The 56827-nt window shown below is 72.8% G+C and carries 48 protein-coding genes and 1 pseudogene (1 of these 49 cut by a window edge); 14 read left to right on the top strand and 35 right to left on the bottom strand.

Annotated features, from left to right (window positions below; translation table 11 throughout):
* The 3 genes in view from M8J74_RS30820 to M8J74_RS30810 are tightly spaced (at most 57 nt apart) and all read right to left on the bottom strand, a layout consistent with a single transcriptional unit that may run on beyond the window.
* Nucleotides 1-134, bottom strand: partial view of a sulfotransferase family protein gene (locus M8J74_RS30820; protein WP_249839591.1) — the start only. Its footprint begins 526 nt before the window's first position; 134 of the gene's 660 nt are visible here — the first part of the coding sequence; the start codon lies at nt 132-134; its stop codon lies off the left edge, out of view.
* Nucleotides 135-154: 20 nt separating this feature from the next.
* The gene (locus M8J74_RS30815) at nt 155-595 is read right to left on the bottom strand and encodes a carboxymuconolactone decarboxylase family protein (RefSeq protein ID WP_249839590.1); all 441 of its coding nucleotides are present in this window, start codon (nt 593-595) and stop codon (nt 155-157) included.
* A 57-nt stretch (nt 596-652) separates the two neighbouring features.
* Nucleotides 653-1681: a methyltransferase gene (locus M8J74_RS30810; protein WP_249839589.1), complete on the bottom strand. Its 1029-nt coding sequence runs from the start codon at nt 1679-1681 to the stop codon at nt 653-655.
* 210 nt (nt 1682-1891) lie between these two features.
* Between M8J74_RS30810 and M8J74_RS30805 the strand changes: the two genes are divergently transcribed.
* A complete protein-coding gene (locus M8J74_RS30805; protein ID WP_249839588.1) occupies nt 1892-2509 on the top strand; it encodes a mycothiol-dependent nitroreductase Rv2466c family protein in 618 nt (205 codons plus the stop codon).
* A gap of 3 nt (nt 2510-2512) precedes the next feature.
* Here M8J74_RS30805 and M8J74_RS30800 read toward each other — a convergent pair whose 3' ends face one another.
* Together M8J74_RS30800 and M8J74_RS30795 are read right to left on the bottom strand one after the other, a co-directional pair.
* A complete protein-coding gene (locus tag M8J74_RS30800) occupies nt 2513-3391 on the bottom strand; it encodes an NmrA/HSCARG family protein (protein WP_249839587.1) in 879 nt (292 codons plus the stop codon).
* A 94-nt stretch (nt 3392-3485) separates the two neighbouring features.
* Entirely contained in the window at nt 3486-4214 is a 729-nt protein-coding gene (locus M8J74_RS30795) for an SDR family NAD(P)-dependent oxidoreductase (protein WP_249839586.1), read from the bottom strand.
* A gap of 250 nt (nt 4215-4464) precedes the next feature.
* Here M8J74_RS30795 and M8J74_RS30790 point away from each other — a divergent pair, with 250 nt between their 5' ends.
* The 3 genes from M8J74_RS30790 (at nt 4465) to hemG (ending at nt 9043) form a co-directional block, all read left to right on the top strand.
* Complete coding sequence (locus tag M8J74_RS30790; RefSeq protein ID WP_249839585.1) at nt 4465-5946, top strand: FAD-dependent monooxygenase; 1482 nt, start codon at nt 4465-4467, stop codon at nt 5944-5946.
* Nucleotides 5947-5983: 37 nt separating this feature from the next.
* Entirely contained in the window at nt 5984-7447 is a 1464-nt protein-coding gene (locus tag M8J74_RS30785) for an FAD-dependent oxidoreductase (RefSeq protein ID WP_249839584.1), read from the top strand.
* A 117-nt stretch (nt 7448-7564) separates the two neighbouring features.
* Nucleotides 7565-9043 carry a protoporphyrinogen oxidase gene (gene hemG / locus M8J74_RS30780; protein WP_249839583.1) on the top strand — a complete coding sequence of 493 codons (1479 nt, stop codon included), beginning with the start codon at nt 7565-7567 and terminating at the stop codon, nt 9041-9043.
* A gap of 72 nt (nt 9044-9115) precedes the next feature.
* Here hemG and M8J74_RS30775 read toward each other — a convergent pair whose 3' ends face one another.
* From M8J74_RS30775 to M8J74_RS30750, 6 genes are all read right to left on the bottom strand, one after another.
* Nucleotides 9116-10867 carry an FAD-dependent monooxygenase gene (locus M8J74_RS30775; RefSeq protein ID WP_249839582.1) on the bottom strand — a complete coding sequence of 584 codons (1752 nt, stop codon included), beginning with the start codon at nt 10865-10867 and terminating at the stop codon, nt 9116-9118.
* Nucleotides 10868-10934: 67 nt separating this feature from the next.
* Nucleotides 10935-11438: a pyridoxamine 5'-phosphate oxidase family protein gene (locus M8J74_RS30770; RefSeq protein WP_249839581.1), complete on the bottom strand. Its 504-nt coding sequence runs from the start codon at nt 11436-11438 to the stop codon at nt 10935-10937.
* A gap of 102 nt (nt 11439-11540) precedes the next feature.
* Entirely contained in the window at nt 11541-12821 is a 1281-nt protein-coding gene (locus M8J74_RS30765) for an MFS transporter (RefSeq protein WP_249839580.1), read from the bottom strand.
* A complete protein-coding gene (locus M8J74_RS30760; protein ID WP_249839579.1) occupies nt 12818-14188 on the bottom strand; it encodes a formylglycine-generating enzyme family protein in 1371 nt (456 codons plus the stop codon). Before M8J74_RS30760 ends, M8J74_RS30765 begins: the two co-directional genes overlap by 4 nt.
* A complete protein-coding gene (locus M8J74_RS30755) occupies nt 14185-14964 on the bottom strand; it encodes a phytanoyl-CoA dioxygenase family protein (protein ID WP_249839578.1) in 780 nt (259 codons plus the stop codon). Before M8J74_RS30755 ends, M8J74_RS30760 begins: the two co-directional genes overlap by 4 nt.
* Nucleotides 14961-16265, bottom strand: a complete 1305-nt coding sequence (locus M8J74_RS30750) for a formylglycine-generating enzyme family protein (RefSeq protein ID WP_249839577.1) — start codon at nt 16263-16265, stop codon at nt 14961-14963. The genes M8J74_RS30755 and M8J74_RS30750 overlap by 4 nt, the downstream gene beginning before the upstream one ends.
* Before the next feature lie 489 nt (nt 16266-16754).
* On the opposite strand from M8J74_RS30750, the gene M8J74_RS30745 reads away from it, so the two are divergent.
* Nucleotides 16755-18074, top strand: a complete 1320-nt coding sequence (locus M8J74_RS30745; RefSeq protein ID WP_249839576.1) for a nucleotide disphospho-sugar-binding domain-containing protein — start codon at nt 16755-16757, stop codon at nt 18072-18074.
* A gap of 109 nt (nt 18075-18183) precedes the next feature.
* On the opposite strand, the gene M8J74_RS30740 is transcribed toward M8J74_RS30745, so the two are convergent.
* Nucleotides 18184-19716, bottom strand: coding sequence for an alpha/beta fold hydrolase (locus tag M8J74_RS30740; protein ID WP_249839575.1), 1533 nt, complete (start codon nt 19714-19716; stop codon nt 18184-18186).
* A 727-nt stretch (nt 19717-20443) separates the two neighbouring features.
* Between M8J74_RS30740 and rfbB the strand changes: the two genes are divergently transcribed.
* Nucleotides 20444-21424, top strand: a complete 981-nt coding sequence (gene rfbB, locus M8J74_RS30735) for a dTDP-glucose 4,6-dehydratase (protein ID WP_249839574.1) — start codon at nt 20444-20446, stop codon at nt 21422-21424.
* On the top strand, nt 21421-22803 hold the full coding sequence (locus M8J74_RS30730; protein WP_249839573.1) for an NDP-hexose 2,3-dehydratase family protein: 1383 nt from the start codon (nt 21421-21423) through the stop codon (nt 22801-22803). Before rfbB ends, M8J74_RS30730 begins: the two co-directional genes overlap by 4 nt.
* Nucleotides 22804-22900: 97 nt before the next feature.
* Here the strand turns inward: M8J74_RS30730 and M8J74_RS30725 are convergent, their stop codons facing one another.
* Both M8J74_RS30725 and M8J74_RS30720 read right to left on the bottom strand, forming a co-directional pair.
* Complete coding sequence (locus M8J74_RS30725; RefSeq protein WP_308406131.1) at nt 22901-23395, bottom strand: carboxymuconolactone decarboxylase family protein; 495 nt, start codon at nt 23393-23395, stop codon at nt 22901-22903.
* 73 nt (nt 23396-23468) lie between these two features.
* Nucleotides 23469-24230, bottom strand: coding sequence for a gamma-glutamyl-gamma-aminobutyrate hydrolase family protein (locus M8J74_RS30720; protein ID WP_249839571.1), 762 nt, complete (start codon nt 24228-24230; stop codon nt 23469-23471).
* A gap of 229 nt (nt 24231-24459) precedes the next feature.
* On the opposite strand from M8J74_RS30720, the gene M8J74_RS30715 reads away from it, so the two are divergent.
* From M8J74_RS30715 to M8J74_RS30705, 3 genes are all read left to right on the top strand, one after another.
* On the top strand, nt 24460-25386 hold the full coding sequence (locus M8J74_RS30715) for an ABC transporter ATP-binding protein (RefSeq protein ID WP_249839570.1): 927 nt from the start codon (nt 24460-24462) through the stop codon (nt 25384-25386).
* On the top strand, nt 25383-26222 hold the full coding sequence (locus tag M8J74_RS30710) for an ABC-2 transporter permease family protein (protein WP_249839569.1): 840 nt from the start codon (nt 25383-25385) through the stop codon (nt 26220-26222). The genes M8J74_RS30715 and M8J74_RS30710 overlap by 4 nt, the downstream gene beginning before the upstream one ends.
* 146 nt (nt 26223-26368) lie before the next feature.
* Nucleotides 26369-27586: a nuclease gene (locus tag M8J74_RS30705; RefSeq protein WP_249839568.1), complete on the top strand. Its 1218-nt coding sequence runs from the start codon at nt 26369-26371 to the stop codon at nt 27584-27586.
* Here M8J74_RS30705 and M8J74_RS30700 read toward each other — a convergent pair.
* A complete protein-coding gene (locus tag M8J74_RS30700; protein ID WP_283948800.1) occupies nt 27575-28417 on the bottom strand; it encodes a helix-turn-helix domain-containing protein in 843 nt (280 codons plus the stop codon). The genes M8J74_RS30705 and M8J74_RS30700 overlap by 12 nt on opposite strands.
* A gap of 326 nt (nt 28418-28743) precedes the next feature.
* Between M8J74_RS30700 and M8J74_RS30695 the strand changes: the two genes are divergently transcribed.
* On the top strand, nt 28744-29376 hold the full coding sequence (locus tag M8J74_RS30695; protein WP_249839566.1) for a VOC family protein: 633 nt from the start codon (nt 28744-28746) through the stop codon (nt 29374-29376).
* Nucleotides 29377-29480: 104 nt separating this feature from the next.
* Here the strand turns inward: M8J74_RS30695 and M8J74_RS30690 are convergent, their stop codons facing one another.
* Nucleotides 29481-29897, bottom strand: a complete 417-nt coding sequence (locus tag M8J74_RS30690; protein WP_249839565.1) for an enediyne antibiotic chromoprotein — start codon at nt 29895-29897, stop codon at nt 29481-29483.
* 300 nt (nt 29898-30197) lie between these two features.
* Between M8J74_RS30690 and M8J74_RS30685 the strand changes: the two genes are divergently transcribed.
* Nucleotides 30198-31940, top strand: a complete 1743-nt coding sequence (locus M8J74_RS30685) for an endo-1,4-beta-xylanase (protein ID WP_249839564.1) — start codon at nt 30198-30200, stop codon at nt 31938-31940.
* Between the two features lie 150 nt (nt 31941-32090).
* On the opposite strand, the gene M8J74_RS30680 is transcribed toward M8J74_RS30685, so the two are convergent.
* The 7 genes from M8J74_RS30680 to M8J74_RS30650 all read right to left on the bottom strand — a co-directional run bounded on the left by M8J74_RS30680 (nt 32091) and on the right by M8J74_RS30650 (nt 39978).
* A complete protein-coding gene (locus M8J74_RS30680; RefSeq protein WP_249839602.1) occupies nt 32091-32756 on the bottom strand; it encodes a response regulator transcription factor in 666 nt (221 codons plus the stop codon).
* A gap of 255 nt (nt 32757-33011) precedes the next feature.
* The gene (locus tag M8J74_RS30675) at nt 33012-33416 is read right to left on the bottom strand and encodes a GNAT family N-acetyltransferase (RefSeq protein ID WP_249839563.1); all 405 of its coding nucleotides are present in this window, start codon (nt 33414-33416) and stop codon (nt 33012-33014) included.
* Nucleotides 33400-34686 (bottom strand): adenylosuccinate lyase, encoded by a 1287-nt coding sequence (gene purB / locus M8J74_RS30670; protein ID WP_249839562.1) that lies wholly within the window; start codon nt 34684-34686, stop codon nt 33400-33402. Before purB ends, M8J74_RS30675 begins: the two co-directional genes overlap by 17 nt.
* Nucleotides 34687-34736: 50 nt before the next feature.
* On the bottom strand, nt 34737-36242 hold the full coding sequence (locus M8J74_RS30665; RefSeq protein WP_249839561.1) for a glutamine synthetase family protein: 1506 nt from the start codon (nt 36240-36242) through the stop codon (nt 34737-34739).
* A gap of 27 nt (nt 36243-36269) precedes the next feature.
* The gene (locus tag M8J74_RS30660) at nt 36270-37703 is read right to left on the bottom strand and encodes an amidase (protein ID WP_249839560.1); all 1434 of its coding nucleotides are present in this window, start codon (nt 37701-37703) and stop codon (nt 36270-36272) included.
* Entirely contained in the window at nt 37700-39652 is a 1953-nt protein-coding gene (locus tag M8J74_RS30655) for a hypothetical protein (protein ID WP_249839559.1), read from the bottom strand. The genes M8J74_RS30660 and M8J74_RS30655 overlap by 4 nt, the downstream gene beginning before the upstream one ends.
* A complete protein-coding gene (locus tag M8J74_RS30650) occupies nt 39649-39978 on the bottom strand; it encodes a 4Fe-4S dicluster domain-containing protein (RefSeq protein ID WP_249839558.1) in 330 nt (109 codons plus the stop codon). The genes M8J74_RS30655 and M8J74_RS30650 overlap by 4 nt, the downstream gene beginning before the upstream one ends.
* Nucleotides 39979-40288: 310 nt before the next feature.
* Here M8J74_RS30650 and M8J74_RS30645 point away from each other — a divergent pair, with 310 nt between their 5' ends.
* Complete coding sequence (locus M8J74_RS30645) at nt 40289-41371, top strand: methyltransferase (protein WP_249839557.1); 1083 nt, start codon at nt 40289-40291, stop codon at nt 41369-41371.
* Between the two features lie 233 nt (nt 41372-41604).
* Here the strand turns inward: M8J74_RS30645 and M8J74_RS30640 are convergent.
* The 10 genes and pseudogenes from M8J74_RS30640 to M8J74_RS30595 form a co-directional block, all read right to left on the bottom strand.
* Nucleotides 41605-41923, bottom strand: a pseudogene (locus M8J74_RS30640) (ribbon-helix-helix domain-containing protein).
* Between the two features lie 255 nt (nt 41924-42178).
* Nucleotides 42179-44080 carry an alkyl/aryl-sulfatase gene (locus M8J74_RS30635; protein ID WP_249839556.1) on the bottom strand — a complete coding sequence of 634 codons (1902 nt, stop codon included), beginning with the start codon at nt 44078-44080 and terminating at the stop codon, nt 42179-42181.
* Nucleotides 44081-44312: 232 nt separating this feature from the next.
* A complete protein-coding gene (locus tag M8J74_RS30630) occupies nt 44313-45818 on the bottom strand; it encodes an FAD-dependent monooxygenase (RefSeq protein ID WP_443744581.1) in 1506 nt (501 codons plus the stop codon).
* Nucleotides 45819-45920: 102 nt separating this feature from the next.
* A complete protein-coding gene (locus tag M8J74_RS30625) occupies nt 45921-47420 on the bottom strand; it encodes an FAD-dependent oxidoreductase (RefSeq protein ID WP_249839554.1) in 1500 nt (499 codons plus the stop codon).
* Between the two features lies 1 nt (nt 47421).
* Entirely contained in the window at nt 47422-48363 is a 942-nt protein-coding gene (locus tag M8J74_RS30620) for an aromatase/cyclase (protein ID WP_249839553.1), read from the bottom strand.
* A gap of 166 nt (nt 48364-48529) precedes the next feature.
* Nucleotides 48530-49315, bottom strand: coding sequence for a 3-oxoacyl-ACP reductase FabG (fabG, locus tag M8J74_RS30615; RefSeq protein ID WP_249839552.1), 786 nt, complete (start codon nt 49313-49315; stop codon nt 48530-48532).
* 17 nt (nt 49316-49332) lie between these two features.
* The gene (locus M8J74_RS30610) at nt 49333-49608 is read right to left on the bottom strand and encodes an acyl carrier protein (protein WP_058920580.1); all 276 of its coding nucleotides are present in this window, start codon (nt 49606-49608) and stop codon (nt 49333-49335) included.
* Between the two features lie 86 nt (nt 49609-49694).
* The gene (locus M8J74_RS30605; protein ID WP_058920581.1) at nt 49695-50024 is read right to left on the bottom strand and encodes a TcmI family type II polyketide cyclase; all 330 of its coding nucleotides are present in this window, start codon (nt 50022-50024) and stop codon (nt 49695-49697) included.
* 105 nt (nt 50025-50129) lie between these two features.
* Nucleotides 50130-50825, bottom strand: a complete 696-nt coding sequence (locus M8J74_RS30600; RefSeq protein ID WP_249839551.1) for an antibiotic biosynthesis monooxygenase family protein — start codon at nt 50823-50825, stop codon at nt 50130-50132.
* A 63-nt stretch (nt 50826-50888) separates the two neighbouring features.
* Entirely contained in the window at nt 50889-52439 is a 1551-nt protein-coding gene (locus M8J74_RS30595) for an FAD-dependent monooxygenase (RefSeq protein ID WP_283948798.1), read from the bottom strand.
* 165 nt (nt 52440-52604) lie between these two features.
* On the opposite strand from M8J74_RS30595, the gene M8J74_RS30590 reads away from it, so the two are divergent.
* Nucleotides 52605-53099 (top strand): nuclear transport factor 2 family protein, encoded by a 495-nt coding sequence (locus M8J74_RS30590; protein WP_249839549.1) that lies wholly within the window; start codon nt 52605-52607, stop codon nt 53097-53099.
* Nucleotides 53100-53706: 607 nt separating this feature from the next.
* On the opposite strand, the gene M8J74_RS30585 is transcribed toward M8J74_RS30590, so the two are convergent.
* The gene (locus M8J74_RS30585) at nt 53707-54666 is read right to left on the bottom strand and encodes a 4'-phosphopantetheinyl transferase family protein (protein WP_249839548.1); all 960 of its coding nucleotides are present in this window, start codon (nt 54664-54666) and stop codon (nt 53707-53709) included.
* A 230-nt stretch (nt 54667-54896) separates the two neighbouring features.
* Entirely contained in the window at nt 54897-56723 is a 1827-nt protein-coding gene (locus M8J74_RS30580; protein ID WP_249839547.1) for an acyl-CoA dehydrogenase family protein, read from the bottom strand.
* Between the last annotated feature and the right edge of the window lie 104 nt (nt 56724-56827).

Below are 56827 nucleotides of genomic sequence, written 5' to 3'. Positions count from 1 at the left end.
CACTGCCGCAGCCGTTCGCCGTCGCCGACGATGTCGAACATGTGGAAGGACGGGCCGCGGTCGAGCCGGTCCAGGGCCGCCTTCAGCGAGGTCGTGCCGGTCCTGCCCAGACCGGCGTTGATGAGCGTGAGCACGATGGCCCTCTTCCCTAATCTCAGCGCCAGGCCGCGTCGTCCTGGCGGGTGGCGACGTTGACCCGGTTCCACAGGTTGACCAGGCCGATGTGCATGACCAGGGCGCCGAGTTGCTCGTCGGTGTAGTACTGGGCGGACTTCTCCCAGACCTCGTCGGAGGCCATGTCCTGCGGGTCGCTCATCAGCGTGACGGCCTCCGCCATCTCCAGCGCGTGCCGCTCGGCCTCGTCGAAGCAGGACTCGGTGCGCCAGCCGGACACCCGGGGCAGCCGTGCGTCCCACGCGCCGGCCTGCTCCTCGGGGAAGGTGTAGACGCGGCCGTTGATCTCGCTGACCCGCAGCCGGACGAGATCGAGGGTGGTCTTCGGCACGCCCGTCCTGCCGATGACCTCGGTCAGGTCGAGCAGGGGCTGCAGGGCGCCGGGAACGACCAGGGAGGGGTTGTCCATCCGTGCAGTCATCGGGTCATCTCCAGTGGGGTGTTCGGGAAAAACAGGTCGGATGCTGGCTGCCGGCGCTCAGACCGGGATGCCCTCGATGAGGGAGATCGGCGCGCTGGTGGGCACGGCCCGGGTGAGCTTGAAGCCGGCCTCGGCGAACAGGGCGGTGTACTCGGCGAGGGTGCGCTCCTGGGCGCCGAGCATCAGCATCAGCCAGAGGTCGATGGTGTTGCCCAGGTGCTTTTCGTTGCCCTCGGGGATCACGTACTCGATGACGAGGAGCTTGCCGCCGGGGGCGATCGCCTCGCGCGCGTTGCGCAGCGCGGTGAGCGCGTCGGCCCGGGAGAAGTCGTGGATGATGTGCTTGAAGACGTAGGCGTCGCCGCCCGTGGGCAGCTTGTCGAGGTAGCCGCCGTGCTCGATGGTCAGCCGGTCGGCGACTCCGGCCGCCTCGAACAGCGCCGGCGAGTCGACGGTGGCGACCTTGGAGTCGTACAGCACGCCCTTGGTGTCGGGTGCCTGCTTCAGGATGCCCGCCAGGAGGTTGCCGCGGCCGGCGATGACGTCCACGACCGTGGTGAAGCCGGAGAAGTCGTAGGCGGCCAGGATCGGGTCGGTCTCGGAGGCCGAGAGCCCGCCGAACGCCTCGAAGAACACCCGGGCGTAGTCGAGGTTGGCGTGGAAGAAGTCCAGTGCGCCCATGCCGCGCAGCTTGGGCAGGTTGGCCTCGCCGCTCTCCACGGTGGCGGCCAGGTGCCCCCACTCCTCCCACAGCGTGGGGTGGCTCATCAGCAGGGCGAAGCCGCGCATGGAGTCCGGGGCGTCCTCGCGCAGGTGCTCGGACATCGGGGAGTTCTCCCAGCGGCCGTCCGCACGCCGGGCGAACACCCGGTGGCCGGCCAGCGCGCGCAGCAGGCGGTGGGTGGCCTGCGCGTCGGAGCCGACGCGGGCGGCGATGTCACTCACGGACAGCGGGCCGCCGGCCAGCACGTCCGCGACGCCGAGCCGGGCCGCGACCGACACCGCCTGGGTGATCACCGCGCCCTGGATGACATGGAGCAGCGCGTAGGAGTCGGACTGGTCACGAACCTCGGGCAGCACGGACATGCCTTCCTTTCGGAGCGCCAATTCTCGTGGATTTAAAAGACCATAGGTCGGCGATTCGGAATGCCGCAACTTCCGTATTCCCGGCATGTGTTGCGGCTCGTTCAACCGGGGAATTGAGCGGTTGAACGGGGTTTTGTCGAGTCCTGCTCCAGTGAGATTCCGGGGCGGCTTGTCAAATTGTTCCGGCCCGGCTACGTCGAGGAGGCCCCGTTGCGGTACGACACCCCAACCCCGGTGGATTTCTGGTTCGACCCGACCTGCCCCTGGGCGTGGATGACCTCCCGCTGGATCCTCGAGGTCGCCCGGCAGCGGCCCCTTGAGGTGCGCTGGCATCTGATGAGCCTGACCGTGCTCAACGAGGGGCGGGCCGATCTGCCCGAGCGCTGGCACCGCGACCTGGCCGTGCGGCTTGAGCCGGTGCGGGTGTGCGCGGCCGCCGAACAGACCTACGGCCCGCAGGTGCTGGGCGATCTGTACACCGAGCTCGGCACCCGCTTCCACCTGCAGCAGGCGCCCAAGGAGCACGCCACCTATGCGGCGGCCCTGACAGCGGCGGGTCTCGACCCCCGCCTCGCCGACGCGGCGGGGGCCGAGACGTACGACGGCGCGGTGCGCGCCTCGCACCACGAGGGCATCGGCCGGGTCGGCGAGGAGGTGGGCACCCCGGTCGTCGCGGTCGGGGACGTGGCGTTCTTCGGGCCCGTGGTGACGCCGGCCCCGCGCGGTGAGGCCGCGGTGCGGCTGTGGGACGGGGTGCTCGCCGTGGCGGCGACCGAGGGGTTCTTCGAGCTCAAGCGCACCCGCACCCGGGGCCCGGTCTTCACCTGAGCCTCAGCGGGCCGCCGCCGCCACCGGCGCCGTCCAGTTCTCCGCCAGCCAGCTCTGAAGCGTGATCAGGCCGGGCCGGGTGCGGCGCAGTTCGTCGAGGTCGGCGCGGTAGCCGTCGCGCTCGAACCAGTCGAACATGTTGGCCAGGTCGGGGCGGGCGTTTCGCAGCGGCTCGATGGGCAGCTGCTGGTAGCGGGTGGGGATGCCCGAGGCCGCTTCGAAGGCGGCGGCCATCTGCGGCCCCGTCAGGCAGTCGCCGGCGATCTCCACCGTGCGGCCCAGCCAGGCGTCCGCGTCCTCGAAGGCGTCCGCGGCGAACACGCCGATGTCGGCGGTCGCGATGAGCTGCACCGGGACGTGCGGGTCCAGCCACATGGCCAGCACCAGGCCGTCCCCGGCCGGGCGGGGGGCGATGTCGAGCAGGATGTCGTGGAACATCACCGGCCGCAGCACGGTCGTGGGCAGATCGAGGGTGGCCAGGTACTGCTCGGTGCGGTGCTTGCTCTCGAAGTGCGGGACCCGGGTGTCGCGGTCCGCGCCGCCGACCGAGCTGTAGACGAAGTGCCGCACCCCGGCCCGCACCGCGGCATCGGCCACCGCCCGGGCCTGGCGCTCCTCGGCCTCGACGCCGCCGGGCCCCCGGAAGGTCTGCACGCTGAACACCCCGTGGACGCCGTCCATCGCCGCCGCCAGGGAGGCCGCGTCGTCCATGTCGCCGCGGACGAGGACCGCGCCCGCCTGTTCGAGCGCCCGCGCCTGGTCCTTGGCCGCGTCGCGGACCAGGGCGTGCACGCGGTGGCCGCGCCGCAGCAGTTCGCGGGCGACCGCGCCGCCCTGCCGGCCGGTTGCGCCCAGCACCAGGATCGTTCCCTCAAGCGCCACTGTGTCTCTCCAAGTCTCGTGCCCGCCGGGCAGCGCGCCCGGCGGTGCGGTGGGATGCGGCGGCCCTTTCGGCGGCCGCCGTACATCGGGCGCCCTACCAGGGGACGGGTCCCTCGTCCGCCAGGCACACCCCGGACGGGCCAGAGGCCTCCAGCAGGGCCAGGCGGACCACGACGGCCGCCCCCTCGGCGGGGGTGCGCCGGCCGCGGTGGTGGTTGATGTCCGTGGCCACCACACCGGGCAGGGCCGCGTTGACCTTGACGGACGTCCCGCGCAGCTCCTTGGCGTAGGCGAGCGTGAGCGCGTTCAGCGCGGTCTTCGACGACTGGTAGGCGATCATGTTCACGGCCGCCAGCGGGGAGTCGGCATCCGAGCCCAGGGTCAGCGAGGCGGTGTGGCTGGAGAGGTTGACGATCCGGCCGGCCTTGGAGCGCTGCAGCAGCGGCAGCATCGCGCCGGTGACGGTGACCACGCCGAAGACGTTGGTCTCGTACACCTCCCGCAGGTCCGCCGCGCGCGCGGCGCTGGGCGGGCCGGTGAAGGTGCCCGCAGTGCCGGCGTTGTTGACCAGGATGTCCAGGCGGCCGTGCCGTCCTTCGATGGCGGCTGCGGCCTCGGCGACGCAGTCCGCATCGCGCACGTCCAGGCGCAGGGCCGTGGCGGCGATGCCGTCGGCGGCCAGCGCGTCGGCGGCCTGCTTGCCCAGCGTCTCGTCCCGCGCGCCGACGATGACGGTGATCCCCCGCTCGCCGAGTGCGCGTGCCACGGCGAATCCGATGCCCTTGTTGGCACCGGTGACCAGGGCGATCTTCTCGTCCGTCACGTCAGCTTCCTTTCACAGGGGCCGGTAATGCGCGCATTCACCGGGGGGAGAAAAAATCCCGAAGTCACCCGACGATATTGCTGCGGCGCGGACCGCATACTCAAGTGTTCAGGCCTGCGTTCAATTGCGCCGACTCCACGGTCGAACACCGGTCACCGGGCGCGGAATTGGGGAATCGTTGCGGCCGGAGACTGCCCTGAGTAGCTTCACCATGGCCAACCATTGCCACAGCGCAAAGGGCCTTTGAAGAATGAATACAACTGACGTCATCGTGGTCGGTGCGGGGCCGGTCGGCCTGATGCTGGCCGGAGAACTGCGGCTGGCCGGAGTGGACGTGGCCGTCTACGACCGGCTGCCCGCACCGACCGGGGAGTCCCGGGCACTGGGCTTCAACCGGCGCGCCGCCGAATCCCTGGACCAGCGCGGACTGCTGCCCCGCCTGGGCGCGGTGCGGTGGGGCCCGATGGGCCACTTCGGCGGGGTCCGCTTCGATCTGGGCATGCTGGACGAGGACCACAGCGGGGTGCTGGGCCTGTCCCAGACGCGCACCGAGCAGGCGCTGGGAGAGTGGCTGGCCGAGCTCGGCGTGCCGGTGCGCCGCGGCCGGGAGGTCACCGCTCTGCGCGAGAGCGCCGATGAGGTCGCTATCTCCTGGGCCGGCCCCGAGGGGGCCGGTGAGGACAGCGCCCGCTGGGTGGTGGGCTGCGACGGCGCGGGCAGCACGGTGCGCCGCCTGGCCGGCATCCCCACCACCGTGTGGGAGCCGACCCGGGGCATGTACACCGCGGAGATCACCGGTGTCTTGCCGCGCCCGCGGCCGATCGGTGAACGGCTGCCCGGCGGCCGCATGGTGGTGTGCACCCCGCTGGGCGGGGGCCGCTGCCGGGTGGTCGTCCACGACCCGGCCCTGCCCGCCCGCCCCGAGCCGGGTGCGCTGACGTTCGCCGAGGTCGCCGATGCGTGGCGGCGGCTGACGGGCGAGTCCATCGACGACGCTACGTGCCTGTGGCTGTGGGCCTCGGGCAACTCCTCCGCGCTGGCGGCAACTTACCGGCGCGGCCGGGTGCTGCTGGCGGGCGACGCCGCGCACGAGATCCCCCCGCTGGCCGCCTGGGGGCTGAGCGCCGGCCTGCAGGACGCCGTCAACCTCGGCTGGAAGCTGGCCGCCACCGTCCAGGGCCGCGCGCCCGAGGGCCTGTTGGACACCTACCACGGTGAACGCCACCCGGTCGGGGAGCAGTTGATCCGCAATGCCCGGGCGGCCGCCAAGCTCTACCTCGGGGACGAGGCCATGGACCCGGTGCGCGAGGTGGTGGGCGAACTGCTGGCCCACAAGGACGCCGCCGAGCGGACCGCCGGCATCGTCAGCGGCCTGGGCATCCGCTACGACCTGGCCGAGGGCGCCCATCCCCTGCTGGGCCGGCGCCTGCCCCCCGACACCGCCCTCACCCTTGCCGACGGCAGCCGCACCCGCGTCGGAGAGCTCCTGCGCACCGGACGCGGCCTGCTCCTGGCATCCGACGAGACCACCGCGGCGCCCGCCCACGGTTACAGCGACCGTGTCCACACGGTCACCGCCACCTGGAGCATGCCCGGCACGCCCCTTAACGCCGCCTTGATCCGCCCCGACGGCTACGTCGCCTGGACCTCCCCCGGCACCACCGGCGGCCTCCACCAGGCCCTGGAGCACTGGTTCGGCACCGCACGCGTTTGCCAGCCGGCCGGCCGGTGAACGCCGACGGCGCCCTTTCGAAGGAGGAGTTGAAGACATGGCCTGGGATGTAATCGTCGTCGGGGCCGGCCCGGTCGGGCTGATGACGGCCGGTGAACTCGCCCTGCGCGGCGTCGACGTGGTCGTCCTGGAGCGGCTGGACGCCCCCACCCGCCAGTCACGCGGCGCGAGCTTCACCAAGCGCACCGCCGAATGCTTCGACCAGCGCGGCCTGCTCGAGCGGCTGGGGGCCACCGAGCCCGCCGACAGCCACTTCGGCGGGGTGCCGATCGACCTCGGCATGCTGCAGGAGGACCACTACGGGCACCGCGGGATCTCCCAGTTCCGCACCGAGCGGATGCTGGAGCAATGGGTGGGCGAACTCGGCGTGCCCGTCCGGCGCGGATACGAGGTGACCGGCCTGCGCCAGGACGACGACAAGGTCGTGGTCGGCGTCGACGGCCCCGACGGCCCGGCCGAGGAGAGCGCCGCCTACCTCGTCGGCTGCGACGGCGGGCGCAGCACGGTGCGCCGGCTGACCGGGATCGCCTTCCCCGGCACCGACGGCCGGCGCGGCTTCCTGACCGCCGACGTCACCGGCATCGCCACCCGCAAGCGGCGCATCGGGGAGGACCTGCCCGGCGGCAGCATGGTGATGGCGATGGACCTGGAGAACGGCGTCACCCGGGTCGTCGTCCACGAGGCGGGCACCGTACCGCCCCGCGACCGGGGCGCGGTCGCCTTCGCCGACCTCGCCGACGCCTGGCAGCGGCTGACGGGCGAGTCCATCCACCACGGCCGGTGCCGGTGGATCAGCTGCTTCACCGACGCCTCCCGCGCCGCCGCCCACTACCGGCGCGGCCGGGTGTTCCTGGCCGGCGACGCCGCGCACGTGCAGCCCCCGGCGATGGCGCAGGGCCTGAGCGTGGGCGTGCAGGACGCGGTCAACCTCGGCTGGAAACTGGCCGCCACCCTCCAGGGCCACGCGAGCGAGGGCCTGTTGGACACCTACCACGGCGAACGCCACCCGGTGGGCGAGCAGTTGGCGCGCAACGCCCGCGCGGCGATCGAACTGCGCCTGACGGGTGAGGACATGGACCCGGTGCGCGAGGTGGTGGGCGAGCTGCTGGCGCACCAGGACGCCGCCGAGTACGCGGCGGGCATGCTGAGCAACCTCGGGGTGCGCTACGACCTGGCCAAGGGCGAACACCCCCTGCTGGGCCGGCGCATGCCCCCCGGCACCACCGTCACCCTCCCCGACACCCGCCGCACCCGCGTCGCCGAACTGCTGCGCACCGGACGCGGCCTGCTGCTCACCACCGACGACGCCACCGCCGACGTCGCCCGCGCATACCGCGGCCGCGTCGAGGTGGTCACCGGCGCCTGGAGCCTGCCGGGCACGGCCCTTGACGCCGTCCTGATCCGCCCCGACGGCTACGTCGCCTGGACCTGCCCCGGCACCGTCGACGACCTCACCCAAGCCCTCGAGCGCTGGTTCGGCACCGCACCCGGGACCCTCTAGGCGCTCTCGACCGGGGGGCTGGGCCCCCCGGCGAGACTGCCAGGACCTGTCTTGACGCCACCGACGGCGGCGCGAGACGGCCCCTCTTTCGACCCTAACCGCGAAGGATCTGGTGGAATGGCTGGCACCGAACAGGATCAGGTCAGTGGAAAGCCCCATGTGGTCGTCATCGGGGGTGGCATCGCGGGACTGGCGGCGGCGTTCCAGCTCCGCAACGAGCCGGTCCGGGTGACAGTCCTGGAGGCGTCCTCCCGGCTCGGCGGGAAACTGTCGGTCTCCGAAGTGGCGGGCGTCGCCGTCGACGAGGGCGCCGAGTCGCTGTACGCCAACCGGCGCCGCACCACCGGGCTGATCGCGGACGCCGGACTCGGCGAGAAGATCATGTCCGCGGGGGTGACCGCGTCGGCGATCTGGAGCAGGGGCGCCATCCGGCAGCAGCCGGACCGTCAGTTCATGGGCGTGCCCTGCGACATGGACGACCTCGCCCGCTCCGGCGTCGTCTCGGCTGAGGGCGTGGAGCGGGCCCGGCAGGACCTGGTGCTGCCCTCCTTCGACCGGGAAGGCGACGTCTCGGTCGCCGACTACGTCGGCGGCCGCTTCGGCCAGGAGGTCGTGGACCGTCTGGTCGAGCCGTTCTTGGCCGGGGTGTTCGCCGGCCGGGCCACGGACCTGTCGTTCGAGGCCACGCTGACGCCGCTGGCGAAGGCGGCCCGCTCGCACGTCTCGCTGGCGGACGCGGCCGGCTCGCTGACCCCCGTGCTCGCCGAGGGGCACAAGCCGCCGCCCGTGCGCGTGGCCACCCTGGAGGGCGGCTTCGGCTCGCTGCCCGCCGTCCTGGTGCGCGAGGTGCTGGCGGCGGCGCCCGACGCCTCGGTGCGCACCGACGCCCCCGTGCGCGAGCTGGCCCGCAGCGCCGACGGCTGGCGGATCGGCGTGGGCACGGCCTCCGAGGTGGAGCACATCGCGGCGGACGCCGTGATCATCGCCGTTCCGGCCGGGCCCGCGGGCCGGCTGCTGGCCCAGGTGCCCGGCGCCGGCCGGGCCGTCTCCGCCTTCGCCGAAGTCCCCTACGCCAGCGTCGCAATGGTCACCCTGGCCTACCCCCGCGCGGCCTTCCCCGGCGGCCTTGAGGGCCGCGGGTACGCCGCCTACCGGGTGCCCGCGCCGGAGGGCAAGGCGGTCAAGGAGGTCACCTTCACCACCGTGAAGTGGCCGCACCTGGCCGGCGAGGTGGAGATCGTGCGCTGCTCGCTGGGCCGGTTCGGCGAGCAGGACCTGCTGGGCCGCGACGACGCCGACCTGGTGGCGCTGGCGAGTGCGGAACTGGCCGAGGCCACCGGGGTGCGGGGCGCTGCGGTGGCGAGCCGGGTCAGCCGCTGGCAGGACGCGCTGCCGCAGTACACCGTCGGCCACTTCGAGCGGGTGCGGCAGATCCGGGAGACGGTCGCCGCCCAGCCCGGCCTGGCCGTGTGCGGCGCCCTGTACGACGGGGTGGGCGTGGGCGTGTGCATGGCCTCCGCGCGGCAGGCCACCGAGCAGGTGCTGGCCTGGGTGAAGCAGGACGCCGCCGCCCGGGCGACGGCCGTCGGAGCCTGACCCCCCACAGCACACCGAAGGAGGCCGTGCCCGGTCGGGCACGGCCTCCTTCGGTGTTGTGTGCCGCGCCGGTCAGCGCTCCAGCACCGCGGCGAACACCTGGGCCAGGACCTGCTCGGGGTCGTCGGCGCCGTCCGGGCTGCGCCAGGCGACGTGCTGGTCGGGACGGACCAGCAGGGCGCCGCTGTCGCTGATCTCGCGGACGGCCGCCCAGCCGCCGTCGACGTCGGCGTGAGTGCCGCCGTCGCCGATGCTCACGGTGCGCAGGCCGACGCTGAACTTCTCCGCCACGCGTGCGGCCGCCTCACGCCAGGCCGTCCCCTGGGGGCCGGTGATGAGGGTGAAGTCGGTGCGGCCGGTGAGGTCCAGGGTGGACAGGCGGTCGCCGCCGGCGGTGATCCAGGCGTGCGGCAGCCGGTGCCCGGGCCGGGAGGTGGGCCGGTGCTCGTTGCGCATGGGGACGCGGGCCGGGGGCCGGCTGCCGTCCGCGACGAGCGCGCCGTCCTCGTAGTGGAAGCCGACCTCCATGTCCAGGGACTGGCATCCCCCGCGGTGGGTGTGGAAGATCTCCAGGGCGCGGGCCCGCACGGTGTCGCCGAGCGGCGAGGGGTCGAAGTAGGACTCCAGGCGCTGGCGGCGGCGGCCGGCGGGGATGTTGTGGCCGGCGCCGACGGCGTCGATGACGGCCTGGTGGTGCACGGCCGCGGAGACCGCCCAGTCGACGTTCTCCCGGCCCACCGGCCGGCGTTCGGCCTCGTAGGTGTCGACCAGGTCCTCGCCGGCCCGGCCGGCCAGGACCGCGGCCAGCTTCCAGGCGAGGTTGTGGGCGTCCTGGATGCCGGTGTTCAGGCCCAGGCCGACGGCCGGGGGCTGGCGGTGCGCGGCGTCGCCGGCGATCAGCACACGGCCGACCCGGTAGCGGTCGGCGAGGTGCGCGTGCACGATCCAGTCCGTCACCTTGTGCACCGTCACCTCAAGGTCGGGGATGCGCAGCAGCTCGCGGATGCGGGGCACGACGCTGTCGTTGTCCCAGCGTCCGGGCGGGCCGGGGGCGAAGTGCAGGCCCCACTGCTCGCACTCCTTGCCCCAGCGCGGCCCCATCTCGATGAGGTTGCAGGACAGGTCGGGGTCCTCGGGGCTGAGGAAGTGCGTGATGAGGGTGCCCTCCTCCCACCACTGGGAGAGGTCGGCGGAGAAGTAGACGGTGGTGGTGTTGACCAGTCCGGGCGGGCCCTGCATACGGATGCCGACCTCGGATCCGACCATGCGGCCGCCGTCGGCGCCCAGCAGGTACTGCGCCCTGACGGTGGTGGTCTGACCGCTCTCGACGTTGCGGATCTCGGCGACGACGTGGTCGCCCTCGTCGGAAAAGGAGGTCAGCTCGTGGTGGAACAGGATCCGCCCCGGATTGCGCTGTTCGGCATGGCGGCGCAGGATCGGCTCCAGCCACATCTGCGGCAGCTTGGCGGGCAGCAGCGGTCCGGCCGCCGCGTAGGTCTCGCGCAGTGTGCCGCCGCCGAAGGCGTCCATCTCGTGGATCAGGCGCCGCTCCAGCGGCCCGTCGCCGGCGAGCGTGGTCTGCCAGCGCACCTTGCCGAACTTCTCCAGCGGCGCCGCCTCGGCGAGCACGTCGTCGGCGACGCCGTGCTGCCGGTAGATCTCCATCGTGCGCTGGTTGAGGTAGTGCGCCTTCGGAACCCTCGATGTGTCCGGGTGCCGTTCCACCAGCAGATGATCGACGCCCTGGTCGGACAGGAAGACGGAAGCCGACAGACCGCATCCGCCACCGCCCACGATCAGAACCGGAACCTCGATGGCTCCCATATTCGCCCCTTAAGAATCGGCCGATGCCTTGCCAGTCGCAGCCTGGCAAAGCCCTCTTCAGCACCGGTCAAGCACGGCTGGACCGCAGCCGCAGCCGCGACCGCTCGCGCCACGGGCGGCGCCGACCGGCGGGCGCCGCGGACTGCTCGCTGTAGGCCCAGCCCAGCCAGTCCTTGATGTCGACCGCCACCACGGGTCCGCCGTCCTTGAGGTAGCGGGCGCCGTCGAACTGCTCGTACTTGCCGTCCAGCAGGCCCAGCGCATGCTCGCGCTCGGCGCCTTCGTCGATGACCCGGGCGGTGCCGCGCAGCCGCACCCACCACGCCCCCAGCCAGTTCTCGTCGTAGCGGTCGGCCAGGACCGTCACCCGCCGGTCGCGGTCGAGGTTGCGCAGCCGCTTGGGCCGCGGGTTGCCGCTCTTGGGCTTGTCGGTGGGTGAGTAGAAGACGTCTCCGTCGACGACGAAGATGACCGGCACGACATGGGCGCGCCCGCGGTCGTCGACCGTGGCCAGCCTGACGGCCCGCTCCCGCTCGAACCGGGCGCGCATGTCTTGCTGTCCGAGTTTCATCCGCTCTCCTTGGTCTGCCTGGCAGTGCCCGGCGCCGGACATGCCGAAGGGACGCCCGTGGCGCCTGGCCGGCCGGGCGGGACCCGCACCTGGGGCGGGGGTCTAGCGCTGTTCGGTGCTCACCAGCGGTTCATGGCGTTGCGGGCGGTGGCGGCGCCGGCGCAGCAGCAGGATCAGGGCGGCGCCCAGGGCGGCGAGGCCGATCGTGGTCTGACCGGACAGGCGGATGGTGCCCGTCGCGCCGAGCGCGCCGATCAGGGGGCCGGCGAGGACGGCGCCCAGCGGGGTGGCGATCACCAGGATCGCGCTGCGGAACGCGCTGAGGGCGGCCAACTCCTCCAAGGGCGCCTTTTGTTGCAGCAGGGTGATGCTGACCGGCCCGTAGGGGGCGTAGATCAGGCCGCCCAGGCCGAAGCCGGCGATGCCCGCGGCGAGGGTGCCGAAGTGGGCGAAGGGCAGGATCGCCAGTCCCCAGCCGGCCACGATGGCCAGCACGGTCGGCCACAGCGGCAGCCGCCGCAGCGTTCCGGTGATCCAGGTGCCGATGACCGCGCCGACGCCGAAGGCGCCCCAGATCCAGCCGAGCACGGTGGGGTCCGAGCCCATCCGCTCGGCGACGACCAGGGGGACGGCCACCTCGATCGGCCCGTACAGCAGGTAGAAGACGAACGACAGCGCGAGCAGGCCCATCAGTTCCGGGTGGCGGGCCAGGGTCTGTCCGCTGCGCCGCAGCGGCACCGCAGGGCGCCGCTCGAGCGTGCCCTGGCCGCGGACCCGGGCCGTGACCAGGGCGAGGTAGGCGTAGCTGAGCGCATCGGCGGCCAGGACCGCGGCCGGCCCGAGGGCGGCCGCCACCAGACCGGCCAGCGGGGGGCCGGTGATGAACGACAACTGCTCCTGGCTGCCCACCAGGGCGTGCCCGGCCAGCCGGTCTTCGGCGGGGAGGGTTTCGGCGACGAAGGTCTGCCGGCCGGCGATGCCCCAGGCGTGCAGGATCGAGGACAGGGCGAGCAGCGCGATGTAGGTCGCGGCGGTCAGCAGCCCGGTCCAGTACAGGATGGGGATCAGGGCGAACAGGGCGCCGCGCAGCAGGGCGTTGACCAGGATCAGGCTGCGGGCGTTGCGGCCGCTGAGCCAGCGTCCCAGGGTCAGGGAGCCGAGTGCGGCGGGCAGGCTGTAGGCGGCGACGGCGAGGCCCACCACCAGGGAGCGGTGGGCCGGTGCGGCCAGGTCGACGGCGAGCCAGGCCACCCCGATGAAGCTCATGCCGTCGCCGAGGAAGGAGACGAGGAATCCGGGCTGCAGCCGGCGGAAGTCGGGGTTGGCCAGGCAGCGGGTGTAGCCCTCGGGCAGCACCCGCCGCATGCGCCGTACGTCGCTCATCGAGCGGGTTCCTCCGATTCGCTCACCGCGCAGCGGAACCCGATCTCCGGGCTCTTGGTCACCAGTGTCTTGCCCGCCCGGCTGAGGGCGGTGAGCAGTGCGGGCGGTGAACTCCACGCCCCGCCGCGGACGCTGACCTCGGCCGACCACTCCCCCCACAGGTCGCCCGGGTCCATGGCGGCGAAGCGGGGCTGGAGCGGCAGGCCGTCCAGGAACCGGGTGGAGGTCCACTCCCAGACGTTGCCGCACAGGTCGCGGACGCCGAAGGGGGATTCACCTTCCGGCAGGTTCACCGGGCCGGTCAGGGCGGGCAGATGGGCGAGGGACAGATCGGTGAGCCGGCGCAGCCACGCCGCGCGGTCCAGGCCGGTATTGCCGTCCCAGCCCAGCAGCGCGTGCAGGCCGCGGACCGCCTCGGGCCGGAACTGCGGGCCCCAGGGGTGGCGTCGGTGCTCGTCGCCGCGGGCGGCCCGCTCCCACTCGTCCTCGGTGGGCAGCCGCTTGCCGCACCAGGCGGCGTAGGCGACGGCGTCGTACCAGCTGACCCCGGTGGCCGGGTGGTCGCCGGCGCAGCGGGGGTCGTCGGCGGTGGAGCGGGTGTGGTCGGTGTTCCTGGGCTCGTCCGGATGGCACCACAGGTGGCCCTGTTCGCCGACGTCGGCGACGAAGGCGTCGTAGGCGTCGTTGGTGACCGGGCTGGTGTCCAGGTAGAAGCCCTCCACGGTGACCTCCGGCACGGCTGCCTCGCCCGGGTCGCCCCAGGAGGGTTCCTGGCCGGGCGGGGTGCCGCGGCGCAGCCGTCCGGCGGGGATGTGCCGCATCCCCTGCAGGGAGAGCCGGCTGGGCAGCCGGTCGGCCGACAGCGGCACGGGCAGCTCGGCAAGGACCGCCTCGGCCAGTTCGGGGTCGGCGAGCAGGGTGCGGGCGGAGGCCAGGGCCTGGGCGTCGGCCACCGTGATGTAGTTCCCGGCGCCCGCGGCGATCTGGTCGGGTGAGCGGCCCAGGACGGCCAGCAGGGCGTGCAGGGCGGACGGGCCGCCGGCCGCGCGCAGGGCCGGCGTTGCGGCCAGGGACGCAAGGGCGGGGCCGCGGACACTCTCGTCGGGGTCGGCCAGCGCCCAGCCGACGGCCTCGGCCGCCAGGTCCGGGGCGAGGCGGACGGCGGCCGCCAGGGCCTGGCGGCGGATCTCGGGGGTGTCGTGCAGCAGGCCGACGGCGAGGCTCTCGGCGAGCAGCTGCGGGTCGGCCAGCTGCTCCAGGGTGCTGAGGTAGTCCTCGAGCAGGGCGTCGCGTTCGGCGGCCGGGCCCTGGGCCCAGGCGGCGAGGTGCAGGACGGCGGTCGGAACGTGCTCGGTGGTGGTGGTCATGGTGTGCCGGCCTCCGCTCCGGTGATCATCTTGGCGAAGTCCTCGCCCGCCCGGTGGCTGTATGCGGTGCCCGCCGTGGGCTTTTGCCCCGCGGAGTAGTACACGTACAGCGTGGCCCGGCTGGTGTCGTCCAGCACGGGGCCGGAGTGGTGGAGGATGTTGTAGGTGTGGCAGATGACGTCGCCGGCCTTGGCCTCCAGCGGCAGTCCCAGGGGTTCCAGGCGGCGCGGCGGATAGCGGTGGGAGCCGGGCACCAGGACCAGGCAGCCGTTGCGCACGGTGGCGTCGTCGAGGTAGATGCCGACGTTCACCAGGGGGGTCAGCGGCAGGTCGTGGGGGAAGTCCAGGTGCCAGTCCAGGGCACTGTAGGAGCTGCGCTTGCCGCGTTTCATCTGCCATACGGCGCCGTCGACGGCGTCCTCGAAGCGCCAGGTCGGCGCGCCCAGCAGGCCGGGGCCGAGGGCGTCGAGGTTGCGTCGCTCGATCAGGTCGCGGGTGTCGGCGCAGTGCAGGGTGAAGTAGGGCAGCCGGTGCAGGGTCGCCTGGCCGTGCTCGTCGTAGGACGGTTTGATGACCTGGTCGCGGTGCTCGGCGGGCACCGTGCCCGCGAGGGTGTCGCGTTCCAGGCGGCGGGCGTCGCGTTTGATGAGGTCGACGTCGTCGGCGTCGAAGATGCCGCGGTAGACGACGAAGCCGTACTGCTCGTAGAAGGCGCGCTGTTCGGCCGTCACCGTGCCGTCGTAGGCGAAGCGGGGGATGCGCTGCGGGGAGGTCACCGGATCACCCCGCGGAAGCCGATCTCGTTGTGCCGGTCGGTGAACAGGTCCTTGCCGCGGAAGTACGCCGTGACCTGCTCGCGCATGGAGGTCCATGCGCCGCCGCGGATGACCACCGAGGTCTCCTCGGCGGTGGCCCATTCGGTGCGGGGCCGGCCGGAGATCATCGGCTTCATCCGGTCCCGGGTGAAGAAGTTGGTGTCCGTCCATTCCCAGCAGTTGCCCACCAGGTCCGCCACCCCGTAACTGCTGACGTTCTTGGGGTGGGTGCCGATGGGGACGGTGGTGACGGCCGGGGTGTTCTCGTCGAAGGTGCTCAGGGTGTCGCGCCAGTGCTCCAGGCTCGTCGCCTGGCCGAAGGAGGCACCGAACCAGCGCAGCGCCTCGGGGTCGAAGTCATCGCCCCACGGATACAGGGAGCCGTTCTCGCCGCGGGCGGCCTTCTCCCACTCCAGCTCGGTGGGCAGGCGTTTGCCGATGTGCGCGAGGTAGGCGTAGGCGTCGTACCAGTCGACGCCGGTGGCGGGGTGGTCGGGGCCGAAGCGGGCGTCGCCGACGATGCCGCGGCGGTGGTCCTTGTCCTCGGGCTCGTCGGGGTGGCACAAGGCGTGCTCGGCGGCCAGCGGGCCGTTCGCCCACGCGTCGTAGGCGGCGTTGGTCACCGGGTAGCGGTCGATGAGGAAGTCGGGCAGGTGGCGGCTCTGGCGGGGCACGGCGTCGTCCACGTCGTACAGCGGGTGGACGACGTCGTCCATGCCGATGCCGACGACGAAGTCGCCGCCCGGGACGAGGACCATGCCCTCGGGGACGGGGCGGGGCAGGTTCTGCGGGTCGTAGTCCCAGTGCTCGTCCAGCGCGCACCCATCGGGCAGCCGGCCGGTGCGGGTGTGCTCCCGCTCGGTCTGCAGACGGGCCGCGCGGTCCTCGGCGCCGAGGATGGCGTCCATCGCCTTGGCCACGACGGCGGCGCCGATACCGACCGGCTTGGTGCTGCGCAGCAGGCCGGCCTCGGCCGGCCCGGTGATGTGCAGCAGTTCCTCGTAGGCCTCGCCGATGCGGTGCCGGCCGGCGATCTTCGCGGCGGAGAACACCACGAAGTCCTCGTCGTCGCCGAGCAGCCAGACCAGGAATTCCCGCGCCGCGGGCAGCGTGGCCATGAACGGCTCGACGCCCTCCAGAACCGTCAGGCGGACATCCGCACGCGGGTGGGTCGCCGCCATCGCACAGAGTTCTTCGATGACCATGGGGTGGCGAAGTGCCGCGATCGCCTCACGCAGTTCGGCGCGTTCTTCCCCGGTCAAGGGTTCGCGTGATGTCTGCCAGACCTCCGGGGCCAGAAAACGCTCGACCAGCCCGTTCACATTCTTCTGCTCGACGGCAAAACGTTCGTAACTCCACCTGTGCACTGATCCCACCTCGATTGCCACGGTCAGATATCCCTGAGCCGAAAACCCTGGCCTGTGGAGGGTGATATCACCCTCCACAGGCCACGAGAGCGCCCTGATCAGGCAGCCCACTTGAAGTACTTACCGGCCGGGCGCACACCGCCCTTGCGCTGCGAGCGCAGAGCGTTCCACTGACGAAGCGTCTTCATCTGATTCACCTCCCGAAGCTGTATCGGCAATCGAGTGCATTGACGATCGCGTCGGGTGCTCGACTGTGTCAAGTTCCTGGTTTTTCAAGGGTGTTGGCGAAGCGGCTCTGCTTGTTCAAGTGCCGAGAGGGCCCGGTTGAACAAGCCGGGCGGGGATCAGAATTCGCCTAGCCCCCCATTGGTAAAGGAGTGCGTTGTGCGAGTTCTCGTCGTGCCGTTTCCGTGGAAGGCGCACGTGTTCAATCTGGTGCCGCTGGCGTGGTCGCTGCGCACAGCCGGGCACGAGGTCCGGGTGGCCTGCTGGCCGGACCTGCTGGAGGCCGTCACCTCGGCCGGGCTGACCGCCGTGGCCGTCGGTCCCGGCGAGACGGCGCAGGTGCGCACCCAGCGCGACCGGCGCCAGAGCTCGGAGCGGGCCGCCGCCGCGCAGCGGGCCCCGCAGCAGGGCCTGGAGGCGCTGTTCGACCCCCGGGCGGACCGTGAGCGGCTGGGCTGGGAGCAGGTGTGGCGGGTCGTGGAGGACCTGGTGCTGCCGCAGGCGCGACGCTCCAACGACTCGATGATGGAAGACCTCGTGGCCGCCGCCCGCGCCTGGCGACCGGATCTGGTGCTGTGGGGCGCCAAGGCGTTCGCGGGCGCGGTGGCCGCCGAGGCCGTGGGCGCGGCCCACGCCCGGGTGCTGTATTCCGTCGACGTCTACACCCGGATACGACAGGACTTCCTCACCGCCCAGGCCGGCCGGCCGCCCGGGCAGCGCACCGACGCGCTGCGGCAGTGGCTGGAGGGCTGGGCGGGCCGGTTCGGTGTGCCCTTCGGCGAGGACCTGGTGGGCGGCCAGTTCACCATCGCCCCGCTGCCCGGGGCGTTTCGCCCCGATGCCTCGGCGAGCACCCTGCCCGTGCAGTTCGTCCCCTACAACGGCCCGGCCGTCGTGCCCGAGTGGCTCACGGCGCCGCCGGCGGCGCCGCGGGTGCTGATGACGTTCGGCGACTCCGTCGACGACGCCCAGGCCCGGCTGCCGCTGCCCGTCGAACGCCTGAAGCAGATCCTGCGGGCGGTGGCCGATGTGGAAATGGAGCTGGTGCTGGCGTTGCCGGCACCCGCCCGGCGGGAGGTGGGCCAGGTGCCGACCAACACCCGGCTGGTGGACTCCGTTCCGCTGGCCGAGGTGCTGCCGACGTGTTCGGCGGTGGTGCATCACGGCGGCACCTGGTCCTTCGGCTGCGCGCTGCGCCACGGGGTGCCGCAGCTGCTGATCAGCCGGGCGTTCGACGCCCCGCTGAAGTTCGCCTGCCTTCACGCCTCGGGCGCGGGGCTGGCGATGACGCCCGACCAGGCGGACGGGCCGGCGGTGCGGGCCGCGCTCGTACGGCTGCTGGAGGATCCGGCCGTGCGGGCGAACGCGGCGCGGCTGCGGGAGGAGATGCTGGCGCTGCCCGCGCCCAACGAGCTGGCGCTCACCCTCGAAGACCTGGCAGCCGCCCGCCGGGCCCACCCGGTGCCCGCCGGACGCTGACCGGACCAAACGGCGGGCGGGGTACAGCGCCGGGAGCAGGGGATGCGCGAAAAAAAAGGGGGGCCCCGCGTGAGGTTCACGCGGGGCCCCCCCTTTGGTGCGGGGCGGGTCAGGAGGCGGGCACCGGATCGTTCGATGCCTGGCAGACGGCGTCGATGCCCTTCTTGGCGGCGGGGCGGGTGCCGTCCCGGAAGAAGTCACCGACGTAGGTGTTGAGGCAGGCGTTGTTGTTGGCCGACAGCGCCGCGCCGACGTTGTGGCCGCCCTTTTCCAGCACCAGACGGGAGTTGGGGAACAGCTTGTGCGTCTCGACGGCGCCGGCCGTGCCGTGCGCGGTGTCGTACTGCGGCTGCACCAGCAGGACGTCGACCTGGTCGTTGCCGACCTTCATCGGCGTCTTCGGCGCGGGCTGCGGCCAGAACGCGCACGGCGCGCTGTACCAGGCGTTGGTCCACGTCAAAAAGCGGCTGCCGGCGTCGTACTGGCGGGTGTAGTCCTGGTGCCAGCGCTTCCAGTTCAGCGGCCAGGGGCCGTCGGTGCAGTTGGCGGCGTCGTTCATGGCCTGCCGGTTCTGGTGCGGGAAGCCGGGCAGGGTCCAGGTGGCCCGCAGCGAGGTGGGGTCCTTTCGCACCACGTAGTCGGAGAGCACCTTGGCGCGCGAGAGCCAGGTCCAGCTGCGGTAGACGACCGGCTCGAAGACGTCCGCCCACTCCGCCGCGCCGATCCTGCCGTCCAGGGGGGCGGCGGCGAGCGCGTCCTGCGCGGCGTAGTACTCCGCCTCGACCTCGGCCTCGGTGGTGCCCAGGTGGTAGACGGCGTCGTACTTGGCGACCCAGGCGAAGAAGATCTGGGCGTTGCGCTCGGTCAGCACGTTCTTGCGCAGGCTGTTGCGGTATCCCACGCCGCTGGGGCGCACCACGCTGTCCAGCACCATCCGCTGCAGGTGGTCGGGGAAGAGCGTGGCGTAGACGGAGCCGAGGTAGGTGCCCCAGTCGGTGCCGAAGTAGGTGATCTTGTCCTGGCCGAGGGCGATCCGCATCCGGTCCAGGTCGCGGGCGGCGTCCTGGGTGCTCAGGTGCGCCAGGACGTCGCCGTACTTCTCCTCGCAGCTGGCGGCGTAGGAGCGGGCCCGGGCGACCCAGGCCTGCTCGTCGGCGGCGGTGGCGGGCACCGGGTTCGGCAGTGCGTGCCCGGGGTCGACGTAGTCGGTGTCGCAGACCAGGGCGGGCTCGCTGGCGCCGACGCCGCGCGGGTCGAAGCCGATCCAGTCGTAGGCGGTGCCGACGTCCTTGGCCAGCCCGGTGGTGCCGGTGGCGTACCGGGTGGGCAGGTCACGGCCGATGCCGCCGGGCCACTGGCCGCGGTTGAGGATCACCACGCCCTTGTAGTCGCTGTCGGGGACGGTGTGCTTGGCCCGGGTCAGCGCCAGGCTGATCTGCCGGCCCTCGGGGTGGTCGTAGTCGAGCGGCACCTCCACGGTGCCGCACTCCAGGCCCTTGAGCAGGTTACCGAGGACCGGGTCGCTGCTCGGACACGGCACCCAGTCGATACTGCCCGCCGCCACGGCGGGCCCGTCGTTCGCCGCCGCGACCGGGACGACGGCCGAGCCCAGCAGCGCGGCCGCCATGACCGGTATGGCCAACGCAATCCTTCTCACGTGATTTCCCCTCCTAGTTCAGCGCGCTCGCAGCGTGGCACCGGCCTGTCGGCTCATGCTCGAAACCGTCTGGAAACCGGCTTGAGAACAGGCGGCGGGACATGTCAGGGCTTTAGCGGGTCTGCCGGGCGTGAGGGGAGCGCAGGCCGAACCGCGGAAGGAGGAACGCCGGAAGCAGTTAACGGCCGTGTCCGGCATCGCGCCGCAGACCGAGCACAGTCCTGCACCGGCTTCGCCGCCGGGCGGCGGCCGGCGGGCTCGGCGGCACCGTTTCCCCACGGCTGACGGACAGCCGGCGATCCGCCCGGCCGCCCGGGAAGCCGTCGAGCCCGTCTCAAGAGGGTTTCGAGGGCGGCCGTCCACGCTCACGAGCAGGACGGGCGTGAACTCACAGGCCGCCCCGGCACAGGGAGTTGCGATGAGCGGGCACACCGACACGAGCACCGGCCCGGGCGGCACACACACCGGCCGGCACGCCGGCACGGCCCGGCCCGGGCGGCCCGCATCACGCCCCCTGTCCCACCCGATCCGGCGACGCGACGACGGCAACGGCCGGCGGCCTGCCGGCGATGCCCGGCCGCACGCAGGTCCCCGCAGCCGCCCGCCGCGCGGGCCCGGCCGGCCGGCAGGGCCCGCGGCGCCCCTTCCGTCCCCTCGAGACAAGGGAAAAGGACATGCTTCGAGCGTGGAATGCGCATTGCGACGTGGTCACATGAAAATCCTCGTCACCGGCGGTGCCGGATTCATCGGCTCGCACTACGTCAGGACCATGCTCGACGGGGGCTATCCGGGTTTCGAGGAGGCGCACGTCACCGTCCTGGACGCCCTGACCTACGCGGGCAACCGCGACAACCTCCCCGCCGCGCACCCCCGGCTGACCTTCGCCCACGGCGACCTCCTCGACCGGGAGCTGCTGGGTGAGGTCGTCGACGGCCAGGACGCGGTGGTGCACTTCGCGGCCGAGAGCCATGTGGACCGCTCCATCGCCAGCGGCGCTGCGTTCGTGCGCACCAACGTGGAGGGCACCCAGGCGCTGCTGGAGGCCTGTCTGGCGGCCGGCGTGCAGCGGGTGGTGCACATCTCCACCGACGAGGTGTACGGCTCCATCGAGCAGGGCGCGTGGACGGAGCAGTCGCCGCTGCTGCCCAACTCCCCCTACGCCGCCTCCAAGGCGGCCTCCGACCTGATCGCCCTGGCCTACGTGCGCACCCACGGGATGAACGTGTCCGTCACCCGGTGCTCCAACAACTACGGCCCCTACCAGCACCCGGAGAAGTTCATCCCGCTCGCCGTCACCCACCTGCTGCAGGGGCGCCCGATCCCCGTCTACGGCGACGGCGGGCAGGTCCGCGAGTGGCTGCACGTGGACGACCACTGCCGCGCGGTGCAGCGGGTGCTGACCGGCGGCCGGGCCGGCGAGGCCTACAACATCGGCGCCGGCACGGCGGTGGCCAACCTTCAGCTGGCCCACCGGATCGCCGAACTGCTGGGGGCGGGAGCGGACATGATCGAGCACGTCGGCGACCGCAAGGGCCACGACCGGCGCTACGCCCTGGACCAGGGCCGCATCGAGCGGGAGCTGGGCCACCGGCCGGCGACCGCGTTCGATGCCGGGCTGGCCGAGACCGTCGCCTGGTACCGGGACAACCCCCAGTGGTGGAAGCCGCTGACGGACAACGGGGGCCGGCCGTGAGCGCCCCGGCCCTGCTCGTCCCGCGCACCCGGGCGGGAATCGCCGAACGTCTGGCCCTGTCGGCCGCCACCGTCCAGGGCGTGCACACCGTGACCTCACAGGTGCCGGGCTGGTTGCAGCAGCAGCGCCGCTCGGTCGGGGCGGTGGTGCGGCGGATCCCGTTCGCCGAGCTCGACCACTGGTCCTTCACCCCCGACACCGGAAACCTCGGGCACGACAGCGGACGGTTCTTCACCATCGAGGGACTGCACGTGATTCGGCCGGAGGCCGAGTGGCAGCAGCCGATCATCGTGCAGCCGGAGATCGGCATCCTGGGCATCCTGGCCAAGGAGTTCGACGGGGTCCTGCACTTTTTGATGCAGGCCAAGATGGAGCCCGGCAACCCCAACCTGGTGCAGCTCTCCCCCACCGTGCAGGCCACCCGCAGCAACTACACCAAGGCCCACGGCGGCATGGAGGTGCAGTACCTGGAGCACTTCCTCGCCCCGCGCCGCGAGCAGGTCCTCACCGACGTGCTGCAGTCCGAGCACGGCGCCTGGTTCTTCCAAAAACGCAACCGCAACATGATCGTCGAGGTCGAGGAGGACGTCCCCGTCCACGACGCCTTCTGCTGGCTGACCTTGGGTCAGATCCTTGAGCTGCTGCGCCTGGACAACATCGTGAACATGGACGCGCGCACCGTGCTGGCCAGCGCCCCGGCGGTGCCGGCCGAGACCCGGGCGCTGTCCTCGGATGCGGACCTGCTGGCCTGGTTCACCGGGGAACGCACCCGGCACGACGTCCGCGCCCGGCTGATGCCGCTGCGCGAGATCACCGGCTGGCAGACCGGCGAGGACGCCGTCAGCCGCATCGACGAGAGGTTCTTCCGGGTGGTGGCGGTCTCCGTCGAGGGCGCCGGCCGGGAGGTGGCCGGCTGGACCCAGCCGATCATCGAACCGGTGGAGCGCGGCGTGGTCGGCTTCGCCTACCGCCTCTTCGACGGCGTCCCGCACGTGTTGGCGCACGCACTGGTGGAGGGCGGCTTCCTCGACACCGTCGAGCTCGCCCCGACCGTGCAGTGCGTGCCCTCGAACTACGCCCCGCTGCCGGCCGGGGACCGCCCGCGCTTCTTGGACGTGATGCTGGACGCCCCGCCCGAGCGGGTGCGCTACTCCACGGTGCACTCCGAGGAGGGCGGCCGCTTCCTCAACGCCGAGAGCCGCTACCTGATCGTGGAGACCGACGAGGCCACCACCCCCACCCAGCCGCCCCCCGGCTACCACTGGGTCACCCCCGGCCAGCTCAACTGGCTGGCCGCGCACAGCCGTTACGTCAACGTCCAGGCCAGGACCCTGCTCGCCGTCCTGGACGCCGCCCTGCGGCAGCCCACCGCGCCCTGAACGGGCCGTGGGGATTTCCTTCCCGCACGCATGACATCAGGCCCTGTCCGGGAGAGCGCCTCCGGACAGGGCCTGACGGGTTTGCCGTGCAGGGGGGTTACGGCGCCGGCGTGAGGCGGCTGGTCATCGGCTTCCACGTCTTGGGGTTGATGCGCCAGTCCACCGCCTCCTGCTTGGTGACGACGTTGACCCGGTTCCAGAGGTTGACCAGCCCGATGTGCAGGACCACGGCGGCCAGCTGCACCTGGCTCCAGTGCCGGGCGGCCTCCTCCCAGACCTCGTCCGAGACCGGGTCCTTGACGCCGTCGATGCGGGTGGCGGCCTCGGCCAGCGCCAGCAGGGAGCGTTCGGCGTCGGTGAAGCAGGTCTGCTCCCGCCAGGTGGCCACCACCGGCAGCCGGCGGTCCTCCTCCCCCGCGTCCTCGAACTCCTTGGGCTTGGTGGGCAGGTGGACCGTGCGGCCGTTGATCTGGCTCACCCTGAGGTGGACCAGCACCAGCGTGGCCAGGGGCACGCCGACGCTGTTGACGGCCTTGACCAGGGCGCGCATGGGCGGAAGGACGTCGGGAACCACCAGCGAGGGATTCGGCATCCGCGGCGACATAATTCTCCTTCACAAGGGGATTTTTGCGGAAAGTCAGTCTGACCTCACCGGCCGCTTTTTCTCAATGAACCGATAGGGCGGCCGGCTCTTTTTGCCGGCGTTCGGCGGCGTGGGCGAGGGCGTGGTGGAGCCGTTTGTCGGGTGTCTGCCCCAATTCCCACTGCACTCCGACCGCAAAGGGATGGCCCACGACTTCGACGGCCTCGACGGTGCCGTCCGCGGCCCGTGCGGTGACGGCCAGGTTGCTGCCCAGACGGTCCACCGCCTGGTGGTGGTGGCAGGCGGTGTGCTCCTGCTCGCCGTCGAGGACGGCGGCGATCCGGCTGCCCGCCTGCAGCGTCAGCGGCTGGCGGCCCAGGGTGAAGGACGCCGTGCGCGGACGGTGGCCGTCGTGGCCGGTGACGTCGGACAGGTGCTGGTGGAGGGTGCCGCCGTGCAGCACGTTGAGCGCCTGCATGCCCCGGCAGATCGCCAGCACCGGCAGGCGGGCGTCCAACGCCGCGCGCAGCAGGGCCAGTTCGATGCGGTCGGCGTCCGGGCTCATCGCCCGGGTCGCGGGGTGGGCCACCGCCCCGTACAGCGCCGGGTCCAGGTCGGGGCCGCCGGGCACGAGCAGGGCGTCGAGCCGGCCGATGAGGTCCTCGGCGCCCTGAACCAGCGGCAGCAGCACCGGGGTGCAGCCCGCCTCGGACACAAAGGCCACGTGCGCGCTAAGGGCCAGGGCGACGGTCAGGTCGCTGCCCTGGAGGGTGACCGGCGCCGTGCGCGCGCAGATCCCGATCACCGGCCGCCGCTGCGGCGGAGCGTTCGTGTCTGAATTCATGAGGCACCCTCGTTGGGATTTTCGGGTTCAACCGAGGAAAGTCAGCAGATGAAACACGCGCCTTCCGGACAGGCGGAGCTGTTCAAAATATCCGCGGCCAGGGCCCGCGGGCCATCGTTCACGGGCCGCTCCAGGCGGCGACTACTGAACGCCTAGCGATCCTGATATCACAGGTGGCCGGGGATTTTGCCCCAGCGAAGTACTCGCAGGCCATTCAACCGAGGTGACCATGATCGAGGCCAAGAACCTCACCAAACGCTACGGCGACAAGACCGCCGTGAACGATCTGTCGTTCACGGTCGAGCCCGGCCGGGTCACCGGCTTCCTGGGCCCCAACGGCGCAGGCAAGTCCACCACGATGCGACTGCTGCTGGGACTGGACCGGCCCGATGCCGGCACCGCCACCGTCAACGGGGTGGCCTACCGCGACCTGGCCCGGCCGCTGCGGGTGGTCGGGGCGCTGCTGGAGGCGCGTGCCGTGCACACCGGGCGCAGCGCCTATGACCATCTGCTGTGCCTGGCGCAGACCCAGGGCATCGGCAGGCGCCGGGTGGGTGAGGTCATCGAGCAGGTGGGGCTGGCCTCGGTGGCCCGCAAGCGGGCGGGCGGCTTCTCGCTCGGCATGGGCCAGCGCCTGGGCATCGCCGCCGCGCTGCTGGGCGACCCGGCGGCGCTGGTGCTGGACGAGCCCGTCAACGGCCTGGATCCCGAGGGCATCCTGTGGATCCGCAACCTGATGAAGTCGCTCGCGGCCGAGGGCCGGGCGGTGTTCGTCTCCAGTCACCTGATGAACGAGATGGCGGTCACCGCCGACCATCTCATCGTCATCGGCCGGGGCCGGCTGGTCGCGGACTGCTCCACCGAGGAGTTCATCGAGCGCAGCACCGAGCGCTCCGTTCTGGTCCGCACGCCCGACGGGCAGCAGCTGGCCGAACTCCTGACGCGGCAGGGCGCCACCGTCACCCGCACCGAGGAGGGCGACCTGGACGTCACCGGGATCGAGGCGCCGCGGATCGCCGAACTGGCCGCCGCCGAGAAGCTGGTGCTGCACGAGCTGTCGACCAGGCGCGGCTCGTTGGAGGAGGCCTTCATGGAACTGACCCGGGACGCCGTCGAGTACGACGCCGGCCTGCCCGCCGCCGGAGGTGTCAAGTGAGTGCCGCGACCGCTCCCCTGGCCGCCTCCGGCCCGGCAACCGGCGGCCGCCGGCCGGGCTTTGGCCATCTGATGCTCTCGGAGTGGACGAAGATCCGCTCGGTGCGCTCCACCGTGTGGTCGCTGGCCATCCTCATCGTGCTGACCCTGGTGTTCACCGCGCTGTTCATGAAGATGGGCATCGCCAACTGGGACAAGACCTCCCCCTCCCAGCAGGCGGAGATGCGGCTGGATCCGACCGGCACCATCCTGGGCAGCGGCATCCTGCTCAGCCAGCTGGCGGTGTGTGTGCTGGGCGTGATGGCGATCGCCTCCGAGTACTCCACCGGCATGATCCGGGCCAGCCTGCTCGCCGTTCCCCGGCGGGTGCCCGTCCTGGCGGCCAAGGCCAGCGTGTTCGCGCTGCTGGTGCTGGCGGTGGGCGAGGTGACCGCGTTCGGCTCCTTCTTCCTGGGCGCGCCGATCCTTCACGACAAGGCGCCGGTCGCCCTCGGTGACCCCGGCGTCCTGCGGGCCGTGACCGGCTGCGGCCTCTACCTCGCCCTGCTGGGTCTGTTCGCGCTCGGTGCCGCCGCGGTCATCCGGCACACCGCGGCGAGCATCACCGTCGTCGTCGGCTTCGTCCTGGTCATCACCCCGATGACGGACCTGCTGCCCGGCAGCGTCGGCGAGCACGTGCACGCCTTCATGCCCACCCAGGCCGGCTTCATGATCACCCAGCAGCACGCGCGCGCCGGCGATGTGCTCGGCCCCTGGCAGGGCCTGGGCGTGTTCGCGCTGTGGACGGCCGTGCTGCTGGCCGTCGCGGCGGTGCAACTGCGCCGCAGGGACGCCTGATCCGCCGCCGCGGGCGCCCGTCCTCCCCCGGCGGGCGCCCGCGGCGGCCCGGTGTTTTCCAGCAGACGTCGACCTGCTCTCCAGTGCGGCTGGAGACCCTCCTGCGAGCCTCGTCGGCAGCGGCAGCAGAGAGGGAGTCACCGAAAATGTCCCAGAGGAACGCGCAAGCCGTCTCGCTCACGAGTGCATTCAGTCTCGTCCGGACGGAGGACACCGGATCGTCGGTACACGACGAATTCGACGTGCAGAACTTCGAGAAACTCCCGGCGCGTGAAATCTCCGTCGCCGCGCTTTCTCCCGGAGTTTCCCTGCGCCAGGGCGGAACGGACGCCGCTCATGTCCGGCTGCTCGTCGACGCCGCCGATTGTGCGGACCTTCCTCCCATTCTCGTCCAGGTCGACGGCTGCCGTGTCATCGACGGGCTGCACCGGCTGGAGGCGGCCCGGCTCATGGGCGCGCACAGCATCCTCGCCCGCTTCCTGGACTGTTCCAACGCCGAGGCCCTCGTCATCGCCATGAAGGCCAACGGCCTGCACGGCCTGCCGCTGTCCCGCACCGACCGCGTCGCCGGCGCCCAGCGCCTGCTGGGCTCCCACCCCGACTGGTCCGACCGCGCCATCGCGGGCATCGCCGGGCTGAGCGCGAAGACGATCGCCTCTCTGCGCGAGCGCTCCGCCATCACCACCCCGCTGGGCGGCAAACGCATCGGCCAGGACGGCCGGCGCCGCCCGGTCGACGCCGGCGAGGGCCGCCGGCGCGCCGCCGAATACATCGCCGCCCACCCCGGCGCCCCGCTGCGCCAGGTCGCCCGGGCCACCGACGTCTCCCTGGGCACGGTGCACGACGTCAGCGCCCGGCTGCGGCGCGGCGAGGAACCCGAACGCAACGGGCACCGCACCCACCCCACCCACCCCGCCCACCCGGGACACCCTGGGCGGCCGCAGCACATGCGGCCCGTGCCCTCGGTGCCCGAGCCCGAGGACGCCGGCGCACCGGCCCGGCAGGCCGCCGACAGCGGCGCCGGCCGGATGCCGCAGCAGACGGCCGCCGGCGCCGACAGCGCCGTCCCGCAGCGCCGCAACCACACCGAGACCCCGCCCACCTGGGCGGCGGTGGCGGCCAAGATGGCCACCGACCCCGCCCTGCGCTACACCGCCGGCGGCCGGGAGCTGCTGCGCTGGATGCAGTCCCACGGCAGCGAACCGGGCGAGGACGGGCGGCGGTTCGTCGACACCGTGCCCCCGCACTGGCTCGGCGTCGTCGCCCCGCTCGCCGAGCACATCGGCAAGGAGTGGTGCCTGCTGGCCGAACGGCTCAAGGCCCGCCAGGAGATGTGCCGCAAGCTCTCGCCCTCAGGGCCCTGAGGGCGCCGGCGCGGCGGGCACCACCCGCAGCCGGCCCGCACCGGCCCCGCCGGCCGTATCCGCGGCGGCGGCGCACCCGGGATGCGGCACCACGCTCGCCGGCGGCTCCAGGCGGGGCAGTGCCAGCAGCACCGGCGGGTCCGCCGGGCGGGCCGCACGCAGCCGTATGGCCGCGCTGCTGACCTCACCCGCGCTGACGGTCACGGCTTGGGCGGCGCCCCCGACCAGCGCGGTGCGCACCGTCTGCGGATCGTGACCGGTGCCGGCGGCCACCGCCACCGCCAGCAGATGCCGGCTCCCCTCGGGAACACCCTGCAGGCGGTAGCAGATCGGGCGGTCGCCGGGGACGTCCAGGAGTGCCGAGGCGAGCGCCGGGTACTGGACGACGGCCGTGGCGAAGGCACCGACGAACACGCGCGCGTTGCCGTGCCCCCCGGGCAGCGAGACGGTGCCCGCGACCGAGCCGTGGAGCAGGGCCGGGCCCGGTTGCGGTCCGGGCGGCTCCTCCTCGCCCCGGCACAGCCGGCGGTACCGGCCGGGCGACAGCCCGACCCGGGCCGTGAAGGCATCGGCGAACGAATCCAGGCCGGCGTATCCGACCGCAGCGGCGATTTCCGTGATGCTCATCGAGGTGGCGTCGAGGAGTTTCTTCGCCTCGCCGATACGGACCGCGTCAAGAAACTTCCCGGGACTCACCCCGGTCTCCTCCTTGAACAAACGGGAGAAATCAAAAAGGCCGGACGCGGCGTTTCGGGCAAGGTCCGTGACGGTCAGCGGATCACCGAATCGTTCGTGAATGCAGGCGACCGCCGCCTGAACCGCTGCGTCCATGCCTCACCTCGCTTACCGCGCCACGTGCCGGTCCACTCAACAGGGTGGCGCGCGCCCGTCCTGATCCGCTCAAGAACGACTCGAAGACCACTGCAGGCCCCCGCCGGTGAAAAACCGGACACCGAAAAGCACGCGCAGCACGCCGGCGGCCGGCGTGACGCGGCCTCAGCTGCCCCTTTCCGGCCGGCCCGCCCCCCGCGGCACGACCGCGGCGGCCGGCCGCACCCGCCGTCCGGGACGGGCACGCCCGCCGGCCGCCGGCCTCCCCGTCCGCACGGCGTCGCCGCACCCGGCTCCCCCGCATCCCCCGCACTACAGTGACCGCCATGATCTCCCTCACATCCGTCACCCTGGAGGTGGCCGACCTCGCGGCCGCCGAACGCTTCTACGCCGACGCCTTCGGGCTGGGCCCGCAATTACGGCTGCGCGCCTCCGACGCGCAGACGAGCGGATTCCGCGGGTTCTCGATGTCGATCACCGTCGCCCAGCCGGCCGACGCCGACAGCTTCATCGCCTCCGCCCTCGCCGCCGGCGCCACCACGCTGAAGCCGGCCGAGAAGTCCCTGTGGGGCTACGGCGGTGTCGTGCAGGCCCCCGACGGCACCATCTGGAAGATGGCGACCTCCTCGAAGAAGAACACCGGCCCCGCCACCCGCACGGTCGACGACCTCGTGCTGCTGCTGGGCGCCGAGGACGTCAAGGCCAGCAAGCACTTCTACGTCGAGCAGGGCCTGTCGGTGGCCAAGAGCTTCGGCGGCAAGTACGTCGAGTTCGCCGCCGGCGACGACGCCCCCGTCAAGCTCGCGCTGTACAAGCGCCGGGGCCTGGCCAAGGACGTCGGGGTGCCCGAGGAGGGCAGCGGCTCGCACCGCATCGTGCTCGGCGGCACCTCCGGGGCCTTCACCGACCCCGACGGCTTCGCGTGGGAGCCCACGCCGGTGACGTCGGCCCAGGCCTGAAAAGCGCCCGCGTCCCCGGGGACGGGGGCCCCTACGAACGCGCCCACCGGGCGGTGCCGGTCGCGGGCACCGCACGGTGGGCTGCCGTGTCGAGGAAAACCGGCTCAGCCGAAGGAGATCTTCGCACCGACCGGGCCGGTGGCGTCCAGGTAGGCGACCAGCTGGCACTGGTCCACGGCGCAGTCGACGCTCACGGGCGTGGCGGTGCCGGTGCTCCAGTCGGTGGCCGCGAACTGCTTGCGCACGGTGTAGGGCGCGCTGAAGGAGCCGTCGGCGCCGACGGTGACGGTGGCCAGCGTGTCGGTGCAGGTGGTGTTCTCCCGGCACTGCGAGACGGCGACCGAGGCGCCCGCCGGGAACCCGGTGCCGGTGACGGTCACGCTCTGCCCGTCGGCCAGGCCGCTACCGGGCGAGGCGGTGACCGCGGCGGCCGCGGACGCCGGCGCGGTGGAGATCGCGAGGGCGGCCACGGCGGCGAAGCCCAGCATGCCGGCCTTGGTCAGACGCAAGCTGATCTGCATGTTCGTCTCCCATGGGGTGCGAAATAGCACAAGCGGAAAGCGCGTTCTGATGATCACGCCTCACCCAGAGTTGACCGGAACGCATGAGACCGGCTGGAAGCCCGCTCAAGAGAGGCTCGACTTTCGGCGCAGTGCGGGCCCGGTTCAGCCCGCAGGACAGGCAGCAACGTACTTGCGTACCGTCGTGGATGCGCCGCACGAGCGGGGACGTGCCCCAAGGCCGCCGCACCTCACGTGTGATGAACTGTGGCCCGGTTTCGGGACGTTGACCTCGTCTGGAACAAGGGAGTGGGAGGGGCGGTGGGCCTGGGTGGGGGGACGTGGCAGCGGCTGACCGCCGTGGTACTCGTCATGGCGGTGGCGGCCGGGTGTACGGGGCAGGGCGACGGCGCGGGCGGCGGAAACGACGAGGACCTGCTGCGCAACCACGACTGGACGCAGATGCCGGGCACCACCGCGCGCAACGGCATCCTGCGGGTCAGCGCGTTGGATCGGCGCATCGTGGAGCAGGACTCCTCCGGCGGCCAGCCCGATCCCCCGCTGAACCTGGCCGGCCCGCATCTTGAGTCCGAGGGCGACTTCACCGTCACCGCGCGGATGTCCGGTGTGGGTGACGATGACGGCGGCTCATGGCTGCGGCTGTACGGACGTGTGCCGGTCATCTACGACGAGTGGCGCCAGGAGCGGCCCTCACTGCGCGTCGGGGTGACCGCCGACGGACACGTGAAGGTACAGATATGGGACGGCGAGGGCGATGAGCCGGCCATCTCCAAGGAGTTCGACTGCGGCTGCTCCGGGACGGTGACGCTCGCCGTGTCGAGCATCGGTGACACCTTCCGCGTGAAAGCCGACGGGCGGCGGCTGGGCACCGTGCAGGACCCGGGGGTGTTCGCCGAGGGCACTGTCTGGTTCGGTCTGGAGGCGGACGCGGGCGACGACGAGCGCCGCGAGGGATGGCGTCTGACGCAGCTGACCGCGCGGGCGGAGAGCGGTGACCCGCTCCGCGTGGTCAAGGCGCCGCAGCTGCGCCAGGAGCAGGTGGACGACTCGCTGCGTGCGCGGGCCCAAGACGTGGGGCGGCCGTTCGACGTCGGCACCGCCCTGGCCGAGAACCCGCTGCTCACCGACTCACGCTACCGGGCGCTCGCGGGGAGCCAGTTCTCCATGCTCACTCCGGAGAACGCGTTCAAGCCACAGTTCCTCCACCCACGCCGGGGCGTCTACGACTTCCGCGACGCGGGCCTCCTCGTCCGCTTCGCCCGCGCCAACGGCATGAAGGTGCACGCGCACACCCTCGTCTGGCACGAGGCTCTGCCCCACTGGATGCGGGAGAACGACGACCCCGAGGAGGTGCGCCGGACCATGCTCCGGCACATCGCCATGGTCGCCGGGCACTTCAAGGGAAAGGTCGCGGAATGGGATGTGGTCAACGAGCCCATGTCCGACGACGAGGAGAGCTACACCAACGGGGATCTCGGTCTGCGCTCCGAGCAGAGCCCGTGGTTTAAGGCCATGGGCGAGCAGTACATCGACGAGGCGTTCAGGGCCGCCCACCGGGCCGATCCCAAGGCACGGCTGTTCCTCAACGAGTACGGGGTCGAGGAGGAAGGCGAGCGGTGGGACGCCCTTTACGATCTGGTCGAGCGGCTCAAGGAACGCGGCGTACCGATCGACGGCGTGGGTTTCCAGAACCATGAGTACGCACCCGGCGACCGCGTCGACCCGGAGACCTTCCGCGGCCATGTGCGGGATCTGGCGGAGCTCGGGGTTCAGGCGCGGGTGTCGGAGATGGACGTCCCCCTGGGTGAGGACGAACAGGACGGGCGGCAGACCCAGGCTGATGAGATGGCGGGCAAGCTGCGGGTCTGCCTGCAGGAGCCGAACTGCACATCGTTCTCCACCTGGGGATTCACCGACCGGTACGGTTCCACCGCCGACACCAGGATCTATCCTCCGCGCACGGCCGATTCCCTGCCGTGGGACGCGGCCCTGCGGCCGAAGCCGGCGTACGAGCGCTTGCTGGAGGCCTTTGACGAGGCGTGAGGCATCAAGGGGCGAACTCTCGGCTGGGTGTCGACGGTAGGAAAAGTTAAAGAGCGTCGTGTTCCGCCAGGGGCGTTTGATGAGGCGGCGAGGTTCGGCTTCGCGGACGCGGCGCCGGAGCAGGCCGCCTGAGATGGTCGAAGACCGCTCTCAGGGATGGCCGAGCATGAAGCCGACGCCGCGTACCGTCACGATCCAGCCGCTGTCGCCCAGCTTGCCGCGCAGGCTGCTGACGTGGGTGTCGACGGTGCGCCGGGACCAGGAGTCGCCCCAGACCTGCTGCAGGAGCTGCTTGCGCGGGATGACGGTGTCCGGGTGCGAGGCCAGCAGGCACAGCAGGTCGAACTCCTTGCGGGTCAGGGCGACTTCCTCGCCGTCGACCAGGACCTCGCGGGAGCCGACGTCGATGTGCAACGGGCCGCGCCGGATCTCCCGGGCGGCGGCCGGCTGCCAGGCGGCACGCCGCATCACGGCCTCGATGCGGGCCATCAGCTCGCGCAGCCCGTAGGGCTTGGCGACATAGTCGTCGGCGCCCGCCTGCAGGCCCAGGACGCAGTCCAGTTCGGAGGCGCGGGCGGTGACGATGATGACGGGCACCCGGCTGACGGCGCGCACGGCGCGGCAGACCTCCAGCCCGTCCAGGTCGGGCAGTTCCAGGTCCAGCAGGACGAGATCGGCGTCCTCGTGGGCGCGCAGCGCGGCCTCGCCGCGCCGGACGCCGAAGGCCTCGTGGCCGTGCCGGCGCAACTGGGTGAGCAGGGATTCGGCGCCGGCGGTGTCGGCGTCGACGACCAGGACGCGGCGGCCGGAGGGCATGGAGAGGGCCGCCGGGCGCCCGGTGGCCGCCGGCTCCCGGGCGGGGCGGGCCACGGCCCGCTCGGGGCCGGCGGGCGGGCGGGTCTCGAGCAGCGCCTGTGCCGATGTCACGGTGTGGCCTCCCCGGGAGTGCGGTGCGGTGCGCGGGACAGGGCCCCGGCCCTGCCCTTTGAATCTAGGCACGCGCGGTCGAGCCCCGGTACAGCCCCGGCCGCCCCCGCCAGGAGCCGGCGAGGGCGGTCCCGTGGTGGAGGGTCAGGGGTTCAGGACCCAGGCCGAGTCGTGGCCGGTGAAACCGATGTGCGGGTAGTAGGCGACCGCAGCGGGCGCGGACAGCAGGACGATCTTGGCCTGGGGGGCCTCGGCGCGGGTGGCGTCGATGAGGGCGCGGCCGATGCCGGAGCGCTGGCGGTCGCCGGTGACGGCGATGTCGGACAGGTAGGTGACGTAGGAGAAGTCGGAGACGGCGCGCACGATGCCCAGGAGGGTGCCGTCGTCGTCGCGGGCGGTCAGCACGAGGTTGGCGTGGGCGAGCATGGCCGCGAACCGCTCGCGGTCCGCGATGGGGCGGCGCTCGCCCAGGCCGGAGGCCCGGTAGAGGTCGAGGACCTCCTCCAGGTCCAGTGCGGCGCCGTCGACGCGGTCAATCTTGCAGCTCATGCAGCTTCTCCAATCGGGTGCGGATCACGTCGTGGTGGGTGAGGAAGCGCTCGGGTCCCAGTCCGGCCAGGTCGATGCCCTCTTTGGCCAGACAGGCGCCGAAGTGCTCGCCGATGGCCAGGGTGCGGTTGGCCGCGGCCTGCACGCTGCGGTAGGCGTGTTCGCGTTCCATGCCCTCGCCCAGGAGTTCGGCCAGGACGGAGGAGCTGTAGATGAGGCCGTCGGTGTGGTCGATGTGGGCGCGCATCCGGTCGGCGTCGACGGTGAGCGCGGCCACCAGGTCGGCGGCCTTGGTGGCCTGGAAGTGGCCGACGCACAGGCTGTCGGGGAGGATGACGCGTTCCACGCTCTGGTGGGCGAGGTCGCGTTCGTGCCACAGGGCGACGTTTTCCAGGGCGGTGTCGGCGTAGCCGCGCAGCAGGCGGGCCAGTCCGCACAGTCGTTCGCTGGTGGTGGGGTTGCGTTTGTGGGGCATGGCGCTGGAGCCCTGGTAGGCGCTGGTGCGGGCTTCTTCGACCTCGCGGACCTCGGTGCGCTGCAGCAGCCTGAGTTCCAGGGCGAGGTGTTCCACGCAGGCGCCCAGGGTGGCGACGGCCTGCAGGAGCTGGGCGTGGCGGTCGCGGGCGACGACCTGGCTGGGGGCGGGTTCGGCGGTGAGGCCGAGGGCGGTGCAGACGTGGTCCTCCACGCGGGGGTCGATCAGGGCGTAGGTGCCGACCGAGCCGGAGATGGTGCCGACGGCGACGGCCTGGCGGGCGGCGGCCAGGCGGTGCAGGCAGCGGTCGACGGCGAAGGCGTGGCCGGCGAGTTTGTGGCCGAAGGTGGTGGGTTCGGCGTGCATGCCGTGGGTGCGGCCCACCATGACGGTGTCCCAGTGTTCCAGGGCGCGGCCGGTCAGGATGCGGCGCAGCCGGCGGGCGGCCGCGGTGAGCAGGTCGGTGGCGCGGGCAAGGGTGTGGCCCAGCGCGGTGTCGACCAGGTCGTAGCTGGTCATGCCCAGGTGGACGAAGCGGGCGGAGGAGTCGGGGATGTCTTCGCAGTAGGCGGCGAGGAAGGAGAGCACCTCGTGGTCGCGTTCGCGTTCGAGGGCGGCGACCCGCTCGGGGGCGGGGACGCGGGCGCGGCGCATGTCCGCCACCGCCTCGTGGGGGACGTGGCCGAGGGCGGCCTGTGCCTCGGAGGCGAGGATCTCCACCCGCACCCAGGTGGCGTAGCGGGAGTGGTCGGTGAACAGGCCGGCCATCTCGGGCAGCGTGTAGCGGGCGATCATGCGCGGCCTCCGTCGGAAGTGGGGCGGCAAGGAGGGGGTGGGGGGTGGGTTCAGTAGGCGCCGAAGTACTCGCGCTGTTCCCAGTCGGTGACCTGGCCGGGGGCGGGCGCGGTGTGCAGGGACCAGGCCTCGTAGCGGCGCAGTTCGCTGTCTTTGAGTTTGGCCAGGCATGCGGCGAGGGGTTCGCCGAGCAGGCGGGCGGCGCGGCCGGCGCGGAAGGCGGTCAGGGCCTCGCGCAGGTGCTGGGGCACCAGCCCCGGGCGGCCGGTGTCGGCGCCGGTGTCGGCGGGGGCGGCGGGGGCGGTCAGGCCTTCGAGGCCGGCGAACAGCTGGGCGGCGATGGTGAGGTAGGGGTTGGCGCACGGTTCGCCGATCCGGTTTTCGATGTGTGCGCCGGCGCCGTGGCCGACGAGGCGGAGCAGCGCGCTGCGGTCCTCCTGGCTGACGCCGAGGCGGGTGGGGGCCAGGGTGTGCTCGGCGGCCAGGCGCCGGTAGCCGTTGACGGTGGGCACCGACAAAAGGCACAGCTCGCGGGCGTGGGACAGCAGTCCCTCGGCGTAGGCCTTGCCCTGCGGGGAGAGCCCGCCGGAGGGGCCCTCGGCGGCGAACAGGTTGGTGTGCGAGGCGAGGTCGGTGACCGACTGGTTCAGGTGCCAGCCGCTGGGGTCGGCGGCGTCCAGGAGCGGCTTGGACATGAAGGAGGCGTGGTGGCCGCGGCGGGCGCACCAGTTCTTGACGGTGGTGCGGAACAGCAGCATGGCGTCGGCCGCGTCCAGGGCGGACATCGGGCTGAACGTCGTCTCGACCTGTCCGGGCCCGGACTCGTGTTCCATTGAGCGCAGGGGCAGGCCCAGGGCGAGCAGGTGCAGGGCGAGCGGGTCGGTCAGCGGGGCGAGGGTGTCGTAGTGGGCGTCGAGGTTGAACTGGTAGCCGGCGTTCACCGCCTTCACCCGGGGGGCCTGGCCTTGGAGGCCGAAGCCGTTGCCGGTGTTGCCGGGTTCGTCGTCCAGGCGGCGGGTGAGGTACCACTCCACTTCCAGGCCCACGACGGGGGCGAGGCGGCGGGCGTCGTAGGAGGCGGCGACGCGGCGCAGCACGGCCCGGGAGGACAGCGGGTGGGGGGTGCCGTCGCGCAGGTACTCGTCGCCGATCACCCAGGCGGTGCGGGCGTCGCCTCCGGGCAGCAGCTGGAAGGTGAGCGGGTCGGGGACGAGGATGAAGTTGCCGGCGCCGGCGATCTCGTCGACGCCGATGCCGTGTTCGCCCAGGAAGTCGACGGCGACGGCGTGTCCGGTGTCGAAGACGAACGGGCCGGGGCTGAAGTTCATGCCGTTGCGCAGCACGGAGCGGAACGCCTGGGCGGTGAGGGTCTTGGAGCGGGCCAGTCCGTGGGGGTCGCCGAAGACGAGGCGGACCAGGTCGATGTCGGCGAGAAAGGCTTCGATGCGTTCGGCGGCGGCGGTGCGGGCGTCGTCCCACAAGGCGTGGTCGGCCACGAAGGAAGGCCGTCCGACGCTGCCCTGCGCGGCGGGCGAGGACCATGACCTGACGTACATGGGGGAACGTCCTTTCGCGAAGGGGGGTCAGCGGGCGGTTGCGGGCTGCAGGGCCCGCCTCGAGGCCGGCGCCGGCAAGGGGGTGGGCAGGGGGGTGGGCAGGGGGGTGGCGAGGTCGCTCTCCAGGCGGGCGGCCAGGGCCAGGACCAGGTCGTCGCCGCCGACGGGGCCGACCAGTTGCACGCCCACCGGCAGGCCGGCCGGGGTGAGGCCGGCGGGCAGGGACAGGGCGGGCTGGCCGGTCATGTTGAAGGGGTAGGAGGCGGGCGCCCAGGCCAGCCAGCGCAGATCTCCAGGGTCGGCGGCCCAGGGCGGGCCGACGGCGTCGTAGGCGAACGGCTCGACGGGCACGGTGGCCATGGCCAGGACGTCGTAGTGGTCCATGACGGTGCGCAGGGTGGCGCGCAGGTTCTGGCGGACCTCTTCGGCGCGGATGACGTCGGCGCCGCCCAGGGTGCGCCCGTAGCGGATCACTTCCAGGCGTCCGGCGTCGGCCCACTGGTCGTCCTGCGGGCGGGCGCCGGCGGCCTCGGAGGCGGCCAGGAGGTCCACGAGCGCGGGGTACAGGCGCTCGCAGCGCACCTCGACGTCCGCCACCTGGTGGCCCTGGGCCTCAAGGGCCAGGCGGGCGCGGTCGGCGACCCGGCGGACCTCGTCGGTGGTGGTGTCGTAGTCGATCCAGCCGATCCGCAGCCCGCGGTCGGCGCGCGGGGCGTCGAGGCAGGCGAGGGCGGAGTCGGGGTCGGCGGGGTGGGGGCCGGCCATCACCTGGGCGAGCAGGGCGGCGTCGGCGACGGTGCGGGCCAGGGGGCCCTGGTGGGCGAGCCGGTCGGCGCTGTTGGGGACGTAAGGGATGCGGCCCAGGGTGGGTTTGTAGCCGACGACGCCGCAGAACGCGGCCGGGATGCGGATGGATCCGGCGCCGTCGGTGCCCAGGGCCGCGTCGCACAGGCCGGCGGCCACCGCGGCGGCGGCGCCGCCGCTGGAGCCGCCCGCGCTCAGGTGCGGATCGTGGGGGTTGCGGGTGGGCGGGGCGACGCGGGAGAGGGTGCAGGCGCTCCAGCCGTATTCGGAGGTGGCGGTCTTGCCGACGATGACGGCGCCGGCGGCGCGCAGCCGGGCCACGGCCGGGGCGTCCTGGCGCGGCCGGTCGTTGGGCAGCAGGGAGCCGCGCACGGTGGGCAGGTCGCGGGTCTGCAGCAGGTCCTTGACGGAGACGGTGACGCCGAGCAGCGGCCGGGTGCGCCAGATGTCGGCGCCGTGTTCGCGGATGAGGGCGTCGGCGCGGGCGGCGGCGCGCAGCGCCTCCTCTCCCGCGACGGCGACGTAGGCGTCCAGGGTGTCGTGGTCGCGGGCGGCGGCCAGGACGGCCGCGGTGTGCTCCAGCGCGGTCAACTCGCCTTGGCGCAGGAGGTCTTTGGTGCGGCTGACGCCGTGCGCACGCATCGCTTGCCCGCTCATGAGGCTCGGCGGACCTGGCCGGTCAGGGCGTCGGCGGGGGTGCGGCCGGTGATGGACGTCCAGTGCCAGCCGGAGTCGAACGCGGTGACCTCCACCCCGGTCCCGGTCGCGGCCAGGTGGGCGGCCAGGGAGGTGGCGCGGGCGATGAACGCCGACACCTGGTGCGCGGCGAGCAGGTCCTGCTCGCCGAACGGCTGTCCCGCGCAGCGCAGCAGCCGCAGGTCCATGAAGCCCGCGAAGCGGCGGCCGTCGACGTCGACGGGCTGCGGGGAGCGGATGGAGAACCGCACCTGGTTGTTGACGTGCCCGTGGTGGTGCTGGTCGGAGAAGAACGCCAGGTCGGGGATGACGGGTGGCACGAAGTGGTCGCGGGCGGCCACCTCGGGCACCGGCGGCAGGTTCCCGGCGACGAAGTGCCAGGAGTTGTACTGCATGCGCGAGGACATCGCCCAGGCGGCGTCGGCGAGGGCCGCGGTGGAGTGGCCGAAGTGGGCGGCGGCCTCGGGGCGGGGCACCACGCAGCAGAAGAAGTGGGTGATGTCCCAGTCGCAGATCTCCGCCCAGCTCTCGCCGCGCAGCGCGCGCACCAGGGCGGGCAGCGAGCGCATGCCGCGGCTCATCGCGAAGTCGGCGCCGAAGGCGGTGACGGTCGCGGCCACCGCCTCGTACACCAAGGACTCCAGGCCGGTGCCGAAGGCGCCGTGCGGGCGGGCGAGCCAGCCGGGCGCGGCGGCGAGAGCGTCGCCGAGGTCGGCGAGCGTGTCGCCGCGCAGCGGCAGCCGGGCGCGCAAGCGCTCGGCGACGGCTCCCTGCCGGGCGCGGGTGGCCGCGCCGGCCGGGGCGGCCACGCGTTCCACCTTGTGCATCAGCGCGCCGTGGATCTCGCGGTACAGCTGGGCGCTGCCGGCCACCTGGCGGCGGCGTTCGCCCAGCGCGGCGGCGAGCCGGTGCAGGTCGGCGACGGAGTGGGAGGCGGGGGCGGCAACCGGGGCGGCGCCGGGCACGGGCACGGTGTTGTAGGTGCGGCGCACCCGCTCCAGGGTGTGCGCGACGTGTTCCACGCTCAGCTGGGTGCCGTTGGCCTCTTCGATGCGGCCGAAGCCGGCCGAGGCGATGAGCAGCGTGAGGCAGACGACCAGCTGGGCGTCCTCGTCCGACCACAGATCCAGTGGCAGGCCGTCAAGGGCGCTCAGGGCGCAGTCGGGGTGGCCCGGCCACAGGGTCTTGCCGGTCAGGGTGTTGCGGCCGCGGAAGTTCGTGTACTGCGTGTCCTGCTGGTACAGGACGAACGGGGCGGTGCGCAGGGCCGCCTGCCGGGCCTGGGCGACCAGCGCGTCGCGGCCCTCCTGTCCCTGCCCGGCCAGCCAGGCCCGGCAGTCGGCCACACCGGCGGCGTGCCGCTCGCGGGCGCTTTTCAGTTCGCTGCGGTAGCGGGCCAGGACCGTGCGGCTCCACGGCACGCGGCGCACCCCGCCGACCAGGTCGCGCACGTCCAGGGGGCGGCCGCCGGGGGTGCGCACGGCGATACGGCCGCCGGCGCTCAGGCCGATCTCGCCGCGGAAGACGCACCGCTCGTCGGCGCCGGCGGGGACGACGCCGGGCTCTGCGACCGGGCTTTCGGCCGCGGTGTCGGTGTCGCGCCAGGTGAGTCCGCACAGGGCGCTCAGGGCGGCCTGCTCGGCCGTGTTCAGGGCCCGCAGCTGGATGTCGGCGGGCACGTGTCCGTCGAGGGTGAGCAGCACCTCAAGGCCGGCGCGCAGGTCCGGGGTCTTGGCCGCCCGCTGCCAGACGCGCCGCAGCAGGGCGGGGAACCCGGCGTCCTGGTCCCGGACGCGGTCCGGTCCCACCGTGCTCCCGGCGGGCAGGCCGAGCCGGCTGGGGCGGCGGCTGATGCGTTTTTTGGCGTGTGCGGCGCGGCGGGACTCCTGGCGCCCTGCGGAATCCGTCATGCCGCGCTCTCGGCGGTGAGCTCGATGTGGTTCCACAGCGCGTCGCCGGTGGGGGTCCACTCCTCGTCGACGTAGATGCAGTCGACCGGGCACTCAAGGACACAGGCCGGGCAGCCCGAGCACAGTTCGGGAACGATCACCACGTCCAGGCCGATGTCGAAGACCGCGCCGAACTCCGCGGGACAGCCGCGCAGACAGCTGTCGCAGGTGATGCACTCGGACGTCTCGATGCGCCGCGGCGGCTTCTTCCAGTTGTCGGCGCGCGCACGCCGGGCGATGCGCTCGGCGCGCTCCGACAGCGCGGCAGACGAGGCAAGCTTCTTCACGGGAACGGCCCCCTCCGGGACTCTTCTCGACCCCTGGCCGAGACGGACGGAGCCCATCGTCACCGGGCACTCTCAACTGCCCCCGGAGCGCGGGTGGGGGCCAACTGGAGCTCCCCGCACCCCGGCCGGCGAACAGCCCCCGGGGGGGGCGGGAGGGCTCCAGCGGGGTGCGAGCGGGGCCCGGCCGCGCCACCGGAGTCTGGGTGTCGTGAAGGCGCGTACGGCGCGGCCGGCCAGGTTCCGTGCCCGCGCAAGCCCCCTGCCCGCCGCGGGCGCCCGCCGTCCCGCCGCCCCTTTTTCGGAGGACCCCATGCCGCTGCCGCCCGCCCGTGTCGTCCGCGTCGTCGAAGGCGTGCGCACCGCTTTGCAGAGGCTGGTGCGCAAGCTGGCCCCGGCACCGTTCTCGCTGCTGGAGATGGTGCAGGGCGCCATGCTCAGCCAGGCCATCTACGCCGCCGCGCAGCTGCGCGTGGCCGAAGCCCTCCAGGGCGGTCCGCTGCCCGTCGCCGACATCGCCGAGCGGGTCGGCGCGCACCCCGAGACGCTGGGCCGGCTGCTGCGGCTGCTGGCCTCCCAGGGCATCTTCACCGAGCGCAAGGACGGCCGTTTCGCCCTGAGTCCGATGGCGGCGGCGCTGCTGGAGGACGCGCCGATGTCGATGCGGGGCATCGCGGTGCTCATGGGACATCCCCTGCACTGGGAGGACTGGTCGCACTTCGTCGACGCGGTGCGCTCCGGGGAGCCGAGCCTGCCCAAGCTGCGCGGCATGACGGCCTTTGAGTTCCTCGAGGCCAAGCCGGAGTACGGCGAGGTGTTCATGAAGGGCATGGGCGCGATGTCCGCCACCGAGACCGAACCGATCCTGGCCGCCTACGACTTCTCCCCCTACGGCACGGTCGTGGACTTCTGCGCCGGGCGCGGCGAGCTGCTGGCGGGCATCTTGAACAAGGCGCCGGGCGTGCGGGGCATCCTCGCCGACCCGCGGGTGGCCGACAACGGTGCGGCCGGCTACCTCGCCGAGCAGCAGGTCGCCGACCGGTGCGAGGTGGTGGCCGCCGACCTGTTCGGGCCGGTGCCCAGGGGCGGGGACGCCTACGTCCTCAAGCACATCGTGCACGACTGGCCCCAAGAGCAGGTCCTTGAGATCCTGCGCAACGTCCGGGCGGCGATGCGGCCGGAGGGCCGGCTGCTGCTGATGGAGATGGTCGTCCCCGACAAGCCCAACGCCGCCCACGCCTCCAAGCTGGTCGACCTGTGGCTGATGCTGCTGGTGGGCGGCCGCGAGCGCACCACCGGCCAGTACGCGCAGCTGCTGGCCGAGGCGGGCTTCCGCCTGGAGCGGGTGGTGCCGACCGCGGGCGCGATCTCGGTGGTGGAGGCCAGCGTCCGCTGACGGTCCGCGCCGTGGGCGGGGGCGCGGCCACGATGGCGAACTGCCTTTGCGCGAGGACACGTTGATGCGGTGAAAGATCGCCGGATCGGCTGCTTGCGCTGCGGCTGCGCCCTGCCCCCGGCCGCAGCGGCCCTCTCAGCCCGTCGCCCCCGTGCTGTCCCTCGAGGCATACCGCAGGTACTCACCCCCGGATCGGCGCGCCGAAGACTCGCCGCACGAGCCAGCAGGCGTGTTCAGAGGAGAAGGACGCCCGGCAGCATCCTGAACGCCTTGTGATGGCCGAGCGGGCACACGGCCCGCACGTCGCGACGGTCGGGAATGAGCACAGCGTCGGCGACGGTATCGCGCGCCTCACCCTTGCCGGGGAGTGCGAGCAGATCCTTCGAAGGTGCGGGAGAAGAGAGGTTCGTCCCAGACACGGTGGGCCATGGCCGCAAGATGAATGCCCTGACGAATGATCTCGGCCTCGCTGATGCCGCGCCGCTTGGCGGCCTCCTTGATGATGGCGAGGTCTTCCGGATCCACGTAGACGTTGGTCCGCTTCATCGGCATGGGCCAAACATAATGTCGGCGCTTTTCGCCTGCGGACTGCCTCGGTGAACTGACTCGAAGAGAGCGTGCAGGACAGCCGGATGTGACGTTCGAAGGCCCCGCTGTCGTGAACCGCGGTCCCGCCGGTGCGCTGGTGGTGAAACAGCGATACCGGTGCCGCGGTTCGGGCCGGGCCGACTCGTAGGGAGCCGTGCCCGGCTCAGCGTGGCCGCCCTCACGTCGGTGGTCGATCCGCTGCCGGGTCAGGTCCCGGGTTCATGGCGTGACGATGGCGAAGTCCGGGTCCGGGGTGTCCAGGTAGCCCAGCAGTTCGTTCAGCCGCCCTGCGTCGCCGGTGATCTCGACGCTGTCCTTGGCCGCCAGATCGGCCGGGTTGAGGGCGCCCAGCAGCAGGTGGCGCAGGTCGGCTTCGGTCAGGGTGATCTCGACGTGCGGCGGTACGGCGGCCGGACCGGCGCCGGTGACGTGGGTCAGGACGCCGTTGCGCAGCCGCACGGTCACCGTCTCGCCCTGGTCGATGTGCCAGCGCACGATGATGTCCGCGTCCCAGCTGCGCGGCCCGTCCACGCGGATGGCGAGCGCGTCGAAGAGCTGTTCCAGGGTCAGGGCCGCCAGCACGTCGGGCGCGCCCGCGGCGGCGGGCGTGCCGAGGGGGCCGTGACGCAGTTCGTAGGCGCCGGTGAGGTAGAAGTTGCGCCAGGTGCCGTTCTCGCTGCCGTAGCCGAGCTGTTCGAAAGCATCGGCCTGCAGCCGGCGGGCTTCTGCGTTGTCCGGGTCGGCGAAGACGACGTGGCCGAGAACCTGGGCCACCCAGCGGTAGTCGCCGTCGGCGTAGGACTGCCGGGCCCGGCGCAGCACCTCGGCGGCGCCGCCCATGAACTGCACGTACCGGGTGGCGGACTCCACCGGCGGGTGCTCCCACAAGTGGGCGGGGTTGCCGTCGAACCAGCCGAGATAACGCTGGTAGATGGCTTTGGTGTTGTGGCTGACGGAGCCGTAGTAGCCGTGGGTGTGCCAGGCCCGCTCCAAAGCGGGCGGCACCTGCATGCGTTCGGCGATCTCCGGCCCGGTCAGGCCCTGGTTGAGCAGGCGCAGACTCTGGTCGTGGAGGTAGGCGTACAGGTCCCGCTGCTGGGAGAGGAACTTCACCACGCGCTCGCGGCCCCACACGGGCCAGTGGTGGGAGGCGAAGGCGACGTCGGATGAGGCGGCGAAGAGGTCGACGGCCTCGGTCAGATAGCGGGCCCACACGCGCGGGTCGCGGACCTGCGCGCCGCGCAGGGTGAGCAGATTGTGCAGGTTGTGGGTGGCGTTCTCCGCCATGCACAGCGCGCGGTGGTCGGGGAAGTGGATGTTCAGCTCGGCCGGGGCCTCGGTGCCGGGGGTGAGCTGGAAGACCATGCGGATGCCGTCGACCGTCTCGCTCTGCCCGGTGCGGGTGATGTCCACCGTGGGCGGGATCAGGGTGACCGCGCCGGTCGACGTGGTCTGTCCCAGGCCGGCGCCGACCTGCCCGCGTTCGCCCTTGGGCAGGGCGGCGCCGTACATGTAGGCGGCGCGCCGGCTCATCGCCGTGCCCGCGTAGACGTTCTCGCTGACGGCGTGCTCAAGAAATCCCTGGGGCGCGTACACCGGGACGCCGCCCGTCACGTCCTCGTCGGTGACGACGCCGCGCACGCCCCCGAAGTGGTCGACGTGGCTGTGGGTGTAGAGCACGCCGGTGACCTGGCGTTCCCCGCGGTGGGCCCGGTACAGGGCCAGGGCGGCGGCAGCGGTCTCGGCGCACAGCAGCGGATCGATGACGAACACGCCGCGTTCGCCCTCCACCAGGGTCATGTTCGACAGATCGAAGCCGCGTACCTGGTAGATGCCCTCGGTGACCTCGAACAGGCCGTGCTCGCGGCAGAGCCGGCTCTGCCGCCACAGGCTGGGGTTGGCGGTGTCGGGGCAGTCCTGGGCGAGGAAGCCGTAGGCCTCCAGATCCCATACCGGGCGCCCCTGGGCGTCGCGGATGAGGCGTTGCGCCGCCGTCCCGATGAAGCCGCGCCGCGCATCCTTGAAGTCCTGCTCGTCGTCGAAGGCGAACCTGTCGCGCACCGCCCGGTTGGCCGCCGCGATGTCCGGTTGCGCGGGCCCTGCCTCGGAAACCTCAGGCATGCTGCTCTCCCTCGCTGACGACGCGGCCGGCCAGTGCCACTCTCGCCCGGGACGCGCACCAGCACGATCCGGCGTACGCCGTCCGGCCGATGGCCGCCCGGGCTCGGTGTGCGGGCCGGGAAAGGCCTGTCCGGCCCGGTCGAGGGCGGCCGTCCTTCGCCAGCGGGAACAGGGGCGAGCCAGCGGCCCCTGAGGGCAACGCCGTGTCCGCCCCTGCTCGTGTCGTGCGCGGTCAGTGCGCGGCGGGGGTGCCGAACCAGCGGGTGAGGGCGGTGTGCAGGCCGTCGGTGGTGCCGGGGCCGGTCCAGGCGACATGGCCGTCGGGGCGGAGAAGGACGGCCTCGGCGCCGGAGAAGACGGTCTCGCCATCGGCCGGGAAGGCGGTGACGGTGTCGACGCGGCCGGTCCAGGCGGCCGCAGCCTGGCGCAGGCGGGCGTCGTCGGTGAGGTCGAGCAGGACGCCGTGGCCGGCGTGCAGCAGCCGGAAGGTGTCGGTGGCGCCCTCGGGGCCGTTCAGTGCGGTCTTGGGCAGGCGGCGCCCCAGCAGCGGATGCGCTTCCTGCCCCGTTTCCGTGCCGTCGGTGAGGTCGTAGCGGATGTCGAGGTGGGAGACGATGCCGGCCAGGTGGCGGCGCACCACGTCATGGCCGGTGAGTTCGGTGAGGATGCTGCGCAGCGGTTCGGCCTTCTCGCCGCCGAGGAAGACCAGGCCCTGGGCGCGGGTGTTCATCAGCAGGCGGCGGCCCACCGGGTGGCGCTCGCCGTGGTAGGTGTCCAGCAGTGCCGCATCGGCGCGGCCGGTGGCGACGGTGGCGAGTTTGAAGCCGAGGTTGGCGGCGTCCTGCACGCCGGTGCTCAGTCCCTGGCCGCCGGCGGGCAGGTGGATGTGGGCGGCGTCCCCGGCCAGCAGGACCCGGCCGCGCCGGTACTGGGCGGCCTGGCGGGTGGCGTCGCTGAAGAAGCTGACCCATTCGGCGCCGCCGCCGCTGATGTCCTCACCCGTGATGTGCTCCCAGGCCTTGGCGACCTCGGCGAAGGTGACGGTGTCCTCGGCGCTGCGGGCGGCGGCGCCGTGCGGGCAGACGATGATGCGGTGCACGCCCTCTTTGAGGGGGGCGGCCATCACCATGCCGTTGGGGAGGGTCTCGCCGAGGTAGCGGGGCTTGAGGTCGACGCCGGTGATGTCGGCGAGGAACATCGCGCGGGTGGCCTCGGTGCCGGGGAAGTCGATGCCGGCGAGCTTGCGCACGGTGCTCTTGCCGCCGTCCGCGCCCACCAGGTAGCGGGCGCGCATGCGGCGTACGCCGTCGGGGGTGACGACGGTGATCTCGGCGTGGTCGCCGTGAAGGAAGTGCTCGTCGAGGGCGAGGACCTCGTGTGCGTGGCGGATGTCGGCGCCGAGATCGGCCGCCCAGCCGGCCAGGACCGCCTCGGTCTGGCTCTGCGGGATGCCGCGGGCGCCGAAGTGGGCGCCCTCAAGGGCGGTGAAGTCGAACTGGACGCCGCCGAAGTGGCCGACGTCGCTGACGGCCAGGCTCTCGCCCTGCCCGAAGCGGGGCAGGATGCCGCGCTGGTCGAAGACCTCCATGGCGCGGGCGGTGAAGCCCAGCCCGCGGGACTGGCCGGTGGGCTCGGCCAGCTTGTCGAGCACGATCACCTCGGCCCCGCCCAGGCGGAGTTCACCCGCGAGCATCAGTCCGGTCGGGCCTGCGCCGACGACGATGACGTCGGCGTCCATCGTGATGTCCTGCATGGCGTGGGATCCCTCTCAGTCATCAAAAGGCGTGCTCGGTGAGGCGGGGGGGTGGGTGGAGGCAAGACGGCCCGCGGGGGCCGCGTTCTACGGGGATCCGAACCAGCGCTGGACGGCCTCGGCGAGCCCGGCGCCGTCTTCTGCGCCCGCCCAGGCGACGTAGCCGTCGGGGCGGACCAGGACAGTGCCGGCCTGCAGGGGGTTGCCGGGCTCGGCCTGGGCGGTGAGGGTGTCGATGCGGTCGGCGTAGGCGGCGTTCAGGCGCGGCGGCGGCCCGTCCAGGGCGAGCAGCAGTCCGCGCCCGGAGCGCAGCAGGTCGGCCGTGGTGCAGCGGGCCGCGCCGGTGCGCAGGACGGTGTGCGGCAGGCGCATCCCGCGCAGCGGGTGCTGGGGGCCGCCGACGTCGTAGCGGATGTCCAGGCCGCTGATCATGGCGGCCAGGTGGGTGCGGACGCTGTCGTGCGTGATGAGTTCGGTCAGGACGGTGCGCAGCGGCTCGATCTCGGGGCCGCCCAGGAGCAGCAGGGCCTGGGCGGCGATGTTGCCCAGGACGGCGGCGCCGACCTGGGCGCGTTCGGTGTGGTAGCTGTCGAGCAGGCCGGCGGGGGCGGTGCGGTCGATGGTGGCGGCGAGTTTCCAGCCGAGGTTGTAGGCGTCCTGCAGGCCGAGGTTGAGGGCCTGGCCGCCGATGGGCAGCTGGCGGTGGGCGGCGTCCCCGGCGAACAGGATCCGGCCGTGCCGGTAGCGGGCCAGGATCCGGTTTTCGTCGTCGAAGCGGTTGACCCACAGCGGGGTGCCGGCGGTGATGTCCTCGCCGGTCACCTGCTTCCAGGCGGCGGCGACCTCGTCGTAGTGCGGCTCGCCGGCGTGTTCGCGGGGCGCGGTGCCGAAGGCGTGGACCATCACCCGGGTGATGCCGGCCAGGTTGCGGGCGGCGACGGCGAACCCGCCCGGGAGGCGTTCGAAGCGCCGGTTGGGGATGTCCAGGCCTTCGACGTCGGCGCGCAGCAGTTCCCTCTCGGCGCTCGTGCCGGGGAAGTCGGCCCGGGTCAGGGTGCGCACGGTGGAGTCCTGGCCGTCGCAGGCCACCAGGTAGTCGGCGCGCAGGGTGAGGGGGGTGCCGTGGCGGGAGGTGGCGGCGGCTTCGACGTGGGTGGTGCGGTCGGCGACGGCGTGCAGGGTGTGCCCGCAGCGCAGGTCGGCGCCCAGGCCGAGGGCCCATTCCTCCAGGACGGCCTCGGTCTTGGTCTGCTCGACCTTCCACTGGCCGGGGTAGGGGCCGGGCAGGGTCAGGTCCAGGGGGATGCCGCCGAAGTGGCCACGCGGCTCGCACGGGGGACGGCCGAGGTCGGCGAGCAGGCCGCGGCTGTCGAGGACTTCCATGGTGCGGGCGTGCAGGGTGGAGGCGCGGGAGGCGGTGGCGGGGCCGTGGCGGCGCTCGATCAGGGTCACCCGGATGCCGCGCAGGGCCAGTTCACCGGCCAGCAGCAGGCCGACGGGGCCCGCGCCGACGACGATCACCTGGGTGTCGAGCCTCACGCCGGGCCCGGCGTGCGGCGGGCGCTGGTCCGGGTGCGGGGCGGCCATGTCAGCGCTTCCGCTCCGCGTACGCCTTGGCGTGGCCGAGGGTGGCGAGGCTGTTGGTGCTCAGCGCGCTGTGCACGTAGGCGCGGGCGTCGGCGACGGTGGCGTCGGGGCCGAGGATACGGGTGATGTTGTCGGTGTTGAGGGTGACGGTGTGCTGGGAGCTGGCGGTGGCGCCGTCGTCGGTGTCCTGGAACGTCCACATGCCGGTGTGCAGGGTCATCAGCGCCGGCAGGGTGACCTGCTTGTAGGCGATGCGGTGCTCGCCCAGGACGACCCGGTAGGACTTGGTGGTGTGGGTGGAGCCGTCCTTGGCGCGGGTGTCCATCTCCAGCTCCTGCAGGCCGGGGGTGTCCTCGGTGAAGCGGACGCGGGCCACGTGCGGGAGCCGCTCGGGCCAGCGTGCGGCCTCGTTGACGAAGGCGAAGGCGTCCTTGGCCGGGCCGTCGATGGCGACGGTGTCGGTGAAGGAGAAGGTCAGCTGCTGGGTGTCGGCGGCGTGGGCGCGTTCGACGTTGTCCTTCAGCGCGGCCAGTTCGCTGCGGCTGTTTTTGTCCACGGCCCGTTCGATCCACAGCAGGTCGTGCGGGTCGTCGCCGACGGCCCGGTAGTCGTGCAGCAGCCGCACCCGGCAGGTGTCCGGGGTGAGGGGTTCCACGATCCAGGTGCCGCCCATGGCGGCGACCGGCGGCGCGGTCACCTCCTGGCGGAAGGTGATGCGCAGCGCGGCATCGTCGAGGGTGCGGCGCGAGGTCCAGGTCTTGGGCTCGTTGTTGGCGGTGGCCCAGATACGGATGCGTTCCTGGCCGCTGCCGGTTTCCTCCCGGTCGACGTAGAGGGTGGGCGGGAAGATCCGCGGCCAGTGGGTGACCTCGGCCAGGAGGCGGTAGACGGCGGCGGCGGGCGCGCTGATGGTGATCTCGTGCTCGACCTCACGAGTCGTCATGACGGCTTCTCCTCGGTGGTGCCGGCGGTGCCGGCGGTGCGGAAGGACACCACGGCAGGACAGGGGCAGGACAGGGCAGGGCAGGGCAGGCGTGGGGTGGGGTGGGGCCCGGTGGGGGCCGGTGGGGGTGGGGGGTGGCACGGGGGTGTTGGCCGGGTGCGGGGGGTCAGAAGTTGCCGAGGCCGCCGCAGACGTTGAGGGCCTGGGAGGTGATGGAGGCGGCGGTGTCGGAGGCCAGGTAGCCGACCAGGCCGGCGACCTCCTGGGGGGTGGAGTAGCGGCCCAGGGGGATCTTGGACTGGAACTTGGTGAGGATCTCCTCCTCGGTGGTGTCGTAGGCGGCCGCGTAGCCCTGGCGCACCCGCTGGGCCATCGGTGTCTCGACGTAGCCGGGGCAGACGGCGTTGACGGTGATGCCGGTGGGGGCCAGCTCGTTGCCGAGCGCCTTGGTGAAGCCGACGACGCCGTGCTTGGAGGCGGAGTAGGGGGCGCCCAGGACGACGCCCTGCTTGCCGGCGGTGGAGGCGATGTTGATGATCCGGCCGCGGTCCTTGGTGCGCATGCCGCCTGCGGTGAGCACCTCGCGGGTCATGCGGAAGACGCTGGTGAGGTTGGTGTCGATGACGTCGTCCCACAGCTCGTCGCTGAGCTCGGCGGTGGGGCCGCCGCCGGAGCGCCCGGCGTTGTTGACCAGGACGTCGACGGTGCCGAACGCGGCGACGGCGGCGCGCACGAAGTCCTTGACGGAGTCGGCGTCACGGACGTCGAGCCGGTGGCCGTCGGCGTCCAGGCCGTCCTCGCGCAGCGCCTTGGCGGTGGCTGCGACGCTCTCGGCGTCGCGGGCGCCGATGAAGACCCGGTGGCCCTGGCGGCCCAGCAGGCGGGCGACCTCCAGGCCGATGCCGCTGGTCGCCCCGGTGACGAGGGCGACCCTGGCGGTGGTGTCGGACATGAGTTGTGCCCCCTCTTTCAGGCGGCCCGGGCGCCGGCCGGGGCCAGCTGGGCGTTGACGGCGTCGATCAGGTCACGCGGCGTGAGCTCTTCGCTGAGGTCGTCGTCGTCCAGGACGATGCCGTACTCGCGCTCGATGCGGCCGCCGGTCTCCAGCAGGGCGATGGACTCATACCCCAGGACCTCGAAGGAGGTGTCCTGGATGTCGGCGGCGAGGTCGACACTCTCGTCGGCGCCCGCGGCCTCCAGCAGGATCCGCCGCAGGTCGTCGAGGGTGAACTGGATGCTGGCCATGGGGTCTTCCTTCGGTCTCGGGGCCGGCGGCCCCGGCTGGTCTCCTGTCGTGGGCCGCGGGTGCGGCCGCCCGGCGGGGCGCCGGTTCAGGCGGGCGCCTGCCACCGGTAGAAACGCTGTGCCATGGCATCGGCCGGGGACCGCCAGGTCGCGGGGTCGTAGGGGTCGATGAACGGCTTGAGGTCGTCGCTGATCCGCACGAAGCGCGGGTCGTCCTTGGCGCCCTGGATCAGCTCGCCGCCGTTGTCGGTGTCGAAGTCCTGCAGGTGGAAGTACAGGCCGTTGAAGGCGAACAGCTGGCGCCGCCGGGTGCCCATGCGGTGCGGCATGTCGGTGGCGTCGAACTCGGCGAACAGCCGGGCGACATCCGTGCTCGCACCGGGCGCCATACGGGCCACGATCAGCGTGCTGTGCATCAGTTCTCGCTCCTTGGCAAACAGTGCGGTGGACCGCCGGCGGGCTGATCCACACCGGCCGGCCCGCCGCTTCGGGGGGCCGGCCGAGCGGGGGGCGGGCGGGGGTTACTGGCCCGCGGCGCGGGTGTGCACCACGCGGTAGGTGTTGGCGTCGCGCTCGACGCTCAGCTCGGCGATGCGCTCGTCGTTGGCGCGGCGGGCCTCGGGCTTGCGCGCGTGCGGCAGGTCACGGAAGGCGTCGTAGCTGTCCTTGCTGTCCCACTGCGAGTACACGACGGCGAAGGCGCCCTCGACGAACATGGCGCGCAGGCCCTTGAAGACGCAGTGCGAGCGGTAGCCGGGAACCTCCACCAGCCAGCTCTGGCCCTCGCCCAGGAGCTTGATCAGATCGGCCTGGTTCTCCTCGCCGACCCGGTACACCTCGATGGCGGTGTAGTCGTCGCGGTCCGGGGAGACCTCGATCCGCCCGCCGAGGGAGGGGTGGGTCTGGGTGAAGACGATCTCGTTCTGCAGCAGCCGGATCGCCGTGGTGATCTCACGGAAGACGGGCAGCGTGCGGTGCTTGAACTCCTCGCCCGAGTAGCGCTTTTGCAGATCCTCGCCGCTGCGCCACTGGATCAGGTTGGCGGTGCCGGGGCTGTCCTGCCCGGCGTGCACGGTGGAGGAGATCCATCCCTCGTAGGCCGCCGCGTCGACGATCTTGCCCATCTCGGTGAGCAGCTGGTCCTGGTGGGCGGGGGTGTCGGTGGTGAACAGGTTGAGGACGGTCAGGTAGTTGTCCTCGGTGGAGATGATCGGCATGGTCTTCTTCGCTTCCTTCAAAAGGGTCAGGGGGCCTGCGGCGGTGGACCCAGGCGCCCCGGTTTAGTGGGCGGGGCCGAACCAGCGGGTCAGCGCGCGGGTCAGCGGCATGCCGCTGGCCCGCGTGCCGGGGCCGTCACCGGCGGCGCCGACCCAGGCGACGTAGCCGTCGGGGCGGACCAGGACGGCGCCCACACGGCCCTCGCCGGTGCTGTCGCCGGTGTTGTCGCTGTCGTTGTCGCTGTCGTTGTCGTTGTCGTTGTCGTTGTCGTTGTCGTGCTGGACGGTGACGGTGTCGACCCGGTCGGACCAGTCCTGGGCCGCGGCGCGCAAGTCCGGGCTGCCGGCCAGGTCGAGCAGCAGACCGCGGCCGGGGGCCAGCAGGCCAAGGACGCTCTGCTTGACGCCGTCGCGGGTGACCTGGTGGTCGGGAAGGCGGCGGCCGAGCAGCCGATGGCCCTCGCCGCCGACGTCGTGGCGGATGTCGAGCCCGGTGACCATGCCCACCAGGTGGCGCTGCACCTCCTCGTGGCGCACCAGCTCGCCGAACACCTGGCGCAGCGGGTCGACTTCGGCGCCGCCGAGGTAGAGGGTGCGCTGGGCGAGGGTGTTGGCCAGGATGCGGGCGCCGACCGGGTGCCGCTCGGCGTGGTAGGTGTCCAGCAGCTGCTCGCCGGTGTGGCCCTTGAGGGTGAGGGCGAGTTTCCAGCCGAGGTTGACGGCGTCCTGGATGCCGGCGCTCATGCCCTGGGCGCCGATCGGCAGGTGGATGTGGGCGGCGTCGCCGGCGACGAAGACGCGGCCGCTGCGGTACCGGGCGGCCTGGCGGCTGACGTCGGTGGTGGAGGACACCCACAGCGGTGTGGCGGCGCTGATGTCCTCGCCCGACAGCCGCCCGAAGGCCTCGGCGACCTCGGCGAAGGTGATCGGGCCGGGGGTGGTGCGCAGCGGCTGGGCGCGGTCGTAGTAGATGACGCGGGAGCGGTCCGGGCCCAGCGGCAGCACCATGACCATGCCGCCGGGCACCGGCTCCCCGCTGAAGCGCGGGCGCAGCTGGACGCCGGCGATGTCGGCGAAGCGCAGCTCGACGGTGGGCGCGGTGCCGGGAAAGTCGATGCCGGCGGCGGTGCGCACCACGCTGCGGGCGCCGTCGCAGCCCACCACGTAGCGGGCGGTGAGCACGCCGGCGGCGTCCCCGCCGGCGGTGTGGACGGTGACGGCGTTCTCGTCCTGGGTGAGGCCGGTGACCTCGATGCCCCGGCGCACGGTGACGCCGCGTTCGGCGATCCAGCCGGCGAGCATGGCCTCGGTCCGGGCCTGGGGGATGCCGCGGGCGCCGTAGGAACCGCCCTCGACGACGCGGTAGTCCAGCGGCACACCGCCGAAATGCCCGAAGGGAATGACATCGACGTCACCGAGCCGGGAAATCAGCCCGCGCTGCGCGAATTCCTCGATCGTGCGCGCGGAAAAGCCGAGAGCACGGGATTCCCTGATGGGCTCGGCCAGCCGGTCGAGGACCAGGACCGAGACTCCATTGAGACTCAACTCGCCTGCGAGCATGAGTCCGGTGGGACCTGCTCCGACTACGATCACATCCGCGTCAAAGGTATTCATCCGCCCTCTCCCGACTGGTATTCGACGAGTATTGCCGGGCCACGGAAGAACGGTAAAGACAATGCGGTACAACCTTTATGCAATCCGTTACAGAACTCTGCCGGCAATGTCAGATCTTTGGCAGGAACCTGGTTCGGCGGGCCCGGCGGGCACCATGCTCGGGCGGTGACTTCCAACCATCTCGCCGCCCCGGGCGCGGCCGCCGGCCTTGCGGAGGCCGCCGTGGTCGGGGACCTGCTGGGCCGTTACCTGATCGGCCTCGACGACGGGGAACTCGACGACGCCTGGGCCAGGAGCCTGTTCACCGAGGACGCGGTCGTCACCTTCCCCATGAGCGCCCACACCGGGCGCGCCGGGCTCGCCGCCTGGCACCGGGCCTCGCTGGCGGCCTTCGCCCGCACCCAGCACCTGGGCTCCCCGCCGGTGGTCGACCTCGACGGCGAGCGTGCCGTCTTCCGCGCCCAGGTGCTGACCACCCACGTCCACCGCCCGGGCGGGCAGGGGCCGGGCGGGCAGGGGCCGGGCGGGCAGGGGCCGGCGCTGTTCCGCGCGGGCACCCTCGCCCGCGGCCGGGCCCGCAGAACCCCGGCCGGGTGGCGGATGAGCGAGCTGTCCTTCCGGGTGCTGTTCACCGAGGGCGAGCCCCCGCGGCGGACCTGAAGCCGGCCGGAGGCGACATCTGCGGCGGCACCCCGGCCGCCCGGGTGCCGGGATGCCGCGGGGTGCAGCCGGGCCCGACGCCCGGCCACCCTGCGGGCACTTGAACAAGCCCAGCCGTAATAGGTGCGCCTATCCATGCAAGGGTGCGCGGTGGACAAACCCGCCGAGATGCTCGACCGCGACTTCGCGTGGACCGAGTTGCCCCGCTTCGCCTCCCAGCCCACGCGCCGCCCTCGGCGTGGTCCGGGCGCCGCCGGCAGAGCAAGACCTTCCTCCTGGACGCCGTCACCCGGGCAAGCGGCGGCTTCCTGCTCACCGCCACCGAGACCACCGAAGCCGACGCGCTGCGCCAGTTCGGCGAAGCCCTCGCCCGCCACCGCGACCAGCCCACCCCGTTCCGCTTCGCTCAGGGTGGGCCACCGCGCCTGCCTGGGGGTTCGCCGCCGTGCTCTGGGCCCTCACCGCTGCGCGGCGGGTGGTCCGACCGGGGGTGTGCCGGGCCGGGCCCCGTGGGGCGGTGGGATCGGGCCGCACGGTGGCGCACCCGCGGGCCCGCACCGCACCACCGGGGCCCGACCTGCCGGGCCCCGGGTTTGCGGGGCGGGGCTCAGATGTCCACGGCCGGGGGGCCGTCGGGTGGGGGTGGGGTCATCGCGGTGAGCAGGCGGCGGTCCAGCATGGTGCCCACCGAGGTGTCCCCGGCCGGGTCGAGGCCGGCGTCGTGGCAGGCGGCGCTGATGAGGTAGCGGCCCAGGACCGGGTAGGTGGCGAACGCCCATTCCTCGCCCTGGGCGGCGGTGCCGTCGGGGGTGCGCAGGCCGCCGGGGGTGAGGCCGAAGCCGAACTCGGTGAAGGGCAGCCGCATGCCCTGGCCGAGGGCTTTGGTGTAGGCCTCCTTCAGGGTCCACAGGCGCAGCAGGCAGGCCGTGCGCTGCTCGGCGGGCAGCGTGTCGAGTTCCGCGGCCTCGGTGGGGGTGCACATCTGGCGGCGCATCAGGTCGGCATCGAAGCGGCGGTCGGCGCGTTCGGCGTCCAGGCCCATCCGGCCGGTGCGGCTGATGCCCACGGCCATCAGCTCACCGGTGTGGGTCAGGCCCACCTCGACCTGGTCCAGGCCGCGCAGGTAGGGGCGGCCGCCGAGCCGGTAGGCGATGTCGATGTCCTCGGCGGCGATGCCGAGCGCGGCCGCCGCGGTGTACTTGATCAGCAGCCGGGAGGCGGCGAAGCGGCAGCGCACCGCGGGATCGGGGGTGCGCTCGTAGCGGCTAAGGTCGCGGCCGAGCAGCGGCCGCAGGCGGGGGGTGGTCAGCACGGCGGGCAGCCACTCGGTCCACGTCGCGTACGCCATCGTGGCGCCGCGGTCCAGGAGGTTCTCCCTGACCTTGAGCCAGGAGCTGTCGGGGCGCGGGATGTGCACGGGCGGGGCGACCGCGGCGCCGCGCGCGGTGGCGACGGCGCCCAGGGCGCCCAGGGTGTGCAGGGTGTGCAGGACGCCGGCACTGTCGCGGGCGTCGATGTCGTCCGTGGCGTGGTCCCCGCGCAGGGGTGGGGGCTCACCGGGGTGCACGGCGTTCGTCTCCTTGTCCGGTCCTGCCAGTCCTGCCGGTCCTGGCGTTCCTGCCGGTCCTGGCGTTCCTGCCGGTCCTGGCGTTCCTGCCGGTCCTGCCGGTCCTGCCGGTCCTGGCGTTCCTGCCGGTCCTGGCGTTCCTGCCGGCCCGCCGGGCTCCGGGCGGGCGGGCTCCGGGCGGGCGGGGGGTGTCCCGGGCCGGGCAGAATCGTTTCTTTCGCGGGGGTGGGTCATGCGAGCCGCATGGCGTACAGGTCGAAGCTGCGTCCGCGCCGGTAGCGGTCCACGAGGGCGGCGGCCAGGTCGTGGGCGACGCCGTCGGGCACGTCGGGCACCTCCAGGCCGAGGCGGCGGCCGAAGCGGGTCAGGGCCAGCAGTGCCCAGTCGGGTTCCGCGAGCAGGGCGCCCTCGGGGCTGCTCGGGGCGGCGTTCTCGCAGACGGCGAGGCAGGCCGCGGCGGCCAGCAGCAGGCAGTAGCGGTCGATGAGGACGTACGCGGCCGGTGAGGGCGCTGTGCTGTGCGGGCGGTGGGTGAGGGTGGCACACCGCTCGGCGAGGTGGTGCACCTCGGCGGCGAACGCGCCGGCCAGGTCGGCCAGCGCCGCCCACCGCGGGCCGCGGGCGCGTCGGCCGTCGAGCCGGGCGGCGGCGCCCAGCAGGGCGGCGAGCAGCCCGTCGCAGCCGTCCTGCGGGTCGCGGGGTTCGGCGACAAGGCGCCTGAAGTCGAACACCGCCTGCGGTGGCCGTGGGGCGCCGGGGGTGAACAGGGCGGCGGGGGCCTCGTGCCAGGGCGCGCCCCGGCGCACGGCGTGGGCCAGGGTGCGCAGGTGGGGCACGAGCACGGCCTGGATGTCGGCGGTCCCGGCGTGTCCGAGGCCGGCCACCGGCAGGTCGCGTACGAGTTTTTGGAAGCCGCCGTAGGCGGGGCCGCGGTCGTAGCCGCGGGCGCCGAGCACCGCGGCGAGTTCGTCGAGGTCCTCGTGCAGCAGCGCGGAGACGGCGTACTTGACCCCGGCGGAGGGAATGAGGGCGTACTCGGGGGCCACATCGAGCAGGCGCAGCCCGGCGACGGCGAGACTGTCGCAGGCCAGCAGGTCGGCGAAGACACCGGCCAGGACCCGGCCGCGGCGCCCGCCCAGCACCAGCCCGCGGCGCGACTCGCCCAGCGCCCGCACGGCGTAGCGCAGTGCGCTGTCCATCCCTGCGACCAGGGCGCCGCCGGAGACCAGGGCCCGGCTGACCTGGAAGGTACGCAGGGACAGGTGGATGCCCTCCCCCAGGCGGCCGACGAGGGCGCCGGCGGGCACCGGGCACTGCTTCAGGTCCAGTCCGGCGTAGTGGGCGCCGCGCATGCCGTGGGTGCGCACCCGCGGCAGCCGGTGCACGGCGTGGGCGGGCAGGCGGTCGGCCTGCAGCAGGAACACCGAGTGGCTGTCGGGGCCCTCCCCGTCGGCGGTGCGCACGTAGGCGGTGAAGGCATCGGCGCGGTCGGCGTTGATGACGACGTCCTTGCGGCCGTCCACCACGAAGGCGCCGCCCGGCGCGGGCCGGGCGCTGTACTCGCCGCGCAGGATCGCGTTGGCGTGCACGAACTCGCGGTGCAGGATGGTGATGCGGCCGCCGTGCAGCAGGCGCCGGGCGGTGTCGGTGCACTGGCGCTCATCGCCGGCCGCCCACACCACGGACGCGGCGAACAGGGCGGTCACCCCGGCGCCGAAACCGAGCGCCACGTCCCGGCGGAAGACCGGCCGCAGCACCTGCGCCAGATCCTCCACCCCGCTCAGGCGGCCGCCCAGCGCGTGGGGCACGAACTCCGCGCCCAGGCCGAAACGGTCCAGGAGTTCCTCGGTGGCCGCAGGCGCCCGGCGCTGTTCGTCGGCGGCCAGCAGCGCCCGCTGGCCGTGCGGGTTGTCCTCGGCGAAGGGATCGCCGAGCAGATCCTCGACGTACTGGGCGCGTGCGGCACCCTCCCCGCGCACCCGCAGGCGAGCAGCGGCGGCGGCCGGGCGGGGCGCGGCCTTGGGCGCGACGGCGCCCGCGGTCAGGTGGTCGTTCACGTGGGACCTCCAACTCCGGCCCGTGCGGCCCGCCCGAGGGGCGGAAACCGTGGGGCGCGATGAGCACGGTGGCGGCGCGGTGACGGCGGCGGCCGGGCGGCGGC

Source organism: Streptomyces panaciradicis, from assembly GCF_023516615.1.
Classification (GTDB): Bacteria; Actinomycetota; Actinomycetes; order Streptomycetales; family Streptomycetaceae; genus Streptomyces; species Streptomyces panaciradicis.
Note: the sequence above shows the minus strand (reverse complement) of the source record. Positions and strands in the feature narration are given on the sequence as shown.

Coding starts and splice junctions, on each gene's coding strand:
- M8J74_RS30765 (WP_249839580.1), bottom strand. CDS start 12,821: ATGAGCGACGTACGGCGCATGCGGCGGGTGCTGCCCGAGGGCTACACC.
- M8J74_RS30635 (WP_249839556.1), bottom strand. CDS start 44,080: ATGCCTGAGGTTTCCGAGGCAGGGCCCGCGCAACCGGACATCGCGGCG.
- M8J74_RS30790 (WP_249839585.1), top strand. CDS start 4,465: ATGAATACAACTGACGTCATCGTGGTCGGTGCGGGGCCGGTCGGCCTG.
- M8J74_RS30700 (WP_283948800.1), bottom strand. CDS start 28,417: ATGGACGCAGCGGTTCAGGCGGCGGTCGCCTGCATTCACGAACGATTC.
- M8J74_RS30725 (WP_308406131.1), bottom strand. CDS start 23,395: ATGCCGAATCCCTCGCTGGTGGTTCCCGACGTCCTTCCGCCCATGCGC.
- M8J74_RS30695 (WP_249839566.1), top strand. CDS start 28,744: ATGATCTCCCTCACATCCGTCACCCTGGAGGTGGCCGACCTCGCGGCC.
- M8J74_RS30775 (WP_249839582.1), bottom strand. CDS start 10,867: ATGGGAGCCATCGAGGTTCCGGTTCTGATCGTGGGCGGTGGCGGATGC.
- M8J74_RS30770 (WP_249839581.1), bottom strand. CDS start 11,438: ATGAAACTCGGACAGCAAGACATGCGCGCCCGGTTCGAGCGGGAGCGG.
- M8J74_RS30610 (WP_058920580.1), bottom strand. CDS start 49,608: ATGGCCAGCATCCAGTTCACCCTCGACGACCTGCGGCGGATCCTGCTG.
- M8J74_RS30625 (WP_249839554.1), bottom strand. CDS start 47,420: ATGGCCGCCCCGCACCCGGACCAGCGCCCGCCGCACGCCGGGCCCGGC.
- M8J74_RS30715 (WP_249839570.1), top strand. CDS start 24,460: ATGATCGAGGCCAAGAACCTCACCAAACGCTACGGCGACAAGACCGCC.
- M8J74_RS30660 (WP_249839560.1), bottom strand. CDS start 37,703: ATGAGCGGGCAAGCGATGCGTGCGCACGGCGTCAGCCGCACCAAAGAC.
- M8J74_RS30705 (WP_249839568.1), top strand. CDS start 26,369: ATGTCCCAGAGGAACGCGCAAGCCGTCTCGCTCACGAGTGCATTCAGT.
- M8J74_RS30595 (WP_283948798.1), bottom strand. CDS start 52,439: ATGAATACCTTTGACGCGGATGTGATCGTAGTCGGAGCAGGTCCCACC.
- M8J74_RS30605 (WP_058920581.1), bottom strand. CDS start 50,024: ATGCACAGCACGCTGATCGTGGCCCGTATGGCGCCCGGTGCGAGCACG.
- M8J74_RS30675 (WP_249839563.1), bottom strand. CDS start 33,416: ATGAGCTGCAAGATTGACCGCGTCGACGGCGCCGCACTGGACCTGGAG.
- M8J74_RS30720 (WP_249839571.1), bottom strand. CDS start 24,230: ATGAATTCAGACACGAACGCTCCGCCGCAGCGGCGGCCGGTGATCGGG.
- M8J74_RS30645 (WP_249839557.1), top strand. CDS start 40,289: ATGCCGCTGCCGCCCGCCCGTGTCGTCCGCGTCGTCGAAGGCGTGCGC.
- rfbB (WP_249839574.1), top strand. CDS start 20,444: ATGAAAATCCTCGTCACCGGCGGTGCCGGATTCATCGGCTCGCACTAC.
- hemG (WP_249839583.1), top strand. CDS start 7,565: ATGGCTGGCACCGAACAGGATCAGGTCAGTGGAAAGCCCCATGTGGTC.
- M8J74_RS30760 (WP_249839579.1), bottom strand. CDS start 14,188: ATGACCACCACCACCGAGCACGTTCCGACCGCCGTCCTGCACCTCGCC.
- M8J74_RS30815 (WP_249839590.1), bottom strand. CDS start 595: ATGACTGCACGGATGGACAACCCCTCCCTGGTCGTTCCCGGCGCCCTG.
- M8J74_RS30620 (WP_249839553.1), bottom strand. CDS start 48,363: ATGACGACTCGTGAGGTCGAGCACGAGATCACCATCAGCGCGCCCGCC.
- M8J74_RS30630 (WP_443744581.1), bottom strand. CDS start 45,818: ATGGACGCCGACGTCATCGTCGTCGGCGCAGGCCCGACCGGACTGATG.
- M8J74_RS30680 (WP_249839602.1), bottom strand. CDS start 32,756: ATGCCCTCCGGCCGCCGCGTCCTGGTCGTCGACGCCGACACCGCCGGC.
- purB (WP_249839562.1), bottom strand. CDS start 34,686: ATGATCGCCCGCTACACGCTGCCCGAGATGGCCGGCCTGTTCACCGAC.
- M8J74_RS30810 (WP_249839589.1), bottom strand. CDS start 1,681: ATGTCCGTGCTGCCCGAGGTTCGTGACCAGTCCGACTCCTACGCGCTG.
- M8J74_RS30655 (WP_249839559.1), bottom strand. CDS start 39,652: ATGACGGATTCCGCAGGGCGCCAGGAGTCCCGCCGCGCCGCACACGCC.
- M8J74_RS30690 (WP_249839565.1), bottom strand. CDS start 29,897: ATGCAGATCAGCTTGCGTCTGACCAAGGCCGGCATGCTGGGCTTCGCC.
- M8J74_RS30665 (WP_249839561.1), bottom strand. CDS start 36,242: ATGTACGTCAGGTCATGGTCCTCGCCCGCCGCGCAGGGCAGCGTCGGA.
- fabG (WP_249839552.1), bottom strand. CDS start 49,315: ATGTCCGACACCACCGCCAGGGTCGCCCTCGTCACCGGGGCGACCAGC.
- M8J74_RS30600 (WP_249839551.1), bottom strand. CDS start 50,825: ATGCCGATCATCTCCACCGAGGACAACTACCTGACCGTCCTCAACCTG.
- M8J74_RS30785 (WP_249839584.1), top strand. CDS start 5,984: ATGGCCTGGGATGTAATCGTCGTCGGGGCCGGCCCGGTCGGGCTGATG.